The sequence below is a fragment of the Paraburkholderia sp. genome, assembly GCF_024281035.1.
Taxonomy (GTDB): domain Bacteria; phylum Pseudomonadota; class Gammaproteobacteria; order Burkholderiales; family Burkholderiaceae; genus Paraburkholderia.
Genome location: NZ_JAMXLH010000022.1, coordinates 111922 through 167012, shown reverse-complemented (window position 1 = coordinate 167012; position 55091 = coordinate 111922). Strand labels below are relative to the sequence as shown.

Annotated in this window: 50 protein-coding genes and 1 pseudogene (1 of these 51 running past the window's edge); 19 read left to right on the top strand and 32 right to left on the bottom strand. The window is 61.3% G+C overall.

Annotation, left to right across the window (positions count from 1 at the left end):
- The 6 genes from Q0L30_RS06960 to Q0L30_RS06935 all read right to left on the bottom strand — a co-directional run.
- Window positions 1–784: alginate export family protein (locus tag Q0L30_RS06960; protein ID WP_296653022.1), on the bottom strand; the 784-nt coding region annotated here is incomplete at its 3' end.
- Between the two features lie 77 nt (window positions 785–861).
- Entirely contained in the window at window positions 862–1557 is a 696-nt protein-coding gene (locus Q0L30_RS06955) for a YoaK family protein (protein ID WP_296653017.1), read from the bottom strand.
- Window positions 1554–2471 carry a glyoxalase gene (locus Q0L30_RS06950; protein ID WP_296653014.1) on the bottom strand — a complete coding sequence of 306 codons (918 nt, stop codon included), beginning with the start codon at window positions 2469–2471 and terminating at the stop codon, window positions 1554–1556. The genes Q0L30_RS06955 and Q0L30_RS06950 overlap by 4 nt, the downstream gene beginning before the upstream one ends.
- 25 nt (window positions 2472–2496) lie before the next feature.
- Entirely contained in the window at window positions 2497–2958 is a 462-nt protein-coding gene (locus Q0L30_RS06945) for a DoxX family protein (RefSeq protein WP_296653012.1), read from the bottom strand.
- A gap of 1 nt (window position 2959) precedes the next feature.
- Window positions 2960–4840: an amidohydrolase gene (locus tag Q0L30_RS06940; protein WP_296653009.1), complete on the bottom strand. Its 1881-nt coding sequence runs from the start codon at window positions 4838–4840 to the stop codon at window positions 2960–2962.
- Between the two features lie 71 nt (window positions 4841–4911).
- Entirely contained in the window at window positions 4912–5079 is a 168-nt protein-coding gene (locus Q0L30_RS06935; protein WP_296653006.1) for a DUF1427 family protein, read from the bottom strand.
- 145 nt (window positions 5080–5224) lie between these two features.
- Between Q0L30_RS06935 and Q0L30_RS06930 the strand changes: the two genes are divergently transcribed.
- Complete coding sequence (locus Q0L30_RS06930; RefSeq protein ID WP_296653042.1) at window positions 5225–6148, top strand: LysR family transcriptional regulator; 924 nt, start codon at window positions 5225–5227, stop codon at window positions 6146–6148.
- Window positions 6149–6241: 93 nt separating this feature from the next.
- On the opposite strand, the gene Q0L30_RS06925 is transcribed toward Q0L30_RS06930, so the two are convergent.
- Window positions 6242–6928: a hydrolase gene (locus Q0L30_RS06925; RefSeq protein WP_296653004.1), complete on the bottom strand. Its 687-nt coding sequence runs from the start codon at window positions 6926–6928 to the stop codon at window positions 6242–6244.
- A 283-nt stretch (window positions 6929–7211) separates the two neighbouring features.
- On the opposite strand from Q0L30_RS06925, the gene Q0L30_RS06920 reads away from it, so the two are divergent.
- Window positions 7212–7487, top strand: coding sequence for a XapX domain-containing protein (locus Q0L30_RS06920; protein WP_296653001.1), 276 nt, complete (start codon window positions 7212–7214; stop codon window positions 7485–7487).
- A gap of 274 nt (window positions 7488–7761) precedes the next feature.
- Here the strand turns inward: Q0L30_RS06920 and Q0L30_RS06915 are convergent.
- Window positions 7762–8193 (bottom strand): annotated as a pseudogene (locus tag Q0L30_RS06915) (hypothetical protein); the annotation flags it as partial.
- A 662-nt stretch (window positions 8194–8855) separates the two neighbouring features.
- Window positions 8856–9812 carry a LysR family transcriptional regulator gene (locus tag Q0L30_RS06910; protein ID WP_296652997.1) on the bottom strand — a complete coding sequence of 319 codons (957 nt, stop codon included), beginning with the start codon at window positions 9810–9812 and terminating at the stop codon, window positions 8856–8858.
- Between the two features lie 77 nt (window positions 9813–9889).
- On the opposite strand from Q0L30_RS06910, the gene Q0L30_RS06905 reads away from it, so the two are divergent.
- From Q0L30_RS06905 to Q0L30_RS06885, 5 genes are all read left to right on the top strand, one after another.
- On the top strand, window positions 9890–10726 hold the full coding sequence (locus Q0L30_RS06905) for an MFS transporter (protein WP_296652994.1): 837 nt from the start codon (window positions 9890–9892) through the stop codon (window positions 10724–10726).
- Window positions 10727–10775: 49 nt separating this feature from the next.
- The gene (locus Q0L30_RS06900; protein ID WP_296652991.1) at window positions 10776–11279 is read left to right on the top strand and encodes a hypothetical protein; all 504 of its coding nucleotides are present in this window, start codon (window positions 10776–10778) and stop codon (window positions 11277–11279) included.
- Between the two features lie 384 nt (window positions 11280–11663).
- The gene (locus tag Q0L30_RS06895; protein ID WP_296652989.1) at window positions 11664–12035 is read left to right on the top strand and encodes a YciI family protein; all 372 of its coding nucleotides are present in this window, start codon (window positions 11664–11666) and stop codon (window positions 12033–12035) included.
- Window positions 12032–13270, top strand: coding sequence for a DUF6596 domain-containing protein (locus Q0L30_RS06890; RefSeq protein WP_296652987.1), 1239 nt, complete (start codon window positions 12032–12034; stop codon window positions 13268–13270). The genes Q0L30_RS06895 and Q0L30_RS06890 overlap by 4 nt, the downstream gene beginning before the upstream one ends.
- Window positions 13271–13505: 235 nt before the next feature.
- Window positions 13506–14834: an NAD(P)/FAD-dependent oxidoreductase gene (locus tag Q0L30_RS06885; RefSeq protein ID WP_296652985.1), complete on the top strand. Its 1329-nt coding sequence runs from the start codon at window positions 13506–13508 to the stop codon at window positions 14832–14834.
- A 55-nt stretch (window positions 14835–14889) separates the two neighbouring features.
- On the opposite strand, the gene Q0L30_RS06880 is transcribed toward Q0L30_RS06885, so the two are convergent.
- Genes Q0L30_RS06880 through Q0L30_RS06865 form a run of 4 tightly spaced genes read right to left on the bottom strand, consistent with a single transcriptional unit; the run spans window position 14890 to window position 17893 of the window.
- Window positions 14890–15471, bottom strand: a complete 582-nt coding sequence (locus tag Q0L30_RS06880; RefSeq protein ID WP_296652982.1) for an NADPH-dependent FMN reductase — start codon at window positions 15469–15471, stop codon at window positions 14890–14892.
- A gap of 47 nt (window positions 15472–15518) precedes the next feature.
- Window positions 15519–16373 (bottom strand): pirin family protein, encoded by an 855-nt coding sequence (locus tag Q0L30_RS06875; protein WP_296652979.1) that lies wholly within the window; start codon window positions 16371–16373, stop codon window positions 15519–15521.
- Between the two features lie 45 nt (window positions 16374–16418).
- Window positions 16419–16949 carry a hypothetical protein gene (locus Q0L30_RS06870; RefSeq protein WP_296652977.1) on the bottom strand — a complete coding sequence of 177 codons (531 nt, stop codon included), beginning with the start codon at window positions 16947–16949 and terminating at the stop codon, window positions 16419–16421.
- 38 nt (window positions 16950–16987) lie between these two features.
- Window positions 16988–17893: an NmrA/HSCARG family protein gene (locus tag Q0L30_RS06865; protein WP_296652974.1), complete on the bottom strand. Its 906-nt coding sequence runs from the start codon at window positions 17891–17893 to the stop codon at window positions 16988–16990.
- 179 nt (window positions 17894–18072) lie between these two features.
- Between Q0L30_RS06865 and Q0L30_RS06860 the strand changes: the two genes are divergently transcribed.
- The 3 genes from Q0L30_RS06860 (at window position 18073) to phaZ (ending at window position 21124) form a co-directional block, all read left to right on the top strand.
- A complete protein-coding gene (locus Q0L30_RS06860; RefSeq protein WP_296652971.1) occupies window positions 18073–19029 on the top strand; it encodes a LysR family transcriptional regulator in 957 nt (318 codons plus the stop codon).
- 245 nt (window positions 19030–19274) lie between these two features.
- The gene (locus tag Q0L30_RS06855; RefSeq protein ID WP_296652968.1) at window positions 19275–19568 is read left to right on the top strand and encodes a hypothetical protein; all 294 of its coding nucleotides are present in this window, start codon (window positions 19275–19277) and stop codon (window positions 19566–19568) included.
- A gap of 323 nt (window positions 19569–19891) precedes the next feature.
- Entirely contained in the window at window positions 19892–21124 is a 1233-nt protein-coding gene (gene phaZ, locus Q0L30_RS06850; protein WP_296652966.1) for a polyhydroxyalkanoate depolymerase, read from the top strand.
- Window positions 21125–21390: 266 nt separating this feature from the next.
- On the opposite strand, the gene Q0L30_RS06845 is transcribed toward phaZ, so the two are convergent.
- Window positions 21391–21666 carry a hypothetical protein gene (locus Q0L30_RS06845; RefSeq protein WP_296652963.1) on the bottom strand — a complete coding sequence of 92 codons (276 nt, stop codon included), beginning with the start codon at window positions 21664–21666 and terminating at the stop codon, window positions 21391–21393.
- A gap of 146 nt (window positions 21667–21812) precedes the next feature.
- The gene (locus tag Q0L30_RS06840) at window positions 21813–23687 is read right to left on the bottom strand and encodes a poly-beta-1,6 N-acetyl-D-glucosamine export porin PgaA (RefSeq protein WP_296652960.1); all 1875 of its coding nucleotides are present in this window, start codon (window positions 23685–23687) and stop codon (window positions 21813–21815) included.
- Window positions 23688–24934: 1247 nt separating this feature from the next.
- Between Q0L30_RS06840 and Q0L30_RS06835 the strand changes: the two genes are divergently transcribed.
- From Q0L30_RS06835 to Q0L30_RS06825, 3 genes are all read left to right on the top strand, one after another.
- Window positions 24935–25138 carry a cold-shock protein gene (locus tag Q0L30_RS06835; protein ID WP_296652958.1) on the top strand — a complete coding sequence of 68 codons (204 nt, stop codon included), beginning with the start codon at window positions 24935–24937 and terminating at the stop codon, window positions 25136–25138.
- Between the two features lie 479 nt (window positions 25139–25617).
- A complete protein-coding gene (locus tag Q0L30_RS06830; protein ID WP_296652955.1) occupies window positions 25618–25740 on the top strand; it encodes a hypothetical protein in 123 nt (40 codons plus the stop codon).
- A gap of 176 nt (window positions 25741–25916) precedes the next feature.
- Window positions 25917–26315: a hypothetical protein gene (locus Q0L30_RS06825; protein ID WP_296652952.1), complete on the top strand. Its 399-nt coding sequence runs from the start codon at window positions 25917–25919 to the stop codon at window positions 26313–26315.
- A gap of 16 nt (window positions 26316–26331) precedes the next feature.
- Here the strand turns inward: Q0L30_RS06825 and Q0L30_RS06820 are convergent, their stop codons facing one another.
- Window positions 26332–27780, bottom strand: coding sequence for an MFS transporter (locus tag Q0L30_RS06820; protein WP_296652950.1), 1449 nt, complete (start codon window positions 27778–27780; stop codon window positions 26332–26334).
- A gap of 551 nt (window positions 27781–28331) precedes the next feature.
- Here Q0L30_RS06820 and Q0L30_RS06815 point away from each other — a divergent pair.
- From Q0L30_RS06815 to Q0L30_RS06805, 3 genes are all read left to right on the top strand, one after another.
- On the top strand, window positions 28332–28514 hold the full coding sequence (locus Q0L30_RS06815) for a hypothetical protein (RefSeq protein WP_296652947.1): 183 nt from the start codon (window positions 28332–28334) through the stop codon (window positions 28512–28514).
- Window positions 28515–28808: 294 nt separating this feature from the next.
- Window positions 28809–29231: a VOC family protein gene (locus Q0L30_RS06810; RefSeq protein WP_296652945.1), complete on the top strand. Its 423-nt coding sequence runs from the start codon at window positions 28809–28811 to the stop codon at window positions 29229–29231.
- A gap of 257 nt (window positions 29232–29488) precedes the next feature.
- Window positions 29489–31081, top strand: coding sequence for an EAL domain-containing protein (locus tag Q0L30_RS06805; RefSeq protein ID WP_296652942.1), 1593 nt, complete (start codon window positions 29489–29491; stop codon window positions 31079–31081).
- A 153-nt stretch (window positions 31082–31234) separates the two neighbouring features.
- Here Q0L30_RS06805 and Q0L30_RS06800 read toward each other — a convergent pair whose 3' ends face one another.
- Window positions 31235–32113 carry a LysR family transcriptional regulator gene (locus Q0L30_RS06800; protein WP_296652939.1) on the bottom strand — a complete coding sequence of 293 codons (879 nt, stop codon included), beginning with the start codon at window positions 32111–32113 and terminating at the stop codon, window positions 31235–31237.
- A gap of 163 nt (window positions 32114–32276) precedes the next feature.
- Between Q0L30_RS06800 and Q0L30_RS06795 the strand changes: the two genes are divergently transcribed.
- On the top strand, window positions 32277–33737 hold the full coding sequence (locus Q0L30_RS06795) for an MFS transporter (RefSeq protein WP_296652938.1): 1461 nt from the start codon (window positions 32277–32279) through the stop codon (window positions 33735–33737).
- Between the two features lie 231 nt (window positions 33738–33968).
- Here the strand turns inward: Q0L30_RS06795 and Q0L30_RS06790 are convergent, their stop codons facing one another.
- Complete coding sequence (locus Q0L30_RS06790; protein WP_296652935.1) at window positions 33969–35321, bottom strand: phospholipase A; 1353 nt, start codon at window positions 35319–35321, stop codon at window positions 33969–33971.
- A gap of 307 nt (window positions 35322–35628) precedes the next feature.
- On the opposite strand from Q0L30_RS06790, the gene Q0L30_RS06785 reads away from it, so the two are divergent.
- A complete protein-coding gene (locus Q0L30_RS06785; protein ID WP_296652933.1) occupies window positions 35629–35943 on the top strand; it encodes a Spy/CpxP family protein refolding chaperone in 315 nt (104 codons plus the stop codon).
- Between the two features lie 487 nt (window positions 35944–36430).
- On the opposite strand, the gene Q0L30_RS06780 is transcribed toward Q0L30_RS06785, so the two are convergent.
- The 6 genes from Q0L30_RS06780 to Q0L30_RS06755 form a co-directional block, all read right to left on the bottom strand.
- Window positions 36431–37888: a carboxylesterase gene (locus tag Q0L30_RS06780; protein ID WP_296652931.1), complete on the bottom strand. Its 1458-nt coding sequence runs from the start codon at window positions 37886–37888 to the stop codon at window positions 36431–36433.
- 505 nt (window positions 37889–38393) lie between these two features.
- Window positions 38394–39716, bottom strand: coding sequence for a hypothetical protein (locus Q0L30_RS06775; protein WP_296652928.1), 1323 nt, complete (start codon window positions 39714–39716; stop codon window positions 38394–38396).
- A 19-nt stretch (window positions 39717–39735) separates the two neighbouring features.
- Complete coding sequence (locus Q0L30_RS06770) at window positions 39736–40344, bottom strand: Biofilm PGA synthesis auxiliary protein PgaD (RefSeq protein ID WP_296652926.1); 609 nt, start codon at window positions 40342–40344, stop codon at window positions 39736–39738.
- Window positions 40322–41590 carry a poly-beta-1,6-N-acetyl-D-glucosamine synthase gene (gene pgaC / locus Q0L30_RS06765; protein WP_296652924.1) on the bottom strand — a complete coding sequence of 423 codons (1269 nt, stop codon included), beginning with the start codon at window positions 41588–41590 and terminating at the stop codon, window positions 40322–40324. Before pgaC ends, Q0L30_RS06770 begins: the two co-directional genes overlap by 23 nt.
- Window positions 41587–43674 (bottom strand): poly-beta-1,6-N-acetyl-D-glucosamine N-deacetylase PgaB, encoded by a 2088-nt coding sequence (gene pgaB / locus Q0L30_RS06760; protein WP_296652921.1) that lies wholly within the window; start codon window positions 43672–43674, stop codon window positions 41587–41589. Before pgaB ends, pgaC begins: the two co-directional genes overlap by 4 nt.
- 27 nt (window positions 43675–43701) lie before the next feature.
- Window positions 43702–46113: a poly-beta-1,6 N-acetyl-D-glucosamine export porin PgaA gene (locus Q0L30_RS06755; protein ID WP_296652920.1), complete on the bottom strand. Its 2412-nt coding sequence runs from the start codon at window positions 46111–46113 to the stop codon at window positions 43702–43704.
- 955 nt (window positions 46114–47068) lie between these two features.
- On the opposite strand from Q0L30_RS06755, the gene Q0L30_RS06750 reads away from it, so the two are divergent.
- A complete protein-coding gene (locus tag Q0L30_RS06750; RefSeq protein ID WP_296652918.1) occupies window positions 47069–47551 on the top strand; it encodes a hypothetical protein in 483 nt (160 codons plus the stop codon).
- A gap of 1291 nt (window positions 47552–48842) precedes the next feature.
- Here Q0L30_RS06750 and Q0L30_RS06745 read toward each other — a convergent pair.
- The 8 genes from Q0L30_RS06745 to Q0L30_RS06710 form a co-directional block, all read right to left on the bottom strand.
- The gene (locus tag Q0L30_RS06745) at window positions 48843–49124 is read right to left on the bottom strand and encodes a hypothetical protein (RefSeq protein ID WP_296652917.1); all 282 of its coding nucleotides are present in this window, start codon (window positions 49122–49124) and stop codon (window positions 48843–48845) included.
- 157 nt (window positions 49125–49281) lie between these two features.
- Window positions 49282–50550: a contractile injection system protein, VgrG/Pvc8 family gene (locus Q0L30_RS06740; RefSeq protein ID WP_296652914.1), complete on the bottom strand. Its 1269-nt coding sequence runs from the start codon at window positions 50548–50550 to the stop codon at window positions 49282–49284.
- Entirely contained in the window at window positions 50547–50768 is a 222-nt protein-coding gene (locus tag Q0L30_RS06735) for a tail protein X (protein ID WP_296652911.1), read from the bottom strand. The genes Q0L30_RS06740 and Q0L30_RS06735 overlap by 4 nt, the downstream gene beginning before the upstream one ends.
- Window positions 50768–51727, bottom strand: coding sequence for a phage tail protein (locus Q0L30_RS06730; RefSeq protein ID WP_296652909.1), 960 nt, complete (start codon window positions 51725–51727; stop codon window positions 50768–50770). Before Q0L30_RS06730 ends, Q0L30_RS06735 begins: the two co-directional genes overlap by 1 nt.
- Window positions 51728–53773, bottom strand: coding sequence for a hypothetical protein (locus Q0L30_RS06725; RefSeq protein ID WP_296652906.1), 2046 nt, complete (start codon window positions 53771–53773; stop codon window positions 51728–51730).
- Between the two features lie 140 nt (window positions 53774–53913).
- Window positions 53914–54216 (bottom strand): phage tail assembly protein, encoded by a 303-nt coding sequence (locus tag Q0L30_RS06720; RefSeq protein WP_296652904.1) that lies wholly within the window; start codon window positions 54214–54216, stop codon window positions 53914–53916.
- A 59-nt stretch (window positions 54217–54275) separates the two neighbouring features.
- Complete coding sequence (locus Q0L30_RS06715) at window positions 54276–54782, bottom strand: phage major tail tube protein (protein ID WP_296652902.1); 507 nt, start codon at window positions 54780–54782, stop codon at window positions 54276–54278.
- A gap of 5 nt (window positions 54783–54787) precedes the next feature.
- Window positions 54788–55091, bottom strand: the 3' portion of a protein-coding gene (locus Q0L30_RS06710) for a phage tail sheath subtilisin-like domain-containing protein (RefSeq protein WP_296652899.1). Its footprint extends 1154 nt past the window's final position; only the last 304 of its 1458 coding nucleotides appear in the window; the start codon falls outside the window, past its right edge; its stop codon occupies window positions 54788–54790.

Below are 55091 nucleotides of genomic sequence, written 5' to 3'. Positions count from 1 at the left end.
CGTCGAACACGGTCGCGAAGCGGTTCTGGACCGGCTGCGTCGCATAGGCGATAAAGCGCCACTTCCGGTATTCGTAGTCGGCCCAGATCGCGTCATAGGCCTGGCGCACATTCGGGCCGTCGCGCACGGAAATGAAGCGCTGGAGGTCGAATGCCATTTCCTGGCGGCCCACGCGGAACTTGAACGTACCGCCACCCAGCGCACCCGTGTACGTGACAAACGCCTGCTCCAGATCGAGCGGGTTCTTGTCGACCGGCGTGACCATATTCTTGCCGAACGCACGCGCATCCGCGAATTGCACGAAGAACTGCCAGTGTTTGGCAAGGTGCGCATCCGCATGAACCTCGATGCGCTGGATCAGATACGTATCCGACTGGGTGCCGATGCCGAACAGCGGCGCGTTACTGCTTTCGAGGCGCTCGCGCAGGTTCACACCGAGCGACAGATACGACGCAGGGTCGCCGCCGAGCGGAATGTACTTGAGGCTGTCGAGGGGCTGGCGCGGAACGCATGGATTCGCGAGCACCGACCAGTCTTCCTGCCAGCGATTGAACAGCACGGCGGGCCGTTTGGCATCGCACGTGGCGCTCGACGTCGTGGCGGCCGCCGTTGCGCCTGAGGTCGCATCGGCCGCGACGCTCACGCCAGCCGCCGGCTGCGCGAGCATCTGCGCGAACGCCGCATCGGCGCCGGACAGCAACAACCCCGCGAAAGCCGTGACGCCCGCGGCCCTTCCCAGCGGACGCCCACGCATTGCAGTCGGCACCATGGTGTTCCTCGCCATTGTCCGCTTGTGGTTATGTGCGCCCGCATCTTCATGCGGCGGGCGGGATCGAGTCCGTTCCCCCGTCTTCCATACCGTCATGCGTGCCCAGGCGTGGCCGCGCGCTCGTGCTCTCCCGTGGTCAATGCAAGCGCAACGAGTGCGCACGCTGGCGCGAGCAGCGCCCAGAATCCCGCATAGCGGTAGCCGAGTGCCCCGGCGATCGCTCCGATCGCAAATGCAACGATGGCGGGCATCATCATCGCGAATCGTGCACGTGCGGCTTCACGCACGGTCTCGGCCGTGTCGGGCGAAAGCATGTCGACCGCGTCGAGAATCGCTTGTGTGACGTTGCCGGTCATCACGGTATTCGGCACACCGGGTCGTTTGATGAGCTTCGGATGCGCATTCTGCACGCCCATTGCGAACGCGCCGACGATCCCCGCCACCGTGACCGCCAGGCTTTCTGGCTGGGTGACGGGCGTTGCCCAAACGCCGGCGAAGCAATAGCCGAACATGAGCACGGCCTGCACCGCGTGAAGCAGGCGCGCGCCCTGGCGCTCATGTTGTTCAGACAACGATCGGATCAGCAGACTGCTGACGACCACCCCGCCGACGAACGCGGGAAACACGATGAGCTTGAGCAGCACGCCGCGTCCGAAGCCTGCCACGCCCGCGCCGATCAACACGAAGTTGCCCGTTACGTGGGCGGTGAAAAGCCCGAACAGCGCAACGAAACTCAGCGTATCGACGAAGCCCGCAATCGCGGAAAGAATGGTGTCCTCGGACTTCATTTCGCGACGTTGCCGTGGATCTCGGCGATGTAGCCGCCCGGGAACTGAACGATCGCGGCATTGCGTCCGTCTGAAGTAAACGGCGGCACGAGCACGGTCACACCCGCGGCCTTCGCCTTATCCAGCGTCGCCGCCAGATCCGCGACTTCATAGCCGGTCATCTCCCGCCCGAACGGGTAAGGCAGATGGCCATTCGTCACGAGCACGGTGATCTTGCCGAATCCGGACTCGATGCGCACGCGCCGATAGGTGCCATCCGGCTGTCCGACTTCGATACCGGGTGCATTGGGCACATCGGACACCACCTTGCCATTCGAGAATTTCACGAAGTCGTGAACGAATTTATGCAAGCTGGACGGCGAAACGTAGACGCGATTCTCTGGAATCCTCTCCAACGGATCGTAATGCGGTGCCTGCGTATGCCAGTAGAGCTGCATCTTGACGCCGCCGGCCCACGAGACGACCGCGTCGCGACCAATCGGATCGGGAAACGTGTCGACGATCACATCCGCGCCGTGCTGGCGCGCCACCTTCATGGCCGTGTCCATGTCGGTCACGAGATAGCCCGTGCGCTCGGCGCCGAAGGGCCAGGGAATGGGCGTCTTGAAGCCAAACACGGAAATCGTTCCCGAGGGCGTGAAGACGAGTTGCGACATCGTCTGACTCGGCGTGGGCGTAACCTGAAATACGCCCTGTTTCGACTTGCTGCCGCCAAACGTCGCGACGAAGCTGTCGGTGAAGCGGTCGAAATCTTCGGGTGCGACGTACACATGCGTCGTGTCGTATTGCGGACCGACTGCGAGCGTCGGCGCAAGAACGGCGGCTGCTACCGGCGGTTTCGCAAACGAAACCGGCGCGCCACCCAGAGCGCCTGCGATCGTCAGGGCGAGCAATACAGTGCGAATTGTTCTCATGACGGGATGTCCCTGTTGTTTGAACTTACGGTCCGATCGATCGGCCGCGATTGTTGCGAGCCCCACTATCCGCATCGCCTAGCATGGTTGCGAGCACGAGTGCCGCGATCAGCCCGAGGTGCTCGAAAAAGCTGTTGAGCGCCATGAAGCGCGCCGTGCCGGTCTGATTCCAGAAATCGTTGGCCACCAGCATCGCGACAAGGGTCAGCAAACCGAGCCCGCCCGCGCCGATCCACGTAAAACGACGAAATACCACACACAGCGACCCGCCGATCTCGACGACGACCGCCAGCGCCGCCCAGAGCGCAGGTGGATGCAGGCCGAAATGCGCCTGCTCCGCGATCGCGCTCCCGAAGTTCAACGCCTTGTACACGCCACCGATCAGGAAGGCCGATACGAGCGCGAGGCGCGCGAGCGGCGCAACCCACGGCTGCGCAAGGAACGCCCGGATCCACGCAGGGTTGCTGCCGCCGCTCAGCGCCGACATCTCAGATCGCCCAGCAGGAGCAACCGAACACGCCCCAGAACGCCTTCGCATCCGCTACCGGCGATGTGCTGCTCCACGCGTGCGCATGGCCATGCACGCCGCACGCGCGGGCGCAGCCGCATGCCGCCGTCGCGACGCGCTGCAACGGCGCGCCCTCGCGTTGCTTCGCCCCCCAGGCGCCGAAGCCGCCATAGCGGCGCACCGGCGACCAGTCCGGCATCGCTGGCGGAATCGGCGCGTCGTACTGCGAGAACGGGCCCGCACCCCACACGATGCGGCCGCCAACCACGGTCAGCAACGCTGTCGTGTCGGCGATATCGTCCTCGGCGCAGGCGAAGTAATCGCGGTCCGGCACCATCAGGTCCGCAAGCTGCCCCACCGCGATGCGGCCTTTCTTGCCCTCCTCGTTCGAGAACCACGTCACGTATTCCGTCCACATGCGCAAGGCCGTCTCGCGATCGAGCAGATTGCGCTGCGGATACATCCGCAAGCCTGCAACCGTCTTTCCGCTCACGAGCCAAGCGAGCGATACCCACGGGTTGTATGACGCCACGCGGGTCGCGTCGGTGCCTGCAGAAACCTTGATGCCTTTCGCGAGCATCTTCGCCACAGGCGGTGTGGCTTCCGCAGCCTGAGCTCCGTAACGCTCGACGAAGTACTCGCCCTGGTAGGCCATGCGATGCTGCACCGCGATGCCGCCGCCCAGCGCCGCAATGCGATCCATCGAACGTTCGGAAACCGTTTCCGCGTGATCGAAGAACCAGTTGAGTCCTGCAAGCGGGATGTCCTTGTCGATCTTCTCGAACACATCGAGCGCACGGGCGATGGTTTCGTCATACGTAGCGTGCAGCCGCCACGGCCAGCGGTTCTGCGCGAGCACGCGCACCACCTCTTCGAGTTCGCCCTCCATTCCGGGCGGAAGTTCCGGACGCGCCACACGGAAGTCCTCAAAGTCTGCTGCCGAGAACACGAGCATCTCACCGCCGCCGTTATGGCGGAAGTAATCCGTGCCGTCGTGATATTTGACCGCGCGAGTCCAGTTCAGAAAGTCTTCCTTCTCGGCCTTCGGCTTCTGTGTGAAAAGGTTGTACGCAATGCGGATCGTCATTTCGCCCGCGTCGTGCAACTTGCGAATGACCTCATAGTCCTCCGGGAAATTCTGCGAGCCGCCGCCCGCGTCGATTGCGCCGGTCACGCCCAACCGGTTGAGTTCGCGCATGAAATGGCGCGTCGAGTTGTATTGATACTCGGGCGGCAGCTTCGGACCTTTCGCGAGCGTGGCGTAGAGAATCGCAGCATTGGGGTTCGCGAGCAGCAGGCCGGTGGGTTCGCCCGCGTCGTCGCGCAGGATCTTGCCTCCCGGCGGCTCCGGCGTGTCCTTCGTATAGCCCACCACGCGCAGCGCGGCCGCGTTGAGCAGCGCGCGGTCATACAGGTGCAGGATAAAGACCGGCGTATCGGGCGCCGCTGCGTTGAGCTCTTCGATGGTCGGCAGCCGTTTCTCGACGAACTGGTGTTCGGTGAAACCGCCGACCACCCGCACCCATTGCGGCGCGGGCGTGATTGCGACCTGCTGCTTGAGCATCTCCATGGCAACGGCAAGCGAGCGCACGCCGTCCCAGCGCAACTCCATGTTGTAGTTAAGTCCGCCGCGAATCAGATGCAAGTGGTTGTCGATCAGACCGGGCAACACAGGGCGGCCGCCGAGATCGACGACCTTGGTGGCGCCGCCCGCGAGCGGCATGACCTCGGCGTCGCTGCCGACCGCGACGAAGCGGCCATACGCGATCGCCACTGCCGTAGCGGCCGGTTTCGAAGGATCCAGTGTCGTAAACCTTCCATTACGAAGAATCAGGTCGGGCTGATTGCCGGTTGTGCTCATGTGCGCTCCTTGCTTCGCTGACTTCGATCACTGCGTTTGCTCTCTCTGTCTGCTCACGACGCCCGGCACGATCAAAGCCCAAGCCACTGCCGCAGGGCCGGGACGACCTCTACGCCAATCACCATGCCCAGCAAGCCGATGAGGGCAACGAGCGGCGGTGCGGGCGAGCGGACCTTGATCACGCTGTAAATCACGCCGATCAGCACGCCTGCACCCAGTGAAACGAGATACGGCTCCATGTGGTCGATCGCTCCGAAAGATTAGAATGCAGGTCATTGCATCCCGGTTCGCGCCCCGGGTTTTTCCGCACCTCCCGCGGTCGCATTGGGTCCGCCTTCATCGCCTGAGCTGGTATACGAGACGTTCGTCGATTCCATTTCCGAAATACGAAACCTTCCTGATCTCGAAGCCTGGGCCATCTTTGCACGTGTCACCGAGACCGGCTCGTTTGCGAAAGCGGCGGACCTGCTCGGTATATCGCAGCCCACGGTCTCCAAGGCGATTGCCCATCTCGAACAACGCCTCGGCACGATGCTGCTGTACCGTACGACGCGAAAGCTCTCGCTCACGCCGACCGGCGAGTTGCTGCGCGACCGGGCGGTGCAACTGCTTGCCGACGCAGAAGTCTTCGAAAGCGAGGCATCCGCTCTCGCGCTCGAACCGCACGGCGTCGTGCGCGTGAACGCCTCCACGTCGTTCGGTTTGCAGCACCTCGCACCGCTGCTTCCCGCGTTTCTCGAGCGCTACCCGAGTGTCGACGTCGATCTCGTGCTCACCGACCATCCGATCGATATCGTGACAGGCGGCTTCGATGTGGCGATTCGCGTGGACGACCTGAGCGACTCCTCGCTGTGTTCGCGCCGCCTGTGCGCCGTGCGCCGGCGTCTTGTCGCGTCGCCTGCCTACCTCAATCGGCACGGGCGGCCGACCCATCCGCACGATCTCGAACGGCATACGAACCTGACCGACACGGGCCTGCCGAACCCGGAATTCTGGCGCTTTCGCAGCATGACATCGGACGAAGAATATGCGGTGCCCGTGCGCGGGCGCGTGCGCTCGAATAACGCCGACATGCTTCTTCCGTCGCTGATCGCCGGTCATGGCCTCGCCCTTCAGCCCGAGTTCCTGGTATGGGACGCCCTGCAGCGCGGCGAACTCGAACTCGTCATGTGCGGCTGGCAGATTGCCGACATCAATGTCAACCTCATTACGCCACCGGGCGCCTTGCGCAGCGCACGCGTCACCGCGCTGCTCGAGATTCTCGTAGAGCATCTCGCGAACGCGCCGTGGGCAAAGTCCGAGGGCTGAGCGCCGAACGGCAGACCGCATGCAGACACGTTCACCCGTGCAGAGCATTTGTCCAGGCCGGGCCGGATCCGCAGGACACGCCGCACGGCGCGCTCACTTCGCCGGCACGGCCGGCAGCGCCTCATGCGGCGTGGCCGTGCGCTGTGCAGCCTTGTGGACCATGGTGTACGCGTAGTCGATGCCCATGCCATAGGCGCCCGAGTGCTCCTTCGCAATTGCCATGATTTCGTCGTAGGTGTCGCGGCGCGCCCAGTCGCGCTGCCATTCGAGCATGACCTGCTGCCACGTAACCGGCACGACGCCCGCCTGGGTCATGCGCTGCATCGCGAAGTCATGCGCGTCCTTCGACGTGCCACCCGATGCGTCCGCAACCATGTAAATTTCGTAGCCGCCTTCCAGCATCGCGCAGAGCGCAAACGTCGTATTGCAGACTTCCGTCCACAAGCCCGATACGACCACTTTTTTGCGGCCATTCGCAGCGAGCGCATCACGCACCTTTTGATCGTCCCACGAGTTCATCGAGGTGCGTTCGAGCAGCTTCTGGCCCGGGAACACGTCAAGCAGTTCTGGATACGTGAACCCTGAGAAGCTTTCCGATTCGACCGTCGTGATGGTGGTCGGAATCTTGAACACCTTCGCGGCCTTGGCGAGCGCAACGACATTATTCTTGAGCACCTGACGGTCTATCGACTGAACACCGAAGGCCATCTGAGGCTGCTGATCGATGATGATGAGCTGGCTGTTCTGTGGAGTGAGTACTTCAAGCTTCGGATTGCTCATGACGTACATCTCCTTTTGATACGACGAAAAAGATCCCGCCTCGCCGGCATGACCGTGAGGATCTCGACGTCCTTCGTGCGGGGGAAAAGGGCTATCCAGCCATAGACATTTAATACGGAAAACTGGCGAAAGAACACCCAGGACATGGAATTTATTCGATTCTGAAAATTGCATTGCCTCGGCGTCTCAATTACGCTTTCCTTATTTCGGAAAACCCGATACGCTTCCAACAAATTCGCTGCGCAGTGTCAGTCGCCGGTTGGCGGTCCACGGGACTCGCAACATGAAAGCGTATATTTCTTCGTTTCTCGCCGGCCTGCTTGCGGGCATTGTTTACTTCGCGGTCGGCGTGCAGTCGCCGGCCCCGCCCATCGTTGCGCTCGCGGGCCTGCTCGGCATTCTGGCCGGTGAACAGATTGTTCCCGTCGTGCGCCGCATGCTATCGGGGATCAAGCTCAAAGCGGCATGGCACGAAGCGAAATGCAGCCAGCACATGTTCGGCTCGCTGCCGGGCGCTAACGCATCCGATGCAGCCGCGAAGGACCAGCGATCAACGTGATCCGTTGGCGTTCACAAGATTGCGTACTCCACCTTTTTCCATGGCGCCTCGCACACGGTGCGGGGCGAGTGCACGAGTTTGTCTTCCGATTTGCTGGGGTCTGGAGATTTTCGACCGCACGGGCGGCGCCGAACGCGCTTGATCGAGTTTCATAACGCACCGATGCGCGCGATAAAGTGTTGCGCGCATTTTCGCGAGGTGCGAGCAAACTGGATGCCGCGTTCAACAGATTTAACTGGTTCCGCGGCAGAAATTCCGAACGCTTATAAACATCTCAAGGCTGCGCGGACGACGGCTCGAGGCTCGCGCGCACCCGGTACTGCAGTGAAGGATCCTGGCTGACGATCTGCCAGTCGACCCATTGACCAGCGGGCACGACCAGTCCTGGATGGTTCGCGTGCACCTCGCTCGGCTGCGGCGGCAGCGCACAGCCTCCCGGGGTTTTAAGCGTGGTGTCGCTTTCGACCGTTTCCCGCGCCTGGATTGCGAGAACGGTCACTGCCGGGCCTGCACGCAGCGGTGCGACAGTTATCGTGCGCTGCAGGTCGATATCGCCCGCGGGCTGGTTCTTGCAGCCGACGTTATGCGTGACGACGTTGTGATGCTCGTTGGTCCTCGCCTGGCCAACCGTGGTCGTGCCGCCAAACGAGTCGACTTGCTGACCGTCGCGGATCACCTGCAGCGTCCAGTTGACGACAGGCTGCGCGGCGGGTTGTGCGTACGGCTGCGGTGTTAGCGTTGGTTCTGGCGCTGGTTCTGCATACGGCTGCGGTGTAGGCGCGGACGCTGCGTACGGCTGCGGCATTGGCGCTGGCTGCGCATACGGCTGCGGCGATGGCGCTGATGCTGCGTACGGCTGCGGTGTTGGCGCTGGCTGCGCATAGGGCAGCGGCGCCGGGAGTATCGGCGGTGTTTCCTGCACCGTGCGCACCGGAGCGGCCTTATAAGCGGGTCCATGGACACGCCTGCGCGCAGGCTTATGAACCGGTTTTTCAGCGCGCTTTTCAACTGACGCTATTGCAGGCTTTTGAGCAGACTGTGGCGCCGCTCTTTGAGCTGACTGCGGAGCTGGCCGTCGAGCCGACTCGGGGGGATTCAGAGGAACGGCGTGCACCACCGGTTGCGAGGCCGGAATCGCGGGCTGCACCACACCCTGCACCTGCGTCTGCGCGTTCGCGGCCACGAACGCGGCAGCAGCTACGGACAGCGCCGCAGCGAGGCAGTTCTTCCACAACATCATGTCGGCGGGCTCCTTGCACGCATTGCGATGCAGAGGTGCCGCACATCGCGTGCCCGAACGTTTGCTGTCGAGGTGACAGAACACTTATTCCATCGCGCCGGGAATTCGCACAAATCACGCTTGTCCTGCTACTCGGACCGCTTCGCATCATCTCGCACGCGGAGCTTGCCATCGGCTGCACGACGGCTCTTCACATGATCGATGAACGCACGCAGCTTCGGCATGATCTGCCGGTGACCCGGATAGTAGAGCGACACGCCCGGCATCACAGGCGCATACGCGTCCAGTACGTGCAGCAGCTTTCCCGCCTTCACCCTCTCTGCGACCATCGGCTCGGGTAATTGCGCAAGTCCCATGCCCTCCATTGCCGCACCCAGCAACGTCGGGAAATCGCTGGCGATGAATGGTCCCGATACTGCGATCTCGATCGTGTTTCCGTGGTCGTCGAATGACCACGGAGCGAGCACGCCGGTAGAGCGCCGCCATCGCAAGCATGCGTGCTGACGTAAATCGTCTGTGTGCATCGGCTGGCTGTGCTCTGCGAAATAAGCAGGACTGCCGATAACGATTAAACGAAACGGCGGCGTCAACGGTACAGCAACCATGTCGGGCGAAATGAACTGACCGAGCCGGATGCCTGCGTCGAATCCTTCCGCCGCGAGATCGACCAGCTTCTCGCTTGCTGCGATCTCCACCTCGATCTCGGGATTGGCCTTGCAAAACGATGCGATCAGCGGCTCCAGCAGGATCGGGACGATCGCGCGCGGCACTGCGAGACGCAGCAATCCGGCCGGCCGCTGGCCGAGCCCGCGCGCCACTTCGCTGGCGGCGACGAGTTCCTCGAATGCGGGTTTGGCGCGCGAAAGAAAGCGCTCGCCCGCTTCACTCAGGCCGACGCTGCGCGTGGTGCGGATGAACAACGCGGCGCCAATGCGCGCTTCGAGGGCGTGCACCGCCTGACTGACCGCGGACGGCGTCACCCCGAGTTCCGCGGCTGCCTTGCGAAAACTGCGATGCCGGGCAACGCTCAGAAACACCTCCACGCCGTCGAGCGCACCCTGTCTGACTGTGAAGTTCTGCTTCATGGCCCGTCAACATTGTGAGGAATAGTCGCTCGCGGGAATCGATGTTACACCTGGCACCTCAATGAGGAGAACCGCTGATGAACGCCTCGCCGATCTCTGCTGGCATCGCTTTTCCGCGCCCCGCCTGGCGCAGCCTGTATTGGTTCGCTCCGCTGACGTTACTGTGGATTGCACTGATCTACTGGCAACCGATTATTCCGGCCAGCGGTTTTCAAACCACTGCGCACCAGTTGGTGGCCCAGGTGTTCATCGCGCTGGGATTGTGGCTCGGCCTCGCCAACACGGACCTGACGACAGGCCAACGCCGCACGACCTGGCTTGCAATCGTCATTCCCCACACGCTCTGGTTCGCAATCGTCTGGAGCGCGGCGATTCAGGGCGCCTTTCACCTTGACGTCACACCGCCACCGTTACCGTTGCTGCCGCTGGCGATCTTCCTGCCGGTGCTTATAGGCGCGCCGTTGTTGCTGCGTTCAAAGCGAGTGGGCAAATTGCTCGACGCGATGCCTCCAGCCTGGCTCGTGGCGATTCAGCTTTATCGCGTGTTCGGCGGTTGGGCGCTCGCTGCTTGGCTGCATGGCGGATTGCCCGGCGTGTTCGCATTACCGGCGGGAACGGGCGATGTGCTGACCGGCCTCTTCGCCCTGCCTGCGGCCATTGCCGTGGCGAGCGGGACAGCGCAAGGGCGCAAGGCGGCGATTGCCTGGAACCTCTTCGGCCTCGCCGATTTCGCCGTCGCGATTACGTTGGGACTGGTCACCGCGCCCGGACGATTCCAGTTGATCGTTCCGGCTGTGCCCGGCATAAACGCCGGCGCTTATCCGTACGTGCTGACGCCCGCTTTCGTGGTGCCAGGCTCGATCCTGTTGCACGCACTGTCACTGCGGCAACTGATCAGGCTACGCGCCCGATGATTCCTTCCCTTTTCTTCCATACGCGCGACACCAGCCGAAAGGAGGCAACATGTCACCGGAGCGCATTTTCCAGTTGCATCTCGTTCTGGGCTACGTCGCCTGGCTGCTGTGCTTCAACGTATACGTCTGGCCAAGGCTCAAGGCGATGGACCCGTTCGACGCGCAACGCGCAATCGCCACGTTGCACAGCTTCCGCTTCTTCGGACTCGCCTTCATCATGCCGGGCGTCGTCAGTCCCCAGCTTCCTGCAAGTTTCGCCGTGTTCGCTGCATACGGCGATTTCCTGACTGGCGTGCTGGCAATACTCGCGCTGCTTACGGCACGCATACGTCCGCTCTTCTGGCTGTTCGTCGTAGCGTTCAATGTCGTGGGAGCGACCGACCTCATCCTGGACTACTACCATGCGATACAGGCCGGTCTTCCGGCCATGGCAGGCGAGTTGGGCGCCACGTACGCGATTCCAGTCATCTACGTGCCTTTGCTCACCATTACGCACGTTACCGCCTTCTATCTGATGCTGCGCCCTCAGCCAGGGACAGCACCGAGTTACTGATGAGCCTTGCGTGAGGGCATGATATTTACATCGAGCGCCGCTATCGTCTTCCGATGGGTCGTCTTTACTTCGTCGCTCACAACCTTCCCGTAATGAATGCCGGTTCTCCTTGCGATAAACCGGGTAATAGCGAAGCGCTTACATGAGTGAACGCTCGCGGACGCCATTACACATGTGGGCATAAGATGTTCGCTCGTATTCCATGCGCAGCTTCCTGCTTCGGCACATTCCTGCATCGTGGAAAACGGCGGAAAGCGAACAAGGCGCGCCCCCTCTTCCGAGAAATTTTTCGGCGCGGCCTGTCCATCAACAGGCGGCCCGCGCGTCATTGTGATGGCGGCCCCGATGTTTTTCAGCCGCCTCATCCCCATGACGGAGGTTCACATGCAATACCTGCTGATGATCTACTCGCAAGAAGACCGCTGGAATCAGATGACCGATAGCGAGCGCCAGCAAGGCGTCGCGGCGTATCAGGCGTACACCGAGTCGTTGCAAAAAGCGCAGGCGCTGGTCGGCGCCAACCGGCTGCAGCACACGAGTGCGGCCACCACGGTGCGTCTCGTCGACGGCAAGCCGCAAGTGCTCGACGGACCGTATTCCGATTCGAAGGAGCAACTCGCTGGCTATTACCTGATCGACGTGCCCAACCTCGACGCGGCGATCACGTGGGCCTCGCGTTGTCCAGGCGCCGGGCACGGCGTGCTGGAGGTGCGCCCGGTGTGGACGGCCCCGGGCGAGGCACCGTCCGTTGCATGAATACGTCCGGCGGTGACGCCGCGCATTCGGTTGCCGAGGCGGTCGCTCGCCGCAGTTACGGCAAGCTCGTCGCGCTGCTGGCCATGCGCACGCGCGACGTCGCCGCGGCCGAGGACGCGTTGTCCGATGCGTTTTCGGCCGCGCTCGCGGATTGGCCCGTCCGCGGCTGCCCTGCGAATCCTGAAGCGTGGCTGATGACGGTGGCGCGCCGCCGGGCAATCGACGGCGCGCGGCATCGTCGTATCGGCGACGAAGTGGCAAACCAGCTTGCGATCCTTGCCGACGAGATCGATTCGCACGAGCCAGGCGCATTGCCCGACCGGCGGCTTGCGTTGCTGTTCGCATGCACGCACCCGGCGCTCGACGCGACGATTCGCACGCCGTTGATGCTGCAGGTGGTGCTGGGCCTCGAAGCAAAGGCAATTGCGTCCGCTTTCCTGATGTCACCCGCCGCCATGAGCAAGCGCCTTGTGCGCGCGAAGAACAAGATCCGCGAGGCGGGCATTCCGTTTAGCGTTCCCGAGCGCGAGGCGTTGCCCGAGCGCCTCGATGCTGTGCTGGAAGCGGTCTATGCAGCGTATGCGGAAGGGTGGACCGACCCGGTCGGCGGCGATGCCGAGCGTCGCGACCTCGCCGACGAGGCATTGTTTCTCGCGCAACTGCTTGTCGAATTGCTACCCGAGGAACCAGAGACGCTTGGTCTGCTCGCGCTCATGCTGTATGCGCAGTCACGGCGCAATGCGCGGCGTGATGCGGCCGGTGAATACGTGCCGTTGTCCGCGCAGGATCCGGCAAGCTGGAACGCAGCAATGATCGACGCAGCCGACGCACTGCTGCGGCGCGCGAACGCGCTCAACGCAATCGGACGCTTTCAACTGGAGGCTGCGCTGCAGTCGGCACATATATACCGCTGCCGGACGCGTCGCCCGAACTGGGACGAAATCGTGCAGCTCTACGATGCGCTGCTCACGATAGCGGCGTCACCGGTCGTTGCCGTGAACCGCGCGCTCGCGCTGGCGGAACGGGACGGCGCGCAGGCGGCGCTCGAGGCGCTTGCGCCTTATGCGGACGATCCGCGTCTGGCGGATTATCAGCCCTATTGGGCCGCGCGTGCCGATCTGCTAGCGCGTGCCGGTGCGACGGTCGAAGCGCTTCACGCGTACGATCTCGCGATTGGCCTTGAGCGCGATCCGGCCGTGCGCCGTTTCCTGCAGCGCAAGCGCTCGGCGCTGTGATCGGTCGGCCGCCTGGAGCGCGCGTTGTATTCGCCAATAGCAACACGTTCGGAGCGAAGCGAGAGCTTCGCATGCGATTCCATGTTCTTCGCATAAGCGGCCGCTCCGATCACTGCGCTCAATCATAAGGCGTGCCGCAGACATGAACGGTCAGTCGACGTCAACGTCCACTTCGTCGACAATTGGCGCACCCATCCGACGATGATCGGTCACAAAAACAAGTGAGACGCCATACGTGAGCCCTTCCGTAGTTGTTATTGGAGCCGGTATCGCCGGACTGGCCGCAGCGCATCGGCTGTCGCGTGCTGGTGTCGCTGTGACGGTGCTCGAAGCCTGCGATCATGCAGGAGGACGCATGAGCACTGCGGTCCGTGAAGGCTACCGCATCGACCGTGGTGCGCAGTTTCTTTCCACCGGTTATGAAATCATTCCTGAACTGCTACGCGATGTCGATCTGTTCGATTCCCTGAAGACTTGCTCGCCGTGGTCGGGAATCGTGCGTGATGGGAAGATCCGCCGCGTTCACAGTCGCGCGCCCGCCACGCTCGCAAGTAGCGGCCTGCTGAAATGGCGCGATCTGTTACGTCTTGGCTGGCATTCCGGGTTGGACGCTCGTCGATCAAAGGCACTGCCACTCAACGATTACTCCGCATGGCACGAGTGGGATGACGCCGAGGCTGCGAGCTGGCTGATAAAACGCTACGGACGCGAGGTGGTGGAATACCTGCTTGAGCCGATGCTGCAGGGCTTCTATTTTCAGGCGCCGGAAGAGAATTCCCGAGCCCTGCCGGCGTGGATGAATTCCTTTGGCGCACGGCGCTGTCGAACCATCGCACTCAATCAAGGAATGGGCAGCCTGACCGGTGCCCTCGCTGCGAGGCTTGATGTCCGGCTGAACACTCAGGCGCTATCGGTACACCACAAGGCCGATCGGGCGATCATCGAAACCTCTCGTGGTTTGCTCGAAGCCGACCGCGTCATTATTGCCACGACTGCGCCCGTTGCCCGGCAACTCTGCCCTCCCGAAACGCCGCTCCTGAAAGCGCTCCTCGATACCCATTACAGCTCGACCCTCAATCTTGGCATTGCTTTTCGTGATGGGCTCGGAGAAAACAAAATACCCGATGACATCTACGGCGTTCTGATTCCGCGCAACGAGCGCAAGCGGATTGCCGCCATCGGTATCGAATCCCATAAGTCGCCGTCTCTGGTTCCACAAGGCGAATTGCTGAATGTGATGCTCGATGGCGAGGCGGGGAAGCGGCTTGTAAACGCCAGCGAGGATGCCGTCCTGAGCGAAGTGCTGCCTGAGCTGGAACGCTACGTTCCGGCTGCGCGTCAGTATCTCAGCTTCGTGCACATCAACCGATGGCCGCAGGCTGAACCGCTTTCTCCCGTCGGCCGCAGCCGCGCCATTGCCGCTTACCGCGCATCATGCACATCCATGCAACGCGTCGTGCTTGCCGGTGACTATCTGAGCGTACCGACAACGGAAGGCGCGGCACACAGCGGCATTTCGGCGGCAGATTTTCTGCTCAATGCTCTGAATGGTCGAAGCCGGTAGCACGCTGATGAGTAGCCGCGTCTATCGACCTGACAATACGCGCGGCGTGCCGAGTTCATCGACCTGCCCGCGCGATCTTCAGCGCATTCGCCCACCACAGCAGATCGTCGATCATTCGTTCGGCCGCCGAATCCAGTTCGGCCAGCTGCGCCGTAACGTTCTGGCCGCGAAAATGCGCGTATAGCGTCGCAGCCGGAATGTGGACCGCCGACCGGATCGGCGCAAGCTGCATTTCAACCGCAATTTCACGCAATTGCTCGATGGCGCGCGCGCCGCCGACACTTCCGTAGCCGATAAAGGTAATCGCCTTACGGTTCCATTCCGGATAGACCCAGTCGATAGCGTTTTTCAGAACCGCAGATGGCCCGTGATTGTATTCCGGTGAAACGACGATAAAACCATCGGACGCTTCGATCGCCTGCGTCCAGCGTTTCACGACCTCGTGCTCGTATGCCGGGCGACCCGGCATCGCGGGCGGAGCGGGGGCATCGAAGAACGGCATCGGATAGTCCCTGAGGTCGAGCAGGTGCGCATCGATGCCTTCACGCTTCGTCAGATGATCGAAAATCCAGCGCGCGGGTTTCTCGGCGAATCGCCCCTGACGAACGCTGCCAATGATGACGGAAATGACAGTCACGATACACTCCGATTGAGTGGAACAGCATCAAAGTACGATACCGCGGATCAACGCATCACGCCCTTCGCGCGCAGCTCGCGACCGATTCGCGCGATTTCGTGCTCGCCCTCGATCAGCGCTGCCGGGCTGGTGTGCACCGAGTAATTGCCGAGGTGGAGTTCGTGCGGATGCGGGATTGCCGTACCGAGAACAAAGCGAGCATCGGTCACCGCTTCGAATTCGATCGCCGCATCGGACGGATCGAATACGGCCAGCTCACCTTGATTGACCGGATCAGGCGTAGAAAGGCTGCCGTCCATCACTGCGATCCAGCCGACCCGATAGCCTTGCGGCGGCTGATAGGTCCAGCGCTGGCCGCTCTTGAGTTCCACAACGAAATAGTTCAAGCCCGGAGGCGCATCGATCGGGCTGACCGCCTCGCCGTTGCTGCCGAGCAGAACGCGCGCCGGACCATCCAACGGGATTTCGCTAACCGGAAGATGTTGGCTAAACGCGCTCGCCAGTTCACGCTCTGGCGGCAACGCGACCCAGAGTTGAAAGGCCTTGATCGGGGGAGCCACGGAACCAGAATGCCAGACGCCGCGACCGGCGCTCATCCATTCGATGTCTCCCGCAGACATCGTCCCTTCGTGGCCGGTGGATTCGACATAGTGGCCTTGACCTTCCATCGCCAGGGTCAAGGTAGCGATGCCCGAATGCGGATGCCAGCCAAAACCGGGTTGGCCAATTTCATCTCGTGTATCGAGAAGATCGAGAAATACGAATGGCTTGATCATCTCGCCGATGTCCGCGGGACTCACCAGCCGTACGATCGGCCCGTGCGCATGTCCACGCGTGCGAAAGACGACATGTCGGCCAGCACTGACATCGTGAATAGGCGGAGATTGGAAAGCGGTATTCATGAGGTGTTCTCCAGGTATTTGACGTGCCGTAAATGAGGGAGCGGATCAGATATCTGCATCCGTCTGCGCAAAGTTGAGGAAATATCCGCTGAACACCGTGAGCCCCAGGAACGCAAATGCCTCGGTCAGTTGCTCATCGCTCCAGCCTGCCTGTTTAGCGGCCTCCCATGCGGCCTCGCTAACGTTTCCCGAATTCGCCGTCGCTTCCCTGACCACGCGGGTCAGCGCGTCGATGCGGACGTCGCCTGACGCCGCACCCGTTCTTAGCGCGGTGATCTGTGCTTCGGTCCAACCGCTTGCGCGGGAGAATCGACTGGCGATGCCAATCATGTACTCGTTCCCGACTACGCCCGCAGTTGCGAGATTGAGCGCCCAACCCACTTTTGAATCGAACGTGCCATGCCCGGAAATCACTGCACGCAGCGATGCATACGCTGCCAGCACTGCGGGGGCGTGCGCCATCTGGGCATGCACATTCAGGGGACGTCCAGTCGGCGAAGATTGGGCAATCTGTTGCAGGAGCGGACGCGACGCATGCGGCGCGTCCTCGACAGTGTGCGCAGGAATCCGGCTCATGGCATTGGCTCGTATTAGCTCGTTCGCGTGGGACGTATTCAGACGGCCGCCGGAAGCGCGAAATTCGCTTTCGCCCATGTGGCAAACTTCGTCGGCTGTTGACCGGCGACTCTATTGGCGAGCGCGATCGCGTCATGCGAATCCGAGCCGAGATACGTGTGCGCTTCGAAGTACGCGAGCATCGCCGCGATGCCGTCGGCGCCCGGGAACCAGCCAGCAAAAACCTCAGCGGGAACTTGCTTGAACGAGAAGTTGTTTCCTTGACGATTCAAGGTATCGACAATCTCGTTGAAGCTCAGGAAATCGCCGACCAGTGGCAAGTGTTCACCGTGCCCCGCGAGCTCCGGCTGGGCGAACGCCCCCGCCACGATGCGACCGAGTTCATTGATGTCGCCCATGTGGATGACGCGCCGCTCGGGATCGAGTGGCAGCGCCCAGACCGCGGTTCCATCCTCCTGCTTCTGCGGAGCCATTGCACCGATCAGATTTTGATAATAGAACGATGCAATCACAAAGGTATGGTGGACAAATCCGGCCTCGCTCACGGCACGCTCAATCTTTGCTTTACCCGTGAAATGCGGGACATTGATCTTGCCGTGGCTGATCGTTTCCACGTTCGGAAGCGTCGACCAGATCAGGTGCTGCACGCCCGCATCTTTCGCCGCCTTGACGGCGGCAAGCGCCTGCCGCGGTTCGTCCGCACCCGCCTCCCAGGCATCGGTCACGAGGAAAGCGCCGTACGCTCCGGCGAATGCGGCTTCAAGCGTTTCAGGACGATTGAAATCCGCCAGCGCCACTTCAACGCCAGGTTCCGGATATCTCTCCGGCTTGCGCGTCAACGCACGCACTTTGAATTGACCGCTCGCCTGCAGCGCACGCACGACGGCGCCGCCTTGCTGACCCGTTGCGCCGACGACGGCGATAAGCTTCGGGGTGTTCGACATGATGACTCTCCAATAATGGTCTGGCTGCGGCGGCGCCGCCTCTCGCGCGAACGAACCTGGTGTGCGTGAGGGCGTATTAGATGAAACACCGACTGCTGACATCTGCAGTATGGTGATTAAAATGGCTTCACACTAGACGGTAAAGTCGGATCGTATTGATCCATTTTTGGAGAGATATCGTGCTCGACCTGAATGATCTCGCGATGTTTGTCCAGGTCGTCCGCGCGGGCAGCTTCTCCGAGGCGGCGCGGCGTCTGCACATGCCGGCCAACACGCTGAGCCGACGCATCGATCAACTCGAAGGACAACTCGGCACACGTCTGCTGCATCGCTCCACACGCAAGCTCGCGACGAGCACGGAAGGTCAGACGCTGTTCGAGCGCTATGCCCCGGCGATCGACCAGATCCTCGAAATCGGGCGGCTCCATGCAGACGAACACGCACCATCGGGCTCGGTTCGCATCACTGCGATGGCCGGCCTGTTCGAATTCTTTCGCATGGAATGGCTGGTCGAGTTCTACGCGCTCTATCCACACATCAGCGTCGATTTCCTGCTTGACGATACGCCGTCCGATCTGATCGCCGAACGCGTCGATCTGGCGCTGCGCATGGGCGTCGAGACCGGTAGCGGCTTCAGGGTGCGCCGGCTGGCTCCGAGCGCAATGATTCTCGCGGCAAGTCCGGCCTACCTGGAGCGGCGCCCGCCACCACGCACGCTGCGGGAACTCGCCGAACACGATTGCCTGACGATTTCCACGCGCCAGGGTCGCAGCACGTGGCGTCTGCAAGGTCCTCGCGGTAGTCAGGACGTGACGATCAACAGCCGGTTTGCGGTCAACGACATGCGCGTGCTGGCGCAGGCTTGTGTGGCCGAACTGGGCATTGCACTGCTGCCGCAGCTCATCGTTGAACCCGCCATCGCGCAGGGAAAGCTGGCACGCGTTCTGTCGACGTGGCGGCGCGCCAGCGCTGAGTCCGGCCTCCAGCTCGTATATACGAGCCGCCCGCCGGTGCCGCCCGCCGTAGCGGTTTTCGCCGAATTTCTCGTGGCGAAACTCGGCGACACGATGACAACCCCCTCAAAGAACAATCATGCCGGCAAGTTCGTCACGTTACCCGGCACCGACGATGCGTAAGCGTCGATACACCCTCGAACGGCGCATCTCGCGCAGCGTCCAGTGTTGCATCGACTGGTTGAATCCACGATGCGATTCGGACATCCATCACAGTGCGGCCCACGCGACCGCGTGCCAGCGGCTATAACAATAGTGGCGGCACAGTTCTCGTGTGTCGCCCGCTCGCCGAGGACGCCCAACCCGGCGAGTTCAACGCGCGAGACTGAAAATTACGTCCCGTTTGAACCGCAGTATCGGAGGTCATCATGCTGTACGAGTACGGTGGCTGGATCATTGATGCGACGCCGGATCGCTCCGCTGGAATTTACTTCGCACACGCGCGCCTCATTCGCGCCTCGTCGAATTCGTCGAATGGCGGCGAGGAGCCTGAAATGCACATCGAGCACGATATCGCCTGGTTTGAAAGCGAGGAACCGGCGATCCGGTGTGCGCACCAGTGGGCAATGACGTGGATCGACGAGCGCGAAGGCAGATCGCCAGCGTGCAATCCCGCCCCGGTTCGTTTCGCAATGCCATCACACACAACTCACGCTGGCTAACGCGCCGTGAGCACGTCAAGCGCCCCGTTAAATATCGCGTAGCCAACAATTCCGTCTGTGTTCGGAGCGATCACGGGATCGCGTCGGCCCATCATGTCTGATGGGCTATTTTTTCGATCATCGCAGCAAACCATGGAGATTCGGGGGGCGATAGTGCTACCAGTCCGAGTCCAGTGTCGCAGCACGCGGTGCGTGCGTCTGCGGACGAAACGGCGGAGAATCACTAACTCGATTCCGTCCCGCATGCACGTCGCGCTTGCTGTGGTTTGCCGCCGCTTGCCGCCGCTTGCTGCCGCTTGCTGCGGGCCATCGAGGTCAACACAATGTGGTATGCCCTGATTGAACAGCAGCGTCAGTGGTTGCGAACATTGGGTGCAGGGGCCTGGTTTGCATACGGCGCGTGGCCAGTGCCAGCGATGGGGCAAACCGCGTCGTCCTGCTTCGCCGATCTGTTCGGCCCCCTGCTCGGTCTCGCCGGGGAAGCGCCGCAGTTTGCAATCGACGCCATCGCATTCGATGGCCACCGCAGAGGCGTCGCCGAACGGATCGCCGCGCGCACGCCGTTCTGCAATTTGCGGTGCTTCGCGCGTCCCAACGCGCAGCGCGCCATTCTTCTGTGCGCCCCGCTTGCCGGGCACGCAGCCGTGATGATGCGCGAGACTGTGGAAGCGTTGCTCGCCGATGGCGACGTCTACATCATCGACTGGATCAATGCACGCGAGGTGCCGCTCGCTGCGGGACGCTTCGGCCTCGCCGATTACGTGGCGATGCTCGACGGCTTTATCGATACGCTGGTGCGCGGCGGCCGCCCGCTACATGTGCTCGCGGTCTGCCAGGCAACGCTTCCCGCGCTTGGAGCGCTCACGCTACGCGCGCAGCGTGCGCTCGCGCCGCCCGCGAGCATTACGCTGATCGGCGGGCCACTCGATGCACGCATCAACCCGAGCACGCTGGGGCGCGCCGCCACTTCGCATTCGCTCGAGTGGTGCAGCCGAAACCTGATCGATGTCGTGCCCGCCGGGTTCGCGGGCCATGGCCGCCGTGTGTTTCCGGCCTGGCTGCAGCAAGCCGAGATCGCGTTCGTTTACCCGCATCGCTATGTGTCTCTGGTCGAGCGTTATGCACAGGCCGCGTCGCAGGGCGACGCCGAAGCGCTTGCCACGGCCGGCCGGGCGCTGCGCGAGTACGCTGCGCTGCTCGACATGCCAGCCGAATACTTCCTCGATATCGTTGACATCGTGTTCCAGCGCGCGCTGCTCGCGAACCGCGCATGGCGTATCAATGGCACGCTCGTCGATCCGGCGGCACTGCGCGATGTCGTACTGATCACCGTGGAAGGCACGCGTGACGCCGTTACCGGAGCCGGACAGACACATGCGGCGCACGCGTTGTGCAGCGGTATCGCGCCGCACGAAAGGCGGTGTCTCGATGTCGACGACTGCGACCATTACGGCCTGTTCACAGGGAAGCACTGGAATGAGGACGTGCATCCGGTGCTGCAGGCGGCGTTCGCCCAGTCCGAAGTTGCCGCCCACCGTCACGTTTCGAGCACATAGCTGCCCTGCGATCGGCGTAAACGACCAGAACAGACGCCGCACGACCTGGCGCTCACCCACAACCAACGTGCCGATCCGTAAACCCATGCACGGCATTCTGACGTGAGGCGTTTTTTCAGGCGGGCTTGAGGGCCGTCGCGCGGAAAACGCGAACGAAAGACAGCGTAAATCGACGCGATGAACTGGCTATCCGCACGCGTGAATTGAGTCCCCGCTGCCCAATTTTCACAGCGGGCAGCGGGCAGCGGGCAGCATCCAGTCGCAGCCTATTGCGATCTCGTGAGCTTCAAGTTCCGCGGCAATTCATGCATGGCCGCTTCGCCTTGCCCCTTGCGCTTATCGAACACCTGCTCGATCCCGGCCTCAAAGACCGCTTCGCAGAACGCAATTCGTGAACGGTAATACTCGGCCTGCAGTTGCGCATCCAGAACCCGCTGTTCGGACTGGTATAGCGCCATACGTAATTCACCTAGCGCGCGCTCAGCTTGCTTCTCGGGTGTTGCAGCATTGTGAGCGATCAGGTTTGAAAGCCAGTGCAACATGGATGCGCCCTCCTGTCTTCGAATCCGCAATCGCGTGCGTCAGCACGCTGATTGACTCGAGTTGAAGCTGCGAAAAGGCTATCAGATTCGAACGTTAGCAACGTGTGCAGTAACGCACGTGTTGTATAAACGACGAAAAAACAACATCAGAACGGAACCGTAAGCGTAGCGTAGGCCAGCTCGGAGAATTCACGCGAGCCGTCATAGGCATGACTAAGCACTCCGAAGCCGTAAGTCAGTGCGATGTCGTGACTGAATGTCCACGCATGTTCGATGCGCGCGCCAAGCTCCGCACTCGTACCGAAGCCGCGCTGGTTATAGGCGCCCGCGGTCAGAAAGATACGCTGCAACAGGACCTTTTCTCCGGCGCGCCAGATTGCCCATTCGTGCATGGCCTGCACCTCCGCTGTGTAGTCGCGCGAGGGTGCGAAATAAGCCGCGTTGTCGATCGTGTTGCTGCTCGTGTTGAGATTCAGCGTCAGATTCAGCTTCTGATTCGCCGCCGTGAAAACCCGCTGTGTGCCGGATAGCGCGATTTCCTGATTAAAGTTCGAGTCGCTGTAGCGCGTCGCGGAGTAAGACACCGACCCTGAACGTCGATCCGTATCGGTGAAGTTCAAAGCGAATTGTGCCGACTTTCCCCACAGATGCTCGACGTATGCTTTCCATGGCAGCGCATTGCTATCGCTGTCGACGCCCGCGGTGGCTGACACATAGTCGTTGAACGCATAGGTGACTTCGCCGTTGCCGCCGGTACGTCCTTCGCCGCCCATCGAGCGCGTGGCCTCGCCAGTGACGCTCAGCGGGCCGTTGCGGTAGTCGCCGCCAACGCCCACGCGGGTGCGGCTGATATTGCCGATGTCCGTATTGGCGTGGCCGAAGAATGTATGGGCGAACACGCGCCAGTTATCGTAGATCGGCGGCGAATACAGGAACGTATCGCTGCTGAATTCGTTGTCGGCCAGTACCGAGTTGCCATGCTCGCCATTGACCGACACGGACAGCAGCGGCGCGCGAAACGCCGCATAGTCGCGCTTGAACGCGCGCACGGAACTGTTCTCCGGAAACGTGTCGTCGAATGCGTCGTAGATGCGGCGAGCCGTGCCGTAATCTTCCAGTTGCAGCGACGCCCTGCCCAGTCCGGCCAGCGTGTCGACGCTATCCGGGTGATCCGTCAACGTCGCGGAGTACATGTCGCGCGCACGCCGCGTCTGGCCGCTGCCCAGTATCGCGTCGGCCTGCGCATTGCGCACCTCGGCACTGAACGGCACCTGCTCTTCGAGACGCTTTAGTTCAGCGAGGCCAGCGCCTGTCTGCCCGATGTAGATCTGGTACTGCGCGTGCAGGCGGTAATAGCGCATATAGTCGTCGTTCGCGGCATCCCACGGATGAACCTGCTCGGCCGGGGGCAGATCCTTGTGAATGTCGTCAAGCACCTGGCTCGCCTGAGAATATTTGTTCTGATCCGTAAGCGCATAAAACAGGCCTTCGCGCAGATCGATCAGGCGCGTATGCGTACCGTACTGATACCCGAGCGTCGCGGCATCCGTTGGAGCCTGGGCCTGCTGCGCAATCGCACGGCGGTAAGCCTGCTCCGCCTTCGCCGGCTGCTGGAGGTACGAATAGGCGTCTCCCACGGCCGCGAGCGCCTCGACCGATATTTCGGACTGTTGTGGAATGGTCTCGAACGCGGCGACGGCATCTTTCATCCGCCCGCGCGCCGCATACGCGACCGTCATGTCACCCGCGAGCGACGCGCGCACCTGTGCGTATTCCGGCGACTGCGGCAAGCGTTTTTCGAATTCGACCGCCTCTCCAATAGCCTTGTCTAGCGCATCGAAACGGTCCGGGCTGCTCATCGCACGCACCTTGGCGCGGCCGCCACGCACCTCCTGGCGAATGCTGAGTTCCTCGATCTGTGCGATGTCGATCGGCGAGAATACATCCGGCCTCGCCTTGGCCTCTTCGAGCGCGCGTACCGCACCGCCGCTCGTTGCGAGCGAAAAGACCTGTGTGCGCAAGTCCTGGCCCGGCTGAGGGCCGGTTCCCGACAAAACTGGCGTACCCGGCGCTGGGCCCGGCACCGGTTGAGGCTGCGACGGATTGCTTCCCGGCTCAGACCCGGCTGGCGCTGGTGCCGCGCTCGCCCCGTTCTGCGGAGTGGACGGCTGTACGTTCAATTCTTCTTTGGGTGCTTGCGCAACTGTTTCAGCGGATTGCTGCTGCGCAACGACGTACACCGCTGGCCCCGCACGGCCCAATGTCTGCGCCGCACCGTTTTCGCTTTCGACTGCTGCGCAGGCATACAGCAGCAGGATGGCTGCGCGTGCGTACACATTGAGTTGCCGTTGGCACGGCGAGGCGCAAAGACGTTTGTTCTCGACCATTTCCGTCGCTCTCTTCCGATAGTTGAATACGAGAAAAGCAAAGCGGAACACGTAGATGGTGCGTCGAAGCTAACTCACGAACGCCTGCTAGAGAACAGGAAGGCAGTTGCCACAATCATATGAAAAAACCTGAATCTTGTTCGACGAACCATGCAGCCATGGTGGTTCAGCGAACGCACGACTCCGTCTTGTTATAGCTGTTATGGGACGTTTTTTCTTAAATGGAGCGCGATGTCCGGGTTTTCTCTGATTGAGCGTTGACGCGCCCTGCCTGCGGCCTGGCGAGGCTCCGAGGACGCGGACCGCACCGTGCACAGGTTATCGAAAGCGAACCGCGCTTTCCGGTCGTCCGCACGATAAAGCGCGATCATGGCGCCAGACTCTTCAAGCAGTACGGTCGCATCCGGCGTGCGAGGGTCCTCTCGCCGCACAGTGACGACCACGCATCACTCGTTCATGTGGAGTCCCTCCTGATGCCGACTCCACGAGTCGGAGCGCAAAACGATGCCGTGAGCAATGCGGCGCGCGTCGCAGAGGGAGAGTACGCGCGGCTACAGCGAACGAGTGCATGCGGATCCGTACAACCCCTTGCAGTGACGCGTAGCGATCCGGCTATTTCGGCACGCAACTGCGCGCCAGCGGCGATCACAAAATCGCTAATCTGCAGTCGCAACTTACAAAAAACGTGAACGCAAACGCAACGGTTTCGACGTGCAAATTTCACCAGGCACGCATCGTGCGCAAGCCCATACGCAGTTGCCCGTAGCTGGTCGTAAAATCGTGATTGCCGGTGACGGCTCAACTGTGCTGGAACATGGCCGCACGTCTGGCGCACGCCAGCGGCATCGTCTAGAACCCATCTTCGCAGGAACTTTCAGAACATGGCAACCGGTACCGTCAAGTGGTTTAACGATTCAAAGGGATTTGGGTTTATCACGCCAGACGAAGGCGGCGATGACCTCTTCGCGCACTTCTCCGAGGTTCAGGGTGCTGGCTTCAAATCTCTTCAGGAAGGCCAGAAGGTAACTTTTGAAGTCAAGCAGGGCCCCAAGGGAAAACAGGCGGCAAACATCATACCCCAGTGAGTTTTAGAGGCCGCAAACACGTTCTTTCGCGGCAGCGACCAGCGCAATACAGGACCGCTGCCGGTTTGGATCCAACTTCGCAAGCGGGAGCGTGTCTCCCGCTTTTTTCTCCGCACATCTGCATGCTCTCGCGAACCGCGTCGTCGAATCCGACCAATGGCCTACAACTTCCTTGCTGCAGGGCAGCGACGTTGTGCACGCGCTTGAACGCGGCGTCCGTGAGTTGTGAAACCGACTGTTTCAGGTTCAGGCGGGATACGACCTCGCAATTCGCGATAGATCCGTTGCAGTGAGCTGCCGCATTCTGCGTGAACAGCGCCCGTGGGCACTTCACCTCGTCCGCCAGGCCACACGCCGGGATTGCGTCTTACCGCAAGGCACACCGCCTGAATCCTTCGACACGATTCGTTACACACAAACACATCGATCACTCCCTTTCTCGATAGGGTGAATTAAACAACGGCAAGTGGGAGCATCGTATGAAGAGAATTATCGTGTTGACGCTTATGGGGCTATGCCTTGGCAGCGCCTTGAGCGGCTGCATCATCGTTCCCGACGGCGATGGATATCATCACCATCGCTACTACGATGACCGTTACTAACAGACGGGAAATAACGGTCCGGTAATCACGTCCAACCTCCTCGCTGTGGAGACTGCACTCTCATTCACACCGCCTTTGCGCATGGCGCTTCGCCGACTCGTTTCCCCCGGCGGCGATTCGCGTGGTACAGGCCGTGCCAGCAGGGTAAATATCCGGCGTTTGTGGATGAGGCGATCATGAAGTCTTTCAATTTCGAGCAACGGGTCGAAGAGATCCAGCTTTCGCTCGCGCACCTCGTCGAGTCACTCAAGACGCCTTCCGTGAGCGTGATTGACGTCGGCGACAGAGTCTTTCTGCATCTGACCTGGGTGGTGGAGTCGAGTCGCGATTCGACGCTCGATACGCGTTGCGCGGCGACCATCGAGGCGACGCGCACGCAACTCGAACGCTACGCACGTCTGGACACCGCACAGCGACGCGTGATCCAGCAACGCATTGGCGCGCTCGTGCACGAGCGTTTCGACGCAAGCCGAAACCGGCCGCACGGGAGCGGCGAGTGTGCGATCGAAATCGCACTCGGCGACGCGATTTTCGAAACCGGCAGCAACGACGACTATTTTCCGACGCTCGACTGAACGACATCGTCATCCACTATTCGTCAGGTACCGCGGAAAGCGGCGCGGCGACATGCTCGAGCGGCTTGCGCTCAGCGTCCACGCCCCAGATTGCGGCAATCAGCGCGGCGACGATCATCAACGCGGACCCGACGAGGTAACCGCTGAACACTTCGCTGCGCTGGTGCGTATCGACCAGCCGGCCAAAGAACGCGGGACCGGCAATGCCGCCGAGCCCGGTGCCGAACGCGTAGAACACCGCGATCGCGAGCGCACGGATCTCAAGCGGGAAAGACTCGCTGACCGTCAGGTAAGCCGAACTCGCCGCCGCCGAAGCGAAAAAGAAGATCACCATCCACGCGATGGTTTGCGTCGTCACGGTAAGCCAGCCCTGCTCGAACAGATAGCCGCTCGCCGTAAGCAGCACGCCCGCCAGGGCGTAGGTTGCGGCAATCATGGTGCGGCGGCCGAGCGTGTCGAACAGGCGCCCTAAAACCAGCGGACCGAGAAAATTGCCGAGTGCGAACGGCAGGAGATAGAGGCCCACTTCGTCGCCCGGCACGCGGTAGAAGTCCGTGAGCACGAGTGCATAGGTAAAGAAAATCGCGTTGTAGAAGAAGGCTTGCGCCGTCATGAGCGAAAGGCCGACGAGTGCGCGCCTGCGGTGCCGAACAAATATTGCCTGCAAGACGGTGCGCATCGAGGTCCGGCCATGCGCGCGCAGCCGCAGCGGCCTGGTTGCCGGAGCATCGAGGCTATGGCCCGCCTTGTGAAAGCGCGCTTCGATGGCTTCGACGATGGCACGCGCTTCGTCGTGCCCGCCATGTGTGAGCAGCCAGCGCGGGCTTTCGGGTATCCAGCTCCGCATGGGCAGGATGATCAGGGCGAGCACGGCTCCAATGAAGAAGCATGCTCGCCAGCCCCAGTCCTGCGGCAGCAGGTGCGGATCGAGCAGCACCAGCGAGCCAGCCGCGCCAATGCCCGCGCCCACCCAGAAAGTGCCGTTGATGCTGAGATCGGTCCAGCCACGCACGCGTGCAGGCGTGAACTCCTGGATCGTCGAATTGATGGCCGCATACTCGCCGCCGATGCCCGCGCCGGTTAATGCGCGAAACGCCATGAAGCTCGCAAAATTCCACGAAAACGCGGTAGCCGCCGTGGCAAGCAGATAGACCGAGAGCGTGGCGAAGAACAGCTTGCGTCGCCCCAGCCGGTCGGTAAGCCAGCCGAACCCGAGCGCGCCGAAAACCGCGCCCGCAATGTAGGCGCTACCGGCAAGACCCACCTGGGCATTGTCGAAATGCAGCGCCGGACTCGTCTTCAGCGCGCTCGCAACCGCGCCCGCGAGCGTCACTTCGAGCCCGTCCAGCAGCCAGGTGATGCCGAGCGCCGCCACAATCAGCACGTGAAAGCGGCCCCACGGCAGACGGTCGAGGCGCGCAGGCAAGTCGGTTTCAACGATATCGGTGATTTCGGTCGTGTTCATCGCGAGGGCACGTCAGCGGCAGCGTTATGGATTCTGCGTTTCCGCGCCTCTGTGCCACTGGTCGGCGCGCACGACGCATCGCAAGCACACCGCGTGCCCCGGTGCGTGCGCCCCGCACAGTCAACGAAAGAATACTTTCCCATCGGGCACATCCTCACGGTATTCGTCGAGCCGCCTTTCGCACCAGCCTCGCTGAAACCGTAAAGCCTTTCTATCGGGAGCGTGCCGTCCGTATATTTAAGCCGTTACGAACACACGCTGCGGCGCTGGACGCCAGATCCACTGCGATTCCGATGCACTGTGCGCCGGGTTTATCCGCTGCGCTCGCCAGCCGCCGCGACAGCGCACGAAGCGGCGCATATTCGCATGATGGTCTGTCGAGAAGTTTCGAACCGGCGGGCGATATCCGGTTTAAATACCGTTGCCGGTTTCCGGGCACGGATTTTGCGCATCTTTCAATCGATGGAGACAGACAGGGTGAATTCGATGCGATCGCGTTCGACCGTCGCGAGTCGCACGACACATATCCGGTCTGACCAGCCAGGAGCAACATGATGCTGACGCTCACCGTACCCACGCTTCTCTTTTTCGTCGCCCTTTTCGCAACGATTTCGGCTATGCACCGCGGCGTGAGCCGCAAGGCAGACGCTAAACTTCGCGCGCAGTTTGAGGCAGAAGGCCCAGGCAGCGAGGTCTCGCGGCAGCTGATGCGCCATTCCGGATATGGCGTCTGAGTTCCTGCGTACCCACTGAAGACAGGCCGAGCGTACTGAAGTTGGCAGACCGGCGTCGAGCTTCAAGCCGCCGGCGATCCTTCAAAGGCCGAATCGCGCCTGCCTCATTTCATCAATGCCTTGGCCGCTCGTCTTGATCCCGGCGATACGCATGTCCATCGAGCGTTTCATTTTTTGAAACCGGATATACCATCAGTAAACGTCATCTTCCTCGGTGCGCAACCTGTAATGCCTGCCACGATTGCAAAGCCTGGGTTTGAAGTTTGACCTCGTCACAGGGACACGGGAGCTTCGATGAAAATCAACTGCATCGCTGGATTTGCGGTAATAACGAAGCAGCCTGATGCAAGTGCATCGTTGTATCGGGACGCGCTAGGCTTGCCATTCAAGCAACAGGACAGCTATCTCTACATGGACAGGTTTGCCGGATCCAATCACTTCGGCATATGGCCTCTGAAAATGGCTGCCCAGTCCTGCTTCGGACAGGATGAGTGGCCTGCTCATCTACCCGTGCCAACGGCAACCATTGAGTTTGAACTTGAGGACGCTGCGGCAGTGGAGTCAGCGGTTCAGGAAATGAAATCAAAGGGCCAGGATTTTATTCACGACGCAAGAACCGAGCCGTGGGGACAAACGTCCGCAAGGTTCATGAGCCCCGAAGGCGTGCTGGTCGGTTTAAGTTATGCGCCGTGGCTACATGAGAAAGAAGCCAAATAATTGATTCAAGCCGACGCTTTGCGGCGTGGCTTGATTTACGCTTTAAAGGTCCGCTCCCGGCGATGCGTTGCACAAACCGTTACTCGTTCGTATTCCATTGGTAGCACTCGCGCGTCGAGACCCGCGCACGGTTGAAAATACCGTCCGCAAGCCTGTTCTTCAGTCGGAAGTTGCATGGGCCACGAACACCGCAGGCCTGCTAGGCGCATGTGTCCCACCAGTCGTACGTTTCCTTTCATCGACGCCCGGAGTACGAATTGAGCAAACGCATCACGCTGATTTCGGCTTCGATTGCTCTGGGGTGCCTCGCGACCATCGCGCCAGTGCTGACCAGCATCTACGTTGCGAATAAAGATGCTGAAAGGCGGGATCGGACCGAGCTTCGCGAGTTCGCGCGCAAGGCCGTCATGCGCACCGAGCTCGTGACGTATCAGGCGTTTGCCGCGCTTTCCGACCTGGACCGTGAACCGGGTGCGCCCTGCTCTCCGGCGAACCTCGAACTGGCCGCGCGGGTCATCTACAACTACCGGTACGTACAGGATGCCGGTGCCTACGCCGAGGGGCAGTACCTCTGCTCGCCGCTGCTTGGCGACGTGCGAACAAAAGATCTCACATTGCCGCCGCCGGACTACCGCAGCAACGACGGCTATCTCGAGTGGTTCCGGCAAAAGAGTCCATTAAGTGACGTACGCAAGGACATTCAGATCGGCCGCAATGGCCACTATGTTTCTATTGACCCCGGCTCCTATGTGGATCTGATCGATCCGGCCAGACGTCCCGTAGCGGTGATCCAGATCGCAACGGGAACGCTCCTCGCGATTTCCAGCGGCGCCGACCCGGACGACATGCTCAACGCGTGGAAGCGCGGTGGCAAGGTGAGCAGCAACCAGTGGAACTATGCGGTCGCCCAGTCGTCGACAAGGCCACTCGCCGTTGTCGTGATGTCGCCGCGTAGCAGCGTCGCGGGCGACTGGCCGAAGCTGCTGGCCGCATGGCTTTCAATCGGTGTCGTCGCAGGGGCCGCGCTCGGCTGGCTGACTTACAAACGCGTCACGCGCCAGCTTTCGTTTGCTGCCACCCTTCAATGGGCCATTTCACGACGCAATATTGACGTGATGTACCAGCCCATCGTGCGGCTCGCCGATAACGAATGCGTGGGCGTGGAGGCGCTGGTGCGGTGGGAATTGAACGGTCACGCCATTTCGCCCGATGTATTTGTCAGGGTTGCAGAGGAGAATCACCTAATCCATGCATTGACCGATCTTGTCCTCGAGAAGACTATCGCGCAGCTCGCCAGATTGCTCGCCGCGGCGCCCGCATTTTATGTCTCGATCAATGTGAGCGGCGACGATCTGAGCAGCGTCCGTTTCCTGAATCGACTCACGGCGTCGCTCAAAGGAACGGGTATTGCTCCCCGGCAGATCCGGATCGAAGCCACCGAGCGGAGCTTCATGAATACGGACGCCACGCGCAGCATCATTGCCGCATTCAGGGCAGCGGGACATCCGGTCTATATCGACGACTTTGGCACCGGCTACTCAAGCCTTTCCTATTTGCAAACCTTTGAGATCGACGTTCTGAAAATCGACAAATCATTCGTCGACACGATCGGGCAGGATACCGCCTCAAGCATCGTCGCACCACATATCATCGCGATGGCCCATGAACTACGCCTGGAAATCGTCGCAGAGGGCGTGGAGACGGGTTTGCAGGCGACGTGGCTACGCGAGAAAGGCGTGCAGTATGCGCAAGGCTGGTATTACGCGAAGGCGATGCCGGCGGGTGAACTCGCGGTGTGGCTCGGCAAGAATCGCGCTTCGCATCAGGCGGACAGTTTGACGGCAAGTTAGTCGCTGACCTCGGCTTCTGTATTTTTAAGCTATTAACTCAGATGACCAAGCATGTGACTGAAACCGAATTACGGGATGTTAAGAACATCGAGCAATGAATGTCGCACGATGAGGCATCGCAATCGAAATAACGCGCACGAACCCATCCCGCCATCAAACCAGCAGTTGCCGCGCGAGCAGTTCCCTTGCCTGCGTCACCGTCTCGCGTTCGCCCGTTTGAGGCGGAGTCAACGAGAACACGGCTTCCGGCAACGCCGGCAACCGATGTTTCGTACCGAGCCGCGCAAGGCCGTCCACCATCGCCGACGCGCACAGGCAGCCCACGCCGAGCCCGGCTGAGAGCATCGATTGCAGTCCGGCCACACCGGACGCGCTATGAACGAGCTCATAGGGCCGGGCGTTTTCTTCGAGAGAACGCACCGCAACCTGGTGCATCATGCAGTCGCCCGGCAGCAATACGAGCGGCAGCGGTTCCGGCAATTGCTCAGCGAGCGAAGGCGATGCGACCCAACAAAGCGGTTCCTTTCGCAACACCCAGCGTGTGTCGACTTCGGCGGCAGCGGGCCTGAACGGCCCCGCCGACATGTGCATGACCACGCCAAGATCGATCTGCCCTTTCACATAAGCGAGTTCGATATCGGCGCTCTTCATGGCGCTCACATGCAGGCTGAGTTGCGGATAGCATTCGCGCAGCCGCACGAGCATGCCCGCGACTTCGTTGGTCCGGAAATATTCGGTGATCGCGAGGCGCAACTCACCCTTGATCGCCTGCCCGCGCAACTCGTCGAATGCCGCTTCGTTGAGCGCCACGAGGCGCCGCGCATGTTCGAGTAGCCGCGTGCCCGCGGCAGTGAGTTCGACGCCGCGCTTGCTGCGCGTGAAGAGCGGCACACCCGCGCGCACTTCGAGCTTGCGCACCTGTTCGCTGATCGTGGATTGCGAAAGATGCAAAAGCGGTGCCGCTGCAGAAAGGCTGCCTACGTTCGCCACGGCCGCGAACGTCCTCAACTGGTCGAAATCGAAACCGCGCATGGCGCCCTCAATCCATCGGTTTAATCGATGGATATTAACAGTAATTCCCGCTTTTCCGAATTATGAAGCGTGGTCAGAATGTGGACTCCCCGGGCAGGTTGCGCGCATGCCGCGCAGCGCAACGCAGCCGGGGCAACCCCGGTTTTTTTCACTGAGCACATTCATGTCTGACAATACGTTCACCGCCCGCGCCGTGGCGCCCTGCGCGGCCGCTCATACCCAGCATGATCATCACGGCTGGGCGCTGGTCGTGCTGCTGGTCGGCGCCATCCTGCCGCCGCTCGACTATTTCATCGTGAACCTCGCGTTACCCGCCATCCGCGACGGACTCGGTGCGCAGGCAACCGAACTGCAACTGGTCGTTTCGGCCTACGCGTGCGCGAACGCCGTGATGCAGATCACCGGTGGACGCCTCGGCGACCTGTATGGCCGCAAACGCATGTTCATGGCGGGCATGACAGGGTTCGTCGTCGCCTCCACGCTATGCGGTCTCGCGACCAGCGGCACGATACTCGTCGGCGGGCGCATTCTCCAGGGTTTGTTCGCGGCGATCCTCGCGCCGCAGGTGCTCGCCACTATCCGCAGCGTGTTCACACCGCAGGAACAGTTGCGCGTGATGGGGCTTTACGGGTTCGTCTTTGGCGTGGCGGCGGTCATCGGTCAGCTCGGCAGCGGCGCGTTGATCAGCCTGCATCCGTTCGGTCTTGGCTGGCGCGCGATTTTTCTCGTCAATTTGCCGATCGGCGTTCTCGCGCTCATTGGCAGTTGGCGCTTCATTCCCGAAAGCCGTCGCCCGAGCGGTCAGCGCATCGACGTGCCGGGCACGATCCTGCTTTCGCTGTTTCTGCTGATGCTCGTCTATCCGCTTACACGCGGGCGCGAGTCCGGCTGGCCCGTGTGGATGCTCGTCTGCCTGATCGGCTCGCTGCCGATGTTGGGCCTGCTGTTACGCGTGGAGTGGCGCCGCCTGGTCAACGGCAAGGATCCGCTGCTCGACGTGCGTCTTTTCCGCAATCCGGTCGTTGCGCTGGGCCTCGTGCTGGCATTCCTGTTCTATACGTTGAGCGCGTTTTTCCTGACCTACGGTATTTATCTGCAAGGGGGCTTGCAGTGGTCGCCGCTTGCTTCGGGACTCGCAATCCTGCCGTTCGGTGCCGGGTTTCTTTCCAGTCCGCTGTTGATGCCGCGCCTCGTGCACCGATTCGGCAGCTATCGCGTGCTGACGCTTGGCTTCCTGCTGCTGGCAGGAGGACTCGCCGTTGCTGCCGCGCTCGCTGACGTGCGCGCACCCGGCGCCGGCTTCTATCTGGGGCTCGCGGCGATTGGCATGGGCCAGGGCCTCGTCCTGCCCTCCGTCGTGCGGATTGTGCTTGCCGAAGTGGAACCCGAACGCGCAGGCGCGGCGTCCGGCATGGTTACGGCAACGCTGCAAATTGGCGCCGCCGTCGGCGCGGCCACGCTGGGCGGCGTATTTTTCGCACGACTCGGCGCGGCTCCCGATGTCGTCGATTACGTGCATGCGTTCAGGACTTCGATGTTCGCGCTCGTCGCAATCCTGCTGCCGTGCGCCCTGCTTTCGGCTGCGCTCGGGCCGCTGCACCGGCGACTGCATGCGAACGGCTGAATCCACTGACGGCGAGCGCATCCATGCTTGCGAAACTGAGAATGCCAAACAAAAAGCCGCGGCTTTCACGCCGCACGCAGCATCACAACAGCGGCCATCACGACCATCCACACCCTATTCCGCGGCAATCTCCCAATCCGGCGAACGAGTTGGCTCACTCATCCGTCGATGGTGGAGATCGCAACCATGCTGCGAGGCGCACTGTTTATGTGCCATCCCGCACGGCATGGCTCAGCGCGACACGGCGACACCCATGCGCGCAACCCAGCGGTGCTTGTTGTAATCGAGAATATCTTCGCCATACCCATTGAAATAACCGATCCACAGATACGCGCCCGACGCGCTGCTGAATATTTTGGCCAGTGGGTAAGTCAATTGGGTATCGACGCTGCCATAGTGCGATTTGATGCCCTTTCTGAAGGTCGCCGCAAGCTGCCAGCCGTCCGGACTGCCGTATTTCACCAGCAAGTCCACGTACCCGCGATAGTCCCTGATATTCGCATTCTCATTCGCGATGTGTTCGTACCAGTAGGCTTTCGGCGCCACGGTCAGGTGGTACGCATTCACATCGCCGAAATCCCAGATCGGCGTCACGAATACAAAATCGATACCGCGCGATCCCGCACCGCCCATGCCGTTCGACTCATGCTCGTAGCCGGCCATCACACCCATCCTGCTGAACCACCGGCTTCTCCACCCGGTGTCCGGCAAGTAATAGAAAAGCGCGGGTTTGTAGCTCGTATCGCGGAACGCCGCGGAATAGGATCGGAGGTTCCACAACGAGGTCTGCGTGTAGGCGAAATACAGGTTGTCAAAAAAGCCGCGCGAGCGCGGGTCATTCGGCAGGATGAAGCGATACTTGATACTGACCTGGAACCTCGCGATATTGCCTTCCGTACCCACACCGTCTGCAAAATAGTTGGGCTCGTACGTCGACAACCGTCCGGCGAGATAAGCGCCGAGGTCCGGAATCAATGAATTTCCGGGCAGCGGTGCAGTGGTGGCCGGCATCGCGGCAGCGAGCGATGCGTTACCCGTCGTCGGCCCTGCTGCTTGCGTGGTTGGCGGCGCCGATGCCGGCACAGGCGCTGCGGCGGTCGCCGCGGCCGTGCCCGCCGGTATGCGCGTGAGCAGCACGACAGAGGGCGAAACATCGATACCGGGGACATCGATACGAAGCGCCCCGCGGGCCCAATCCGGCCACGCCCCGCTGTAACTCACAGCCTTCATTTCACCCGCACGCAACCGCAGATTCTCGGGCGCCCCGGCTTCACGCGTGAGCACCACGTCGCGCGGCAACGCCTCGCCGTTCGTCAGCGCAATCGTCACCGTGCGCGGGACGTCAAACGCACTACCCGAAGGCGCATCGCCGGAGAACACGATCGTCACCGCAAGCGGTTCGTCCGATCGCGCTTCGCGCGGGGGCCGCAAAACGGAGATTGCGGCGTCTGCCGCCACGGGGCACCCAGCGGCCAATGCGAGCACAACAAAAGCTGAAGCTGAGACTGATCCGCGCCAACCCACGTGGGGCAGCGGAAATAATTTGTAATGGTCTCCCCTGCGAACTAACGATCGATTCGACACGTGGCCTCCTTTTTCAGTTGGAAGGCTTGCAGAACGGCGATCCCGTTCGAATGCCGGCGCGCTTGGTGCGTTGTGCGTTCAATATCAGCGGTTAAAGCTTTGCTGCGTGCGGGCCTCCGAAATTGATTTGTCCGCCAGGGCTGCTATGATCAGAGCAGTACTCCCTGGACCTGCGGATCGCTTTTTATGACCGCTTTTCACGAGGACCGACATGAAATTTATCCTGGTTGCCGCGATGCTGCTTTTTACGTCTGCATGCTGGGCACAAGCAGGCGCTTCGGCTCCCTCGTCGCGACACACTGAATCCGTGGAAGACCGGATCAAGACACTCCACGCGGAACTCAAGATTACTCCGGCCGAAGAGGAGAAGTGGAGCAAAGTGGCCGATGCCATGCGTAGCAACGCTCAAACCGTCGACGCGCTCATCGAGAAGCGGCACGAAGACGCGATGAAAGAAACCGCCGTCGAGAATCTGCGTTCATGGAGCGACATCGCCCAGGCCCATGCCGACGGCAGCAAGGCGCTCCTCACAGCGTTCGATGCGCTTTATACCGACATGCCGGACGCGCAGAAGAAAATCGCGGACGATGCATTCCGGCCAGCGGAGTCCCACGCGAAATAATCCCCCGCGAATGCGCAGCGCAATTGTCACAATCCGCGCAATCGGTGCATTCGCAAACACGGCGTCGCTCAATGGAGGGGAGTCACAATGATGAAGCACCGCCTGCTCAGGTCAGGTTTCATCCCTGCTCTCGTGATGCTGGCCGCCATGCAGGCTGCTCAGGCCCGCGTCAACGTACATCTGGGCATTGGATTTCCTGGCGTCTTTTACGCGCCGCCTCCGCCGCTCATCGTCGCGCGCCCGGTGCACTACTGGCCCCCTCCGGTCATGTATAGCCGCTTCGATCCGAGGTGGCACCCGCACCCACGTTTCGTCGGCCCACGGCACGCTCCGCACCCGGGCTGGAGAGGCTCGCCTCGTCGCTGGCACTGAACCGGAATCCGGCGCCGCGCAGATTGCATCGAGTTCGCGTCGACCGCGGCTTCCGGCAATTGACACCCGAGACGTAATTCAACCGCGCGCGCCGGTCGATCGTGCTTCGCAACGATCAAGGCGCCGCGCCCGCCATTTGATCGATACGCGTCACCACGTACGGATAAAACGGGTTCCACGACAGGCGCGTCAAGAGGCCCGCGCCCACAATGAGCCCGCCCGTCTCGCCGCGAATCGACTGTGCGCCAAGATGCACGCCGAAATCGTCATCGGGATTGGGCGTGCGGCCGTAAAGCGCATCGCTTTCCGGAAACGGAAGCGCCACATGCGAGAGCGAATAGACATCGGCCGGATAGTCGAGACCGGTTGACTTGACTTCCGCAGCCGTCGACTCAGCCGGCGTCGTTTTCTCGACGACCAGCGGCGACGTGGACGAAGCGTTGGTGAGAACCGTAAAGCGGTAGTGCAACGGCGGTGCGGGCGTGAGACGGCGCAATGCATCGCGCATCGACGCACGCACGAGCGGGCTCAATTGCGTCGTGCGATTGATGTCGAAGAGAACGAGTTCGCTGCCGTTGGCCGGTAATTGCGCATACAACGAGCCGATAATCGCGCTCGTGCTCACCGTGAAATCGAGCACCGACTGAAAGGTCAGCACGGGAGGCAGCGATGCGAGTTGCCCGCGCCGTGCGGCCTGCCCCACTTCCTGCTGCACGAGTTGTGTTACCCGCCACGACTGGCGCGCACCGTTCACCGGAAACGAGTTGTACTTGAACGGATTGAATTCGGGAACGACATCGAGCCACGCCGCCTTTTCAAACGTCGGCAATACCGATGGCAAGGCGGCAAAACCCGCAAAACGCGCGAATCGCGTAATGCCGATCATCGGCGAAAGCAGAATGAGGTGATCCGCCTGCGGAAGACGCGGGTCTTGCAAGGCTTCGAGCGAATATTCGAGCGCGAGCGCGCCGCCGTTGGAAAAACCCACGATATGCAGCGGTGCGGGCGCGGGCACGCGGCGGCGCGCTTCGCGTACGGCGAGCCGCGTGGCGGCCTCCCAGTCGTCCGCTGTCACATCGGCAAGACTGGACGGAACGGTGCCGTGCCCCGGCAGACGGATAGCCACGACGACAAACCCGTCACGCTGATAGCGTTGCGCGATGTGGCGCAAGCTGTACGGCGAATCGGTCAATCCATGCAGCATGACGGCCACGCCGCGCGGCGTGCCCTCCGGGGCGAGCGTATAGGAGCGATTCCAGTCGGTCCTGAAATGCCCCGGATAGACGGGACTGCCGTCGAAATAGCGATTGGCGGCCACGCGTTCGTCCGGCGTCAATTTATCGGTGACATTCCTCCTGACCGAATCGAAAAGTCGGTTCTCGTGGGCGATGTAATCGTCCCACGTAGCCTGATCGAGCGCGTGCGCATGCATTTCTTCCGGGACATAGGTGTGCCACGGACCCAAAGGCGGCTTGCGCTGCGCGTCGTACATCCGCACACCGGCGATGGTCACGAGCGCCAGCAGCACGATGAGTCCCACCCGCCGGGTCCATCGGATAACGAATGCTTTCATTCTCGACTTCGCCATCTCCGGTCGTTGCCTCGCGAACAAGGTTACTCACAAACCCGCGGCCAGCGTGCGCAAGCCTGCCTCGCAGCATACCTGTAACCGCAACCGGCCGCCTGTTTTGTCCGGCAATTTCCCGGGCGTCGATTGCGCCGTGGCAATCGCCTCAGGGCCGAATCATGCGGCATATTTCTACCGCTGAATGGTCCCGTTTCGCGCGTCGGTTCCGGACTCGCAATGGAGCACGCACAGCGCGATTTTCGCCGGGACAAAAAAAAACCCGCACAGGTGCGGGCTAAATCCAACCCTCTCGGGGAGGGCATTAACGCGGAGCGGGATTATTACGCATTCGGTTGAATCTTTTGAATTCCGTTACGGCGCTTCAGGCGCTTTCATGATGTAGCGCAAACAGGCAATGGCCGTGAAAAATACGCTTCAATGCATGTCCATCGCAGTCGTCTCCCGATGGCGCACAGAACCGCAACGACTTTTTGTCCGTCGATTGTTTGCCCTATTCCGGTGCGGTTTTTATGCCACATTGATCCGATGCCGATGGCGCCGTTTCATCGCGCTCGTTGAAGTCCGCCTCGCGCAGGCCTGTTGGCGATAGCGACACGAAATGAACCGATCGGGCACCATGCGGAATGCCGATTGCCCCCGTGTTGCCCCACGCGAATGGTGCGCGCAACAGGCCATGCAATTCGATCGTGTTCCCTGTGAGAGCGAGCGCCATTAGCCGTCCATCGCGCGTGGGCACGTAAGCCGTGGTGCCGTTCACCGCGATGCTCGCTTCGCGAACCGATGCCGGCAGGCAGTCGAGTTTCGCCGTCACGTGCCCTTCTTCATCGATCAGCAGTACAGATGAGCGTCCATTATCGAGCGTGGCTTCGATCACGAAGCGCTCCACTGCGGGCACCCACGCGGCGGCATAGGTGTAGTACTGCACGCGCGCTCCACCGGATCCGCCCTCCGGGTGCACCAGCTTTCCAGTGGCGGGATCGAGCATCGCATATTCGAGCTGCGCAACGATTTCGCCTGGTATGTACTTCTGCCACACGAGCAGCGCGCGCGTCGGCGAGCCTGCGATCATGGGCCACCACTCGCGCACATGCGCGGCTACGTCGACATGCCTTAGAAGCACGCCACGACCGTTGTAGACCTTCGCGTACACCCCGCCGCCCGTGCCGAGATTGTCGACGCCGCCGCCGTCCACCCAGTCTTGCGAATAGAACACGACAAATTGCTCGCCCACGGCGGCCACGTGACCGGAGTGGCCACCCGACTCGACGTCGTTCGGATAGGGCTTGATCGGCGCGAGGTTGGCGCCATAGACGCCGTACCGCTGGCTCACCGTGCGCGGTGCATTCCAGCCGTCTTCGAAGCTGACGAAGATGTTGCCCGAGGTATTCTGCGCGACGGACACCGGCTCCTGCGCTTCGGGACGGGAGATAAAAACACGCACATTCGCGAGACGCGCGCGCTGCGGCGACCATTCGCCCACGTACACGTCATGTGGCCAGCTGCCGTTCGAATTTGCGCCGCGCGGCGGCAGCCCGGAACTGCTGAAGAAGACCCAGTCTTTATCGCCCGCGCGATGTGCCCACCCGATGCCATGCATGAAGCGCCGCTCGTCGCCGACGCCCGGCGCAGGCAGTGCGACGATCGACCCCGCCTGCGCGTGTCGTTCACTGACGACCTCGATTTGTGCGCCGCGGCCGGGCGGCGAGAACATGCCCATCGCGGCCAGGAGCACAACCACCAGCGCAGACGGCGCGATGAGGACCAGCGGTCTGCGTAGGCGGTTGCGTTGCGAAGTCTCAGATGCACGGTCCATTGGCAACACATGGACGGCATCAGTGCCGTCTGCGGCCACGCAAGCCGCTCACCGGCACATGGTGTAACGGTCTGTCCATCAATTGCTGCAGCGAATACTGCGTCGCCGGTGTCTGGCCGTACCCGAGCCGCGCGGTCTTGCGCGACTCGGCGGTCTTTTCGGCAGGCTGCACATCGGACTGCGCACGCAAGGCGGCAATCAAGCCATTCGCGTCATGCGAAGCGACAAACACCCGCGGCACCGTACGCCAGTCGCGCCGCGTCGGCCCGACAATCGGTCCAGGCTCGACCGTAAGACCGGCCTTGCGCCGAAGCAGCCGCTGAGTACGGGATTTCGATGCGAACGGGTGAGCCACGCGCGCGAGAATCAGCCATGTCGTGAGCGCCGACGCGATCGCACTGATGGCGGCGATATAGGACAGCAGTTCCGGAATGGAGAGATCGCCCTGTGCAAAAGGCAGCAGGTAGCGGTAAGCGTAGATGGTGATCCCCGCCCACATCGAACCGACGCAGGCCGGACGGAGCAACCGGAACCACAGGACGAGCAGCAGGCCGTGCGCGATGCCTTTGTCCTTGATGATCAGTTGCGGATGGCGCAAGGAAAGATCAATGACGGGCTTGTTGTTCATGCTGGATACCTCTATCAGGGCTGGTCCAGACGGCCCGCTTGCCCCGCCGCCCGAATACGATGGACGGCAGTGCAACGACAGTCGTGACCATGTTGATCAACCAGAACGCGAGCGGATACCAGACAGTGTCGAGAAGATAAAGCAGCAGTTTTTCGTCGTAACGGCGGTCGATCAGGCAACCAATGACGATCTGCAGCACACAGGTCGCCACCAGCAGCATTCCGTGCCAGTGCGGCAGCAGCGAAACGTTCCAGTCGGGCGGCAAGGTATAGAACGCATCGACGAGCGCAAGCAGCAAGATGAACGCCATCGAATACGCCCAGGCAATGCCGAGCGCGTACTCGACAAAGAGCGGCCACATCATGATCCGGGGCGTGAACAACAGCGGCCGCGCGTACTTGAACAGCACCTGAATGCCGCCCTTGGCCCAGCGCAGGCGCTGGCGATACAGTCCTTTGAGCGTCTCAGGCATCAGGATCCAGCTCAGCGCATGCGGCTCGTACGCGACGCGCCAGTCGTTGCACTGAAGCTTCCAGCTGATGTCGATATCTTCGGTGAGCATGTCGGCGCTCCAGAAGCCAACATCCGCGAGCGCGCTCTTGCGGAACATCGTGATCACGCCGGACACGGTGAAGATACGCCCATAAACCTGTTGCGTGCGCTTGATCAGCCCGACGATCGACGAGAATTCGCCAACCTGCATTCGCCCAAGCAGCGACGTGCGTGTGCGAATACGCGGATTGCCCGTCACCGCACCCACGTTCGGATCGGAAATCAGGTGCTCGAGCATCCATTCGATCGCGTCCTCGCCAAGCAGCGAATCGCCATCGATGCACATGAGGTACGGCGCATTGGTCACGGCCGCTGCCGTCGTGAGACCAATCGCCTTGCCTTCGTTCTTCGCGTGGTGAATCACGGTGAGACCCGGAATTTCGACCACCAGCTGATTCAGGATCTCGCCGGTGTGATCGCGGCTGCCGTCGTTGACGGCGATGATCTCGTAGTTCGGATATTCGAGCCTCGCAAGGTGGCCCAACACGCGGCGCGCATTCATTTCTTCGTTGTAGCACGGCACGATGATGGCAACCTTTGGCGTCCCGGCCCTCACGATGGCGAGCGACGAGCGGGTCCGTCCGTGCTCCAGCGCGAAGAAATGGACAATTCCACCGATCATCCACAAGTACGACATGAAGAACGGATAGAAGAAGATAAAGTCCTGCAGCTTGTCGATGACGATGTGCATCATTGCGGTCGCATCCTTTCGCTGTTGCCCTTGAGCAGCGCACTGATCGAGGCAGGATCGAGCCGCGAGCGCATCGACATGACGTCGGTCAGCGCGGCCACGGTCGGCAGATCGTGCGCGAAGTTGTCGGGGTAGTACCCGTAACTCACCATGCCGGACTGCCGCAGATGGCGCATCTGATCGGTCAGGCGTTTCGCCGGCACGCTGTCGCCCGTTCTGGAATTGGTAGCTTCGAGCAGGAAGACGGTTCGGCGCGGGCCATCCGGCACCGTGCGCACCGTCGTCGACAGGGAATCGAGCCAGCTGTCCACCGATGAAATACCCTGCCGCGACGGCATCGCAAGCAGGCCGACGAAGTCATACGCATGCACGAATGCCGGGTAGTTTTGCGCGTAGCGTTGCCCGGCGTCCGGATCGGTCAGCACATCCGGGAAAATCGTGCGCACGCTCAGCACGTCCGCACTGTTCTGGCTGTCGAGCACGATCCGCTCGAGTTCCTTCGTGAAATCGAGCAAATGCCGCGTTTTCAGATCCCCCCATCGTTTCATCAAGTCGGGATTCGCGCGAATCTGGCCGATGTCGGGCGGCAGGTTCCAGCGCGCCAGCATCTGGTGGCCTTGATGGCTGTCGTCCTCGAAATCGGTCAGCATCGCGTCTTCGCCAAACAACAGGCCCGTAATCGCCGAGTATTTACCGAGGTCTTCATAAAGGTCGCGCACATACGCGCGGACACCCGGATCGAACGGACTGAGCCGCCGCACCGCCGATGCACCGGGCGGGAGCTTGCTGCCCGCAGCGGGCCTCACGAATTCGAGGCGGCCTTCGAGCTGGGCGGGCACTGCAAACGCGAGTGTCGGCATCCATGCATACACCGCAACATCCGCACGCGTATTCAGTTGCCATGCGGCGCGGCAGAAAAGATCCGAGCGAACCGGTAAATGCCGGTTCGGAAAGTACAGTGCCTGCGCAAAGCCCGATCTGTTGGGATCCGAAAATGCCTGCAGGTACACCGAGCTCGGCTTCAGGCGGTAGATACGGTCGATCAGTTGACCGAGCTTCTTTTCCTGCATGTCAGGCGACGGATCGTAGACATCGTCGAGCGAAACCACCACGACGCGCTCCACCGGATTGACTTCGCCGCGATTCTCCGCGGGCTCGCGCATCGAACGCTCGAAGCCGCCGACGTCGATGTCGTACATGATGAGGATGCGGCGCAGACGGTCGAGCGGCACATCGCTCGTATTCGGCCCGGATTCGAGCGTGAACTGCACCGGCATGCCGAGCTTCGACGAGATGCGGCGCACCGGAAGATTTTCCGCACCGTATGGCCACACCATCGCGCGAACGGGCAAACTCGTCTGCGCCTTGAGCTGCTGGATGCTCGTACCGAGGTCGCCATGCACGCGCGATTCGAATTCCGTATCCGTTTCGTAGCGCGATTCATCCTTCAGATACAGGTGCGAGGTCGCTGCCGGCAGCTCGTTGCCCTGCGGATTGGCGACCGCGCCGTGGTGCATGTCGTGCGTATGCGATGCCAGTTCGACGAGGCCGGAACGCGCCACTTCGCGCACCTCGTTCCACGACATGAACGTATTGCGCGGCACCACCAGCGTGTCGGAAAGGCGAATGCCGGTGTCCGCCGGCGTGTCGATCCATGACGTCACGATGCCCATCACGGCCGGATAGTTGAAGCGCTTGAGCAGCGGCAGCACCTTGGTGTAATGACTCATGAAGCCGTCGTCGAAGGTGATCAGCACCGAGCGCGGCGGCAATGGTTTTCCGCCGTTGCGCGAGGCCGCAATGGAACTGAAAGTGATCGCGTGATAGCCATTGGCTTCAAGCCAGGAAAAAATCGATGTCAGCGTGCCCGTATCGATCGCATACGGGTCGATTACGTTGTTCGTATTGAATTCGGCTCGCAGATGGTCGCGGACATCGTGAAAGCAGATCACACGAAACGTCTTGCCGTCGGCAGGATCGGCCGGCGGCAGGATGTCGATCAGCTTCGCCGGCACGAGCGATGAAAACATCGTGCAACCTGCCATCGCTCCAAGACAGCCACAGATAAAACGTCTACGAGAATGCATTGCCGGCCTCCTTGCGAGCCGCCGTCGTCAGAATGGAACCGTGAGCGTGGCGTAGGCAATGCCGGACGTTTCGCGTGCACCGTCGTACGCGTGGCTAAGCCCGCCGATGCCATACGTGAGCCTGATGTCGTGACTGAACGTCCACGCGTGTTCGAGACGCACGCCGCCCTCGGCGCTCGTGCCGAAGCCGCGTTCGTTATACGCGCCCGCGCTCAGATAGATGCGCTGCACCAACGATTTTTCGCCCGCGCGCCAGATTGCCCATTGATGCATGGCGACGAGTTCCGCCGTGTAGTCGCGCGCAGGCGCGAAATACGCCGTATTGGCGCGCGTGTTGCTGCTGGTGTTCAGGTTCAGCGAGAGATTCACGAACTGGTTTGCCGCGGTAAATACGCGCTGCGTGGCGCTTCCCGAAATTTCCTGGTTGAAGTTCGAATCGCTGAAGCGCGTAGCCGAATAAGACAGCTCCGCCGAGCGACGGTCCGTGTCCGTTAAATTGATGGCGACCTGGGCATTCTTCCCCCAGATGTGCTGGACATAGGCCTTCCACGGCAGCGTATTGACGTCGCTGTCGACCGAGACATTCGCTGAAACGTAGTCGTTGAAGGTATACGCGACACTGCCGTTGCCGCCGGTGCGCGCAGCCGGACCAATCGAGCGGGTGGCCTCCGCCGTCACGGAGAGCGGTCCCTTGCGGAAATCGCCGCCAACGCCGGTCCGCGTGCGGCTCACGTTGCCGATATCCGTATTCGCGTGGCCGAAGAAGTTGTGTGCGAATACACGCCAGTTGTCGTAGATCGGCGGCGAATACAGCGTCGTATCGATACTGAACGAATTGTCCGCCAGCGCGGAGTTGCCGTGCTCGCCGTTGAATTCGACCGATAGCACCGGCGCGCGGTAGGCCGCATAGTCGCGCTTGAAGCTGCGCACGGAACCGTTCTCGGGGAACGTATCGTTGAATGCATTGTTGATGAGACGCGCATTCGCATAGTCGTCCAGCATGAGCGATGTGCGGCCGAGACCCGCGAGCGCCTCGAGGTTTTCCGGGTGATCGGTCAAGGTTGCGCTGTACATGTCGCGCGCGCGGCGCGTACTGGACGCGCCAAGCGTTGCGTCAGCCTGCGCGTTGCGCACTTCCGCGCTGAACGGCACCTGCTCCCTCAGTCGATCGAGTCCCGCCATGCCTGCGCTCGTCTGTCCGATGTAGATCTGGTACTGCGCGTACAGCCGGTAATAGCGCATGTAGTCATCGTTCGCGAGATCCCACGGGTGCACCTGGTCGGCTGGCGGCAGCGCGGTGCGGATGTCTTCGAGCACCTGCCTCGCCTGCGTGTACTTGTCCTGGTCGGTGAGCGCGTAGAAGAGGCCCTCGCGCAGATCGATGGGGCGCGTGTGCGTGCCGTACTGGAATCCGCGCGTCGCTTCATCGGTCGTCGACGATGTCTCCTGCTCGATGGCGCGGCGATAAACCTGTTCCGACTTACCGGGTTCCTGGAGGTAGCTATACGCTTCGCCCACGGCGGCGAGCGCTTCGACTGAAATACCCGACCGAGGCGGAATCGATTCGAACGCCGCAACCGCGTCCTTCATCCTGCCGCGCGCGGCATAGGCGACCGTCATGTCGCCGGCAAGCGAAGCTCGCACTTCCGCGTACTCCGGCGTTTCGGGCAAACGCGCTTCAAAGTCGTGTGCCGAATGGATCGCGGAATCGAGCGCGTCGAAGCGATCGTGGCTCGACATCGCGCGCACCTTGTCGCGACCGCCGCGCACCTCCTGCCGGATGCTGAGTTCCTCGATCTGTGCGATATCGACAGGCGTAAACACATCGGGTCGCGCCTTCGCCTCGTCAAGCGCGCGGATTGCGCCGCCACTCGTCGCGAGTCCGAACACTTCGCGTCGAAGCGTGTCATTGGGCTGCTCGGCCGTCTGCGCCGGCGGCGTTTGTCCGGGCGCGCCCACAGGCGGCATGCCTGGCGTGGTGCTGCTATCCGGCGGAGGATTCGGCGGCGTGGGTCCGGTCGTGGGTTCCGTCATGGGTTGCGTGTTCTGGGCCACTTCAGGCGTCGCGGGTATCACGGGTATCGCGGGCGGCGTTGCCGTCGCCGTATCAGCGCTATTTTCGGCAACCTGTGTAGCGCTGCCGCTGTCCGGCGCAGCGGACGAATGAGTCTGCGCATCGCGCGTTACCGGCTCCGGCGCAGACTGCGCTGTGTCCACCGCATAGATCGTCGCGCCGATGTCGCTCGTAACGACGGGGCGAGAAACCGGCGTTTCATCCGCGGGCTGGTCGACCACGGCAACCACGAAAATGACAGGCTTAGCGACATCCTCTTCCCGCGCAATGGTGTCCTTGCTTTCGAGCGCCGCATAAGCGGACAACAGCAGCACGGCCGCAGGCGCGCATGCGCCGAGTGGACGTCTGCGAGGCGATATATACAAACGCTTTCTCTTGTTCATTGTCGTATGCCCCTGCTCGCCTAACGTTGATTCGAGTGTGAACGCGTCTGGCGCAAGCGCCATGCCGGAAATGGCAGACGAATCCTCCTGTTTTTTCAACAACAGTAAGCAATCAAATAAATGAACCACGACGTAAAACGCTTGCGAATCCAATAAAACGGTTTTCTGTTTCCTGGCGCTCCCGACAAAAGGGCCGCGCCCTCAAGTGTTGATGCGTGCTGCAATGGATAGCGGTCGAGAATGACACCGCCCTTTCTTGTGCTTGACGAAACACCCTCGCCATTGCGTCGTTCCGGTCATGACCCGCGGCCGGAATCCCGTCACCGTGAAGCGTTAATGCGTCCTCGAACGCGAAGGCGTTGCCACGCCGGCAGACAAAAATTCAAGGCGCGCTCACAGGTGCGCGTGTTTTGTACGATCGCAGCTGCGCCGGAGCACGGTCTGCGTTCTGCAGTGCTGTATACGACGCGTGAATGCGTCTGAGCGTGATCAACAGCGAGTGCTGTTACAAGCGTGACCCGTCACGCGATCGATGGGCAAATCGTATGAAATCGGCGCTCGTTCACGAGAGGAACACTCGCGACTTCGAGTAGAGACGAAGCAGCTATCGCGCACGGGCGGCGTGCCCGCCTGCGACAGCAGGCGCCGACATGTACCGCTCGTCGTCAATATCGGGCGGCGGCGTCGCTTGCATCATCAGACGAACCGGGCACTCCTGCTTACTTGCCGATACATCATTCTAGGCACGCAATAAATTTATCAATGCGCTGCTATCGGAATTTAACGTGCGTATCACTTTGTTACATGGAACCCGTCCCTCAGGAGCCCATTCGTCGGCTGTTTCCTGAAGGTTGCATTTCATCATCGCGATTCCTATCCTTGTTGCACACCAGCGAGGGAGAAGATCATGGGGACCTTGAGCAAACGAGGTCTGTGTATGGTCACAGGCATGCTGCTGATCGCCGGGACTTGCGCGCTACCCGCACATGCACAAATCGCAAGACCATCGACCACGCCGTCGCCAATCACAACACCCGCTATGCCCGTTGCAGCGCAAAACCTGCAGACCGCCGCACCGCAGGCGCCGTCGCGGCCATCCGCAAATCCGGCGTTGCCCCAGGAGATGCTTTATTACGTGTGCGGCAGCCGCGGGCTCGATACGCACGTCACGTCACCGGACCCTCAACACCCGTTCAACCTTGGCGTATCGTTCGTATCGGCTTCGACCGGCGCACCGCTCAACGAAGTCTCTGTCAAGTTGCGACGGCATGGCCGCGTGCTGATGGATTTCGTCGCGGCTGGCCCGTACTGTCTCTTCTCGGTCCCGGAAGCCGACTACCGGGTTGAAGGCACGTACCGCGGCGAAATGAAATTCGAAATCGTTCAGACCGGCAACATGAACGCGCAGATCAAATGGTAAGCGCCAGCCAGGTACGGCGATTGCGTGGTTCGCGGCGTCACGTCGACGCTTCACAGGCTGTTTTTTTCACGGCGTGACGCCCACTGATACAGGGAAGTTCGCGCGATGACGATACTCCAGCGATTTCGACATCGTCCCACGGATATGGCCCGGCACGGTAAGGGCCAATCCGTGCAGGACAACACGCCTGCGTCGCTGACGTGGGGCTCCGGCTTGAGCGTGGCGCTGACTGTGACGTTCTATGTTCTCGTCCTGGCAGCCGACGCGGAATTCGACGTCGGAAACCATTTGAGCAGCCAGACGAGTGGTGCAGTGCAGACTTTTACCGCAAGCGCGGCAGACAGTTCAAGCGGTCCGACCGCCACAACCGCCGCATCGTCCACCACGTTACCCGCCACGGCAGCCGAGTCGCCGGCTCACATGCTTGCACGCGCGCATCACTGCGCGTCGTCAGGCCAATGGGATTGCGTATTCGACGCGACGATCAGCGTCATGGCGCTGCGCGGGGCAACCCCGGAAACGCTCGCGCTCCTGCAACAGGCAATGAATGGCGGAAATGCGGCACCGCCCGCCCCAAACGCGCCGGTTCTCGCGAGCAACCCGCACAACGCACGGCCCGGCGCGATCGGCAACGTGCGGCCAGCGCGATACACAAGGCATATTCACAAGCACTCCTTACGAGCTACGTTAATCCGATATGGTTTCTTCAGGCACGCTGCCTCGACCAATCAAATGGACGATCTATACCGGCACTAGCGCGGGTAGCCTCGGCACCGGCCTCCAATCCTTATCGCGTCACGCTCGCCTCGCGAAGACGGCAGACCCTGGGCGACAATTTCTCCGTTAGGGAGTACGCTCCCCGTGCGGCCACCGTGCGTTCGGCCCGGTTTTGACGGACGTCAACGGTACGGTCGCACGGCTTTCACCGCATTTCCCAAATCTGGTTCGCCTCACCTGACATCGAACGCGCGGCCTTCTGGCCGCGCGTGCTCATATCCGGCCCGCGTGCCGCAGCGAGGGAGTGGGATCATGCTGATTTTTCGACAGATGGTTTGATAACACTCAAACACGCTTCGCACTAGCGCTCTGCGCTGCTCATGTCTAATGCGTTGCTCAATAAATAGGCATCAATCTACGCGGGTTTCCTGACTATTGGAAAGCAATTATTAGACAGTTTCGGCACCCCATTTGCATCGTCTCGGCTGCCTCCGTGCGCGCCGAGGGCGCCGCAAACTCACCCCGGCGCTGCCATCACTCCGGCGGACGATCACTCACGCCCAGTAGCCGCACGTCAGCTGGACGGCAGAAGCGCGTCGAGCGCGGCGGATGCCGCGGCTTCCACCTGCGCCTCGGTGGCCGTGGGGACGAGCGCCGACAGGCGCGTAGCAAGGCGGATGCCCAGCGAGAGGCGTGCGGGCGCGTTGCTGGCCACTGCGGTCGCGGGCGCAACGATTACGGCGGCTGCCGGTGCTGCGGGCGTCGGATCGGTTGCGGCGGCGACGCCTTGAACGGGGGCAGCGGGCGCGGGCGCGACACCCGCGAATGCGGCGGCTGCCGGTTGTGCGTTTTCCATATGCGGTTCCTCGGTTTGCGTGGTAGCGCGCCCGAAAAGACGCGCGATGATTTTCGACAGAATACCCATCGTGAAGCCCTATATGTAGGGAGTTGACATTTTACCAAAACTAAGGATTACGAATCAGTAAGATTAATCACCCTATATTCATCCGGCACTAACCTATCGTCTGCGTCGCGTCCAGTTTGTCGGCTTGCGCAGTCAGATTGACGGATTGCGTGCTGGCCGACAGTGATTGCCGCCAGTATTCCGTGGCGGCCGCCGAATCACCTGCAGCGTCCGCCGCGTCACCCTTGGCCTTGAGGTCGTTCGCCTGTTGCATCAGCGCGCCCGCCTGGTTTCGGATGCCTGCAACGGCATCATTGGCGTTTCCATTGGGCGCCGCTGAAGCGGCTTTTCTCGCGGCCACTACCTTCATCACCACATCATCATTTGGCCGCTCGCCCTCGATAACGCACCGATAAGCGCCCTTGTCTAGCAAGTGCTCCGCGCGCGTAATAAGCCACGCACCGTTCACGTATTGGCGAAAGCCGGACAAGTCCAGGATTGCCTCCGCTGTAATGCGAGGGTCACCGGGAATGTTCAGCGATATCCTGTATTCATGCCGTGATCGCTTCGCCAGCTCCGCTTTCGCGGCAGCCATCGCCATGTCAGCGGTCGGGAAATATTGCTTTAGGCGTTTCACTGGCTCGCCACTTCCGGCGGTTATCGGTTGGCGCTTTGCGGCGCGCTTGTCGTGCCAGTAGGCCACAACGGTTCCCGCGGATTCGCGCGTAGCCCTACGCATCTCGAAAGTGGAGTCATCGGAAGCAGTTATCGGAATGCGTGGAAGATCCGCACCGCTCGCCGTTTGCGACGCCCCGCGCGCGGCGAAAATCATCTTTCCGCCCGCAGGCTTTGCGATTGCGTCGTATTTTTTCGCGACGCGCAGCAACAGATTCATGTCGGATTCTTCGGACTGGTCGATATGGGGTAACGCAATACCAGCCAGGCTGGGAGCAACCACGGAGGTCATCCCATGCTCACTCGCGATAGTCCTAACCATCGCGCCAATTGTCGTCCCTGCTTTCCATGATCGCGTTTTGTGCGATTGGAAGTCGATTTTCCCCTTTGGCGTTTGGTCCCACGGAGCAGCCTTTGCGCTGATAATCAATTGCGCCGGCCAACCACGGCACGTAATTTCATCGCACACGAACACGCCTTTGGGCGTCAGCTTCCCGTCATAGCCAAGCGACAATGCCAGCTCTGCGCCCGTCGGTGGAAATGCGATAGGCGCGTCAGGGTCGTTGTCCGCAAGGGTGATTTCCAGCGTATCGGTGTTTTCGCCGGATTCGTCGCGCAACGACAGCGACACAAAGCGATCTGAAATGATTGCAGTTATGTCGCTATCGTTCGCCGTCAGGGAGTAGGACGGGGCAATGTTCATGACCAAAGCGAGACTTCATTTTTTATGGCCGTTTCGGCGGCCACGTTGATCGCAGGAAGAACCACCGCGGTGCCAAGCGGCAACAGTGGCCCAAGGTCAGACAGGCCGGGATTCACTGCCAGCACGGCGTTCAGAATCTCGGGCGTCACGGCGCCGTATTGCGCCCATGCGACATAATCCAGCGTGTCACCGTCGCGCGCGATATAGACTTGGCTCATCAGGTGTACGTAGAAATAAATGATTTGACGTCGGATTGTGTGCTATTCAGCATGGCCGTGGCGCCGACCGTCGCCGCGTTCGCAGTCTGCAGGGCCGATTGCGCAGCCTGCGGAATGCCGCCGACGATAGACGACACGTTACCGATTACAGCGGTTGCAGACGTTCCCTGCACTCCCAGCGCCGACACCTTGCCAAGCAGAGTTTTTGCGCCGCTCAGGGCGCCCGCGATATTGCCAGCGGCCTTAACCTGCTGCTCAATGTTTGTTGCAGCATTGCGCACGTCGTTCACCATCGCGATGCTGCGGTTCACCGCGCCGACGACGCTGGCCGCCTCGTTAATCACGGGCGCCACGGCGATCTGGACTTGCTGCACTGCGCTTTTTAGCGTGCCCAGCGCTGCCGACGCGTTCTTCTGGACGGTGCTAACCAGGCTGGAGAATCCAGATACCGCGCTGGCGTCCGCGCTGGACGCGGCGGCAGTGGCGCTGGACGCTTGAGACAGGATCGCGCTTCCGTCGTCGGTGTCGTCGCCTGTGTCGTGCAGCTTTAGCGATAGCGTGAACTCGACTTTCTTCGGCGTGCCGTCCGCGTCGTGAAATGACTGCTTTTCGTCCAGCCCCTCGATGATCCACCGCCCCTGCGTATAGCCCATGCTGTCTACGAGCTGGTAAGGCTGGCCAGCGTCCCCCATGCTTCGCAGCGTGTCCAGGCTGTTTATGTCGCCCTTCCACTTCGGATAGAGAACGCCAGGAAGGTCCAGCGTGTCGTTCTCAGGCCCAAGGTATTGCAGGGCATCGAATTGCCCCACGCGCTCCAGCGCGCCCCACTTCCACTTATTCTTTCGCGCCCATTCCTGGAAAACGATCGTGTTAAGGGAAAACTGGAACGTGCCCAGCACCATCAATGCTGGCATGTTGCCGCCGGCAGCCATGCCAGTCAGGTTATCGAGTACGCCCATTTAGAATCCAGTGTCATACAGGCCGGAGCCAAGGGCGCTCTGTTTCGGCGCCCCCAGCTTGCGCGTTACGTCATTCGCCAGCGATTCACTGGACTGCCCAGGTTGCTGGTGGATTGTCACGTGAAACTGCCGGTTGTCGGCAACCTGCGGCGCGGCCTTGGCGGGGGCTGTGGCCATCGGTGGAACCGTGGGCGTGACGGCGGCCGGTGCCTTGTCGCCTCCCGTGAGGTGCGCCCATCCGGCTTTGATGAAATCGCCAGCCGACAGGTGCGCGGACGCGGCCCACCAATTCCCATTTGCCACGTCCTTTTGGCCCTGCGACTTGTCTACGTCCGGCAGCCCCGCAGCCTTCGCGACGCCCAGCGCGACTTCTGCCAGCGCGGCAATCATGCCCAGCTTGCCGATGAATCCCATCACACCGCCGCCCGCGCTGCTCGCAGCCTTGCTAACCCCGCTCGATGCCGTCTCAAGCTCCCGCAGCGAAGCGACAGTGCGCGCCAGCTTGATGGTGGAAAAGAGATGCAGTGCGCCGGCCGCCGTCACCAGTACGGGCGCGGCCACCGTCAGGCCAACGGCCAGCCCACCTAACCCCATCACCACACCTTTCATCAGGCGGGGGTTTTCGTCCGCGAACCGATTTACCGACTCCAGGATTGTGGCCGTGCGCTCCATCGCCGTCGCGAACGCAGGGATAAGTACATTGCCAACACGGGCCTGTGCATCATCCAGGCGCGCACGGGCGTTATCTACCTTGCCCGCCGTCGAATTCCTGTTGGCGTTGTCCGAGTCGTCCACACCATTCGCCTGGATAACGTTATGGCGGTCTTTCCAGATGCTCGCACCGAAACGAATGCGGCTCAAAAGCATATTTGCCGCATTCGGATTCGACGCGATAGCGCCCACGAATTTCATTACCTGCGCGGGGTCGTTAACATCCACGCCCTGCTTTTTCGCCAGCGGCACCAGGTGTTCATCAACCCACTTTTGCGGGTCTTTCAGGAACGTTTGAGCGTCCACCAGCGCGTCAGGCGAAACCGTCTTGACGCGGCCGTTTTTATCGAACCTGACGCCCTTCCGATTCAGCAGGCCCATTTGCAGCATGTGATCGAACGCGCTATGCGTTTGATGGCCGCCGATCCATGCATTTACCAGCGAGCTGCTGGACGTGCCATAACGGTCTGCGCCCATGCTCTGCTGCAAAAACGTGTCGCCAAAAAACGCTTCGTCGGACATGGCCTGCACGGCGCCCTTACCCGAACGCACCGACGTGAGAAGGTCACCGATTGTTACCTTGCCATTCGACCCCGTCAGCGCTTTAAATGCCCAGTTGTACTTCTCCCGCATGGCCTTGGGGTCGGTAGCGCCGCCGCGTTCTTCGGATACCTTCGCCATCTGATAAGCCGAATCGCCGGATGCCATATCAGTGTGGTGCAGGCGGTCGTATAGCTGAAGCCCGGAAATAGCTTTAAGCGCCGAAGGTAGCGCCTGGATAGCGTGGTGCGCGTCGCCCAGCGCGGTGCGCAGCTCGCTAACTGTGTCGGTTGCTTTCGTAACCGATACACCGAACTGCCTTGAATTCTTCGCAGCGCCAATCATGGCGTCCGCATCTTCTTTCGATACGCCAGAATTGCGGATCACGGCCACCGCATTTTCACGCTGGATAGCCGCGTGAACTCCCATCGAAAGAACGCCACCGATTGACGCTCCTGCCACGGCCGCGCTGGCACCAGCAGCCACCAGCTTGCCGCTTACGCCCTTCATCGCCTTGTACTGGCTTTGCGCCTTGTTAAGCCGCTCCTGTGCGTGGCGCAGGCGGTCCACCTGCTCGACGGTGCGGGCGTAGCTGGAGCGCAAGCCATCCACGTCCCTACCCATACGGGCGAACGTTTGGATGGACTTCCCCAGCAGAGCCTGGCGCTTTTGAAGCGCCTGCATTTCGCTGCCGATTCTTTTAACGCCATCGGCGGAAGATTTCAGGGCACCTTTGAGTGCGCCTGTAATCGTTCCGCCGATTACGATGGTGGCATTTAGCCGCTTGTTTGCCATTTACGTCGTGGGTTTCGTCAGTTCGTCCAGCCCATCCAGCCACCACAGAAACCGCGAAGCGGGCATGGCCAGTATTTCCGATTCACCCCAGCCCGTATGACTGGCCAGGGCCAGAGCGCAGCGTCGGATGGTGCTGCGCTCTATTCGAGAAAACCCAGGTAGGCCGCCGTCAGGCGCCTGTAGTCGCGCAGAGGGAGTTTGCGAACGTGTTCGGGCGCCATCTCCATAAGCGCCGCGAACGTCTCCATCTCTTTTTCTGCGTCGCTGCCCTTGCGCGCGTCGTGCGTAATCTGGTCGCCCACGGTCGGCTCGCGCATGCGCAATTTCGTCAGCGCCGGGCCACCGATGTTCAGCGGGCGGGACAGCGTGATATCCGCGAAGCCGTCGCCATATTTCACGAAATCTTCCGGCTTCTTTTCCGCGCTTTCGTTGTCGCTTTTCACGTTGCTGCTTCCTTCGTTGAAAGTGAATTTCGGGCTGGCATTGCGCCAGCCGCTACCGCTTAGATGCCCAGCAGGTTGCGGACATTGGCCAGCACATCGGTGCCGTTCTGCTTGAAGATCATGTTGGCCACGTCGATCTCCCACACCGTCGTGCCGCCATGGTCCAGCCGGTAATACGTCAGCGCCATGGTGGTTTTCAGCTTCGCGGCCTCGCCCGTCTTGACGGTGCCCTGGTCGATTTCCTTCACCTTGCCGCGCAACGTGTGGACGACGCCCGTTTGCGTGCCGTCGTCGTCCTCCAGCACTTCACGCAGGGATGCGGTAAGCGGCGTGCCCTCCACCACGCCGAACGTCGAAAGCACGTTTTTGTCGAAGGACTTCAGCGTGAAATCGGTTTCGAGCTTTTCCAGCCCCATCGTGATTTCGGCCGGCGCGAACATGCCGCCGCCGATGTAATCTTCCATCTTGGCGACGAGCTTCGGCGGGTTGAATTCCTCGCACTTGCCCGCCATGCCGTAGCCGTTGTAGAAGACATTGAAATACTTGCGAATGTCCTGGATCGCCATGGCGATTAGCTCCCTGCGCTGTTGCTGAAGATGCTGGCGATATAGTCATTCACCAGATGGCTGCGGAACGTCACGCGCTCTGCCGGGTATGCCGGCGTGAAGTCGAAATCGAACGCGATCTGGCCTTCTGCGACTTGCGCGGCGCTGTTCACGTCAGGATCGGCCCAGCAGTCACCGCCCAGGATTGCGCCCTTCGCCTGCAGACTCGAAAGGAACGCCTTCACGCCGTCCACCACGTCGTTGACGTAGTTCTTCGTGATGCCGCGATCCACCGCCCACAAGTGTGCCGCCTGCAGGCTGTCCGCGATA

Bases quoted from the DNA above. Each gene is read 5' to 3' on its own strand.
- Q0L30_RS06855 (WP_296652968.1), top strand. From the start codon at position 19,275: ATGCTGTACGAGTACGGTGGCTGGATCATTGATGCGACGCCGGATCGC.
- Q0L30_RS06830 (WP_296652955.1), top strand. From the start codon at position 25,618: ATGAAGAGAATTATCGTGTTGACGCTTATGGGGCTATGCCTTGGCAGC.
- Q0L30_RS06740 (WP_296652914.1), bottom strand. From the start codon at position 50,550: ATGAACATTGCCCCGTCCTACTCCCTGACGGCGAACGATAGCGACATA.
- Q0L30_RS06900 (WP_296652991.1), top strand. From the start codon at position 10,776: ATGTCACCGGAGCGCATTTTCCAGTTGCATCTCGTTCTGGGCTACGTC.
- Q0L30_RS06750 (WP_296652918.1), top strand. From the start codon at position 47,069: ATGGTCACAGGCATGCTGCTGATCGCCGGGACTTGCGCGCTACCCGCA.
- Q0L30_RS06935 (WP_296653006.1), bottom strand. From the start codon at position 5,079: ATGGAGCCGTATCTCGTTTCACTGGGTGCAGGCGTGCTGATCGGCGTG.
- Q0L30_RS06735 (WP_296652911.1), bottom strand. From the start codon at position 50,768: ATGAGCCAAGTCTATATCGCGCGCGACGGTGACACGCTGGATTATGTC.
- Q0L30_RS06825 (WP_296652952.1), top strand. From the start codon at position 25,917: ATGAAGTCTTTCAATTTCGAGCAACGGGTCGAAGAGATCCAGCTTTCG.
- Q0L30_RS06795 (WP_296652938.1), top strand. From the start codon at position 32,277: ATGTCTGACAATACGTTCACCGCCCGCGCCGTGGCGCCCTGCGCGGCC.
- phaZ (WP_296652966.1), top strand. From the start codon at position 19,892: ATGTGGTATGCCCTGATTGAACAGCAGCGTCAGTGGTTGCGAACATTG.
- Q0L30_RS06725 (WP_296652906.1), bottom strand. From the start codon at position 53,773: ATGGCAAACAAGCGGCTAAATGCCACCATCGTAATCGGCGGAACGATT.
- Q0L30_RS06820 (WP_296652950.1), bottom strand. From the start codon at position 27,780: ATGAACACGACCGAAATCACCGATATCGTTGAAACCGACTTGCCTGCG.
- Q0L30_RS06780 (WP_296652931.1), bottom strand. From the start codon at position 37,888: ATGAAAGCATTCGTTATCCGATGGACCCGGCGGGTGGGACTCATCGTG.
- Q0L30_RS06800 (WP_296652939.1), bottom strand. From the start codon at position 32,113: ATGCGCGGTTTCGATTTCGACCAGTTGAGGACGTTCGCGGCCGTGGCG.
- Q0L30_RS06875 (WP_296652979.1), bottom strand. From the start codon at position 16,373: ATGAATACCGCTTTCCAATCTCCGCCTATTCACGATGTCAGTGCTGGC.
- Q0L30_RS06940 (WP_296653009.1), bottom strand. From the start codon at position 4,840: ATGAGCACAACCGGCAATCAGCCCGACCTGATTCTTCGTAATGGAAGG.
- Q0L30_RS06905 (WP_296652994.1), top strand. From the start codon at position 9,890: ATGAACGCCTCGCCGATCTCTGCTGGCATCGCTTTTCCGCGCCCCGCC.
- Q0L30_RS06770 (WP_296652926.1), bottom strand. From the start codon at position 40,344: ATGAACAACAAGCCCGTCATTGATCTTTCCTTGCGCCATCCGCAACTG.
- Q0L30_RS06955 (WP_296653017.1), bottom strand. From the start codon at position 1,557: ATGAAGTCCGAGGACACCATTCTTTCCGCGATTGCGGGCTTCGTCGAT.
- Q0L30_RS06745 (WP_296652917.1), bottom strand. From the start codon at position 49,124: ATGGAAAACGCACAACCGGCAGCCGCCGCATTCGCGGGTGTCGCGCCC.
- Q0L30_RS06870 (WP_296652977.1), bottom strand. From the start codon at position 16,949: ATGAGCCGGATTCCTGCGCACACTGTCGAGGACGCGCCGCATGCGTCG.
- pgaB (WP_296652921.1), bottom strand. From the start codon at position 43,674: ATGCATTCTCGTAGACGTTTTATCTGTGGCTGTCTTGGAGCGATGGCA.
- Q0L30_RS06715 (WP_296652902.1), bottom strand. From the start codon at position 54,782: ATGGCGATCCAGGACATTCGCAAGTATTTCAATGTCTTCTACAACGGC.
- Q0L30_RS06730 (WP_296652909.1), bottom strand. From the start codon at position 51,727: ATGGGCGTACTCGATAACCTGACTGGCATGGCTGCCGGCGGCAACATG.
- Q0L30_RS06835 (WP_296652958.1), top strand. From the start codon at position 24,935: ATGGCAACCGGTACCGTCAAGTGGTTTAACGATTCAAAGGGATTTGGG.
- Q0L30_RS06810 (WP_296652945.1), top strand. From the start codon at position 28,809: ATGAAAATCAACTGCATCGCTGGATTTGCGGTAATAACGAAGCAGCCT.
- Q0L30_RS06910 (WP_296652997.1), bottom strand. From the start codon at position 9,812: ATGAAGCAGAACTTCACAGTCAGACAGGGTGCGCTCGACGGCGTGGAG.
- Q0L30_RS06865 (WP_296652974.1), bottom strand. From the start codon at position 17,893: ATGTCGAACACCCCGAAGCTTATCGCCGTCGTCGGCGCAACGGGTCAG.
- pgaC (WP_296652924.1), bottom strand. From the start codon at position 41,590: ATGATGCACATCGTCATCGACAAGCTGCAGGACTTTATCTTCTTCTAT.
- Q0L30_RS06920 (WP_296653001.1), top strand. From the start codon at position 7,212: ATGAAAGCGTATATTTCTTCGTTTCTCGCCGGCCTGCTTGCGGGCATT.
- Q0L30_RS06890 (WP_296652987.1), top strand. From the start codon at position 12,032: ATGAATACGTCCGGCGGTGACGCCGCGCATTCGGTTGCCGAGGCGGTC.
- Q0L30_RS06925 (WP_296653004.1), bottom strand. From the start codon at position 6,928: ATGAGCAATCCGAAGCTTGAAGTACTCACTCCACAGAACAGCCAGCTC.
- Q0L30_RS06950 (WP_296653014.1), bottom strand. From the start codon at position 2,471: ATGAGAACAATTCGCACTGTATTGCTCGCCCTGACGATCGCAGGCGCT.
- Q0L30_RS06775 (WP_296652928.1), bottom strand. From the start codon at position 39,716: ATGGACCGTGCATCTGAGACTTCGCAACGCAACCGCCTACGCAGACCG.
- Q0L30_RS06945 (WP_296653012.1), bottom strand. From the start codon at position 2,958: ATGTCGGCGCTGAGCGGCGGCAGCAACCCTGCGTGGATCCGGGCGTTC.
- Q0L30_RS06815 (WP_296652947.1), top strand. From the start codon at position 28,332: ATGATGCTGACGCTCACCGTACCCACGCTTCTCTTTTTCGTCGCCCTT.
- Q0L30_RS06845 (WP_296652963.1), bottom strand. From the start codon at position 21,666: ATGTTGCACTGGCTTTCAAACCTGATCGCTCACAATGCTGCAACACCC.
- Q0L30_RS06895 (WP_296652989.1), top strand. From the start codon at position 11,664: ATGCAATACCTGCTGATGATCTACTCGCAAGAAGACCGCTGGAATCAG.